Raw genomic sequence first — 57,671 nt, 5'->3', positions numbered from 1 at the left:
GTAGACATTGTTTGTGGAACTACTCCAAACATAATCCATTTTGTTTTATTTGCACCTACGGCCGTCATCGCTTCCATTGGACCTGGATCAATTGTTTCAAGCGATTCATAGAACAATTTCGCAATAACACATATTGTTAAAATAAATAATGCCAATACCCCTGGAATTTGTCCGATACCAAAAACTGCAACAAAGACAGCAGCTAATAATAAATCAGGAATGGTACGTACAATATTTAAAATAAAACGTGATGGAATCGTAATCCACTTTGTTTTTACAATATTACTTGCACAGAGCAATGCAACTGGAATTGATACGATGGATCCTAAGAATGTTCCTACAATAGCCATGCGAATTGTGTCTAACATAGGTTTGGTAATGGTACTTAAGTAACTCCAATCTGGTGGAACCATTTGTCCAAAGAAAGAACCGATTTGTGGAATACCTACCATTAAGTCACTAAAGTTAAAGCCAGTGTATAAAAAACTCCACACTACGAGCGCAATCACTAAAAATAGAGTTAAACTAGTTTTGAAAGAGAATTTTTTATTTAAATATTGATCATATTTACTTGTAGTAGGTGTTGCCATATTACTCCACCCCTAGCTTCTCATCGTCATTAAGTTTACGACCATAAATTTCATTAAATACATCTTCATTCGCTTCACTTGCTGAACCATCATAAACCAGTTCTCCTGCACGTAAACCAATAATACGTGTTCCATATTCTAAAGCTAAATCAACAAAATGTAGGTTAATTAAAATGGTAATGCCTAATTCTTCATTGATTTTTTTCAAGTCATCCATAACTTGTTTAGTAGTGAGGGGGTCTAAAGATGCAACAGGCTCATCTGCTAAAATAATCGCTGGCTCTTGCGCTAAGGCGCGTGCAATTGAAATACGTTGCTGTTGACCTCCAGACAGTTCATCTGAACGTTGGTCATATTTATCCAAAATATTCACACGTTCTAACGCATCCATTGCTTTAATTTTGTCTTCTTTTGGAAATAATCCTAATACCATTTTCCAAGTTGGATGATAACCGACACGACCACTTAATACATTTCTCAACACAGTAGATCGTTTGACTAAATTAAAATGTTGGAAAATCATTCCTATATTACGACGCATCATTAATAATTCTTTACCTTTCGCTTTAGTAATCGATTTACCTTCAATTGTAATATCTCCTGAAGTAATATCATGTAGACGATTGACAGATCTTAATAAAGTAGATTTCCCCGCACCTGATAAACCTACGATAACAGCAAAGTCACCTTTTTCAATGTTTAAATTGATATCTTTTAACCCCACATGACCATTAGGATAAATCTTGCTCACATTTTTAAACTCTATCTGACTCATGTATGTTTACACCCTTCTTTTTAATACAGAGAAAGAGGTCGGGACAAGATCATAAGAAATGATATGTACATTTCTTATATGACTCAATTGCCCTAGCCTCTTCTCTTTATCACTTATTTAATTCTGTCTTTGTGAAAATTATTTCATATCTTGAACTTCTTTTTCATATTTTCTTACGATATCGAAGTCTGAGTCTTTAGCATCTGTATAGCCTTCGTGAGAGTATACTTCACTAATAATTTTATGTCCTTCTTTTGTTTTAGAGATGTCTTTAAATGCTTTTTTAAGTTTATCTTGGAAGTCTTTGTTCATATCAGGACGAACTGAAATCGTATCGTTAGGAATTGGTTTTGTTAGTTTAAGAATTTTAGTATCTTTAAATACGTTGGGTTGATCTTTTTTAACAATGTTACGTGCATCTTGGAATACAGCTGCAGCGTCAACATCGCCATTTAATAATGAAATCACAGCTTGGTCATGACCTTTCATGTTTACGATTTTCATATCTTTAGTAGCGTCAATACCAGTATCTTTTTTAATTGTTGCAATTGGGAATGTGTAACCTGCTGTTGAAGTTACATCTTGTAATGCGATTTTTTTACCTTTTAAATCTTTTAAGCTATTAATACCTGAATTTTTTTTAACTAAGATTTCTGATTTATAATCTTTTACAAGTTTTTTATTACTAGAACCATCTTCATTCACACCATAACGTTGTGCTTGTAATAATAAATCAGCTGCTTTTTGATCATGTGCTAACGTGTAAGCAGTTGGTGGTAAGAAACCAACATCTACTTTTTTAGATTTCATTGCTTCAACAATTGTATTGTAATTTGTTGATACAGAAACTTTTACTGGAATACCTAATTTCTTAGATAATAATTTTTCAAGCGGTTTTGCTTTTGCTTCAAGTGTATCTGCATTTTGTGATGGTACGAATTGTACAGTTAATTCTTTAGGTGTGTAGCCATCTTTACTTGAACTTGATCCACCATCCGAATTACTACTTTTATTATTGTCTAACGAGCTATTATTTCCACATGCTGCTGCAAAAATAATAACTGATAGCGCTAATACTAAAAGGTACTTCAATTGCTTCATAACATATTGCCCCCGTTCGCTATGTATACATTCATGTAATTTGTCAACGCATTTCATTTGACAATATTAAGAGTAGCACAATATTAACCAAAATAACATTTATTATGTGTGAATTTTTTATAGAATTGTTTTACACTGTTAAAGAATTGTAAAATTTATTTAAACATTCTCTAAATAATCTATTATCAACTTATTTTTTTATTATACTTTTTCTATAAATCATTTAAAAATATATTTGGGAGATAAAAATATGAAATGGATAAAAGTATTAAGTAGTACTATTTTAGCTTCAGCAATTACATTATCTACAACGCCAATCAGTCACGCTGCACCAAATCAAACTACCACTCAAACTGTCGCTTTTGACGCTTCACACGGCCAAACGGCAGGAGCTGCTGATTGGGTCATTGACGGTGGTTTTTCCGATTATGCTGATTCAATGCGTCAACAAGGATATACTGTGAAACAAATCGATGGAGAATCTAATATTACACCTAATACACTACGTGGTACCAATATTCTCGTTCTTCCAGAAGCCAATATTCCTTTTAAAAAGAGAGAACAACAAGCTATGCTTAATTTTGTTGAAAAAGGTGGCAATATCATCTTTATCTCTGATCATTATAATGCAGACAGAAACTTAAATCGTTTCGATTCTTCAGAAGTGATGAATGGTTATCGTCGTGGTGCATATCAAGATATCACCAAAGATTTAACAAATGAGGAAAAACATGCTAAAGCTATGCGCAATGTTAAAAGTTCAGATTGGCTTTCTGAACACTTCGGTGTACGTTTTCGTTACAACGCTTTAGGTGATTTAAACACTCAAAATATTGTATCATCTAGTGACAGCTTTGGTATTACTGAAGGTGTACATTCTGTATCAATGCATGCTGGTTCAACTCTTGTAATTACAGATCCTACAAAAGCAAAAGGTATTATTTTCTTACCAGACCATTTATCTCAAAAACAACGTTGGTCTCATGCAGTCGATCAAGGTATTTACAATGGCGGTGGTATAGCAGAAGGCCCTTATGTTGCTATCTCAAAAGTAGGCAAAGGAAAAGCAGCCTTCATTGGAGATTCATCATTAGTCGAAGATAGTACACCTAAATATGTACGTGAAGATAATGGAAGAACTAAGAAAACGTATGATGGGTTTAAAGAACAAGATAATAGTAAATTACTTGAAAATATTACAACTTGGTTTGGAAAAAAAGATCATACACCGAATTTAAAAGAAACAGGTATTAAGTTAGATCAACCTACGCCACTTCTTAATTTCGAACAACCACAACATTCAACTGAACCTGAAAAAGAACCATGGTCACAACCTCCAACTGGTTATAAATGGTACGATCGTTCAACATTTAAACTAGGTAGTTATGGCAGTACATCATCACAACTAAATAGTAATCATAAAAATCATGGTAGCCATAATGGTAATAACAAAGCGAATAGTACAAAAGACAATACGACTGAAAATAATCATTCACAAGAGGATACAAATACATCACAGTCTTCCCAAGATACAACTACTTCTAATTCAATGATATCTAGCAATAATGTTCAATTCCATTTACCAGATAATGTATCAGTAAATCAACCATTTAATATTCAAGTTGAATTAACAAACATGGCTAAAAATACAACTATTGATCATTTAAAATTAAGTGTTTATCAAGATGGTGGTAGACAGCTTGCACGTTTTTCTCAAGATGGGCAAACTTATGATACGGTAGGCTATAGTCAAGAACAAAGTGTAACCACTGATGACCAAGGTAACGCAACGTTAACTTTTACAGCTAAAACATCTGAATCTATTTCAGGTGCGAATATTCGTTTAAAACAAGGTAGTAAAACACTTGCTACAGGTTCAATTCAATAATTTATAATAGTAATACAACACATAAGAGATAATAAAGGTATGTGGCGTTCAATAAACTACTTCCCTTTTTATCTCTTTATTTATGAAAGGAAATGACCTATGACACAACTCTCTTTTTATATCGTAAGTGATATACATGGCTATATTTTTCCCACTGACTTTTCAAAAAGAAACCAAAATCTTCCTATGGGATTATTAAAAGTAAATCAACTTATCGAACAAGAACGTCAACACGATGACTATAGTTTTAAAATTGATAATGGTGATTTTTTACAAGGTTCTCCTTTATGCCATTACCTAGCAACTGAAGAACAATCAAGTCAACCTCTTACTGATATTTATAATCGACTTAATTTTGACTTTGGTACATTAGGTAATCATGAATTTAATTATGGATTACCTTATTTACAAAATACTTTAAACCATCTTCATCACCCTATCTTGTGTGCAAATATTTTTGATCACAATAACGCACCTTTGACTGGTCAAGGCGTAAATTATTTTAAACGTGGCGATATAACTATTGGCGTCATTGGATTAACAACACAATTCATTCCAAATTGGGAACAACCTGCCCATATTAAAGGATTAACGTTCAACAGTGCAGTTGAAACATTAAAATGTATTTTACCAGACGTTCGTAAAAAATCAGATGTTGTCGTTGTGTCTTATCATGGCGGTTTTGAAAGAAGTCTTGATACTGATATACCTACTGAAGAATTAACTGGAGAAAATGAAGGATCTGATATACTAGAACGTTTCCATAAAGATATTGACGTGCTTATAACAGGACACCAACATCGTGATATTGCAATGATAAAAAATGACACCGCCATTATCCAACCAGGTACACGAGGTACAGAATTTGGTAAGGTGACATTAACATTAGATTATGAACATCGAATTACAGATAAACAGAGCACTCTTGTATCTGTGCCTTCTCATCTTTCATTAACATTATCTAACAACGATCATTCACTTTTAAATGAACTTGAAGATTGGCTTGATACGGACATTACAACATTATCAGAACCAATGCTAGTCACTCATCAGTTCGAAGCTCGAACACACCCTCATTCACTTATTAATCTGATAAATTATATTTTGTTAGAAAAAAGTGGTGCAGATATAGCAAGCACTGCGCTATTTGATTCAGCTAAAGGCTTTAATCAACAAGTCACAATGCGAGATATCATTAATAACTATCCTTTTCCTAATACATTCCAAGTTTTAGAACTTAATGGCAAAGGAATTAAAGCCGCTTTAGAAAAATCAGCAAGTTATTTTAGTGTAAATGACAATAATGAAATCACAGTCAGTGACACATTTTCATCTCCAAAACCTCAACATTTTAATTATGATATGTATGGAGGAATCTCTTATACCATTCATGCTGGTGCACCTGTAGGACAACGTGTTTCAGATATTAAAGTCGGCGCTTCACCTTTAGAAGACACAAAAACGTATACCATATGTGTGAACAACTATCGTGCAGTTGGAGGCGGAGATTATAAAATGTTTGCAGAAGCGCCAGTCGTTAAAGATATTCAAGAGGAAGGCGCACAAGTATTAATTGATTATATGACGCAACACGATTTATCTCATATTCCTCAAGTTGTCAATTTTAAGGTAATTATTTAACATTCATTTTACATTTTGTAAAAAAGCGTTCTAAATTGAATTCACTCAATTTAGAACGCTTTTGATTAATGATCAAATGTAACATACTTTTTTTCATAAAAATGATTAATTGTATTAATTATAATTCCTAAGATAATGATCCCGCCTGATACAAATGTAATCGTAAGATATGGGAATCCCATTGATAATAGTATTGATCCCACAATGGCACCTAAAAAGTTTGCAATATTAAAGACTGAAGCTGCAAGTGTACTTGCAAGTAACGGTGCCTCATGTGCACTTAAAATCACTTTACTATTTAATAGAGGCGTTGTACCGAAAGTGCCGAAACCAAATAAGAAACAAATAATAATGGCTAAAATCGCACTATGTACTGCTGTTACAAATAAAACAATCGTTATAAACAATAACACAAAGGTATAGAACAAGTACTGTGTAAGTTTATGTTCTGGTACATTACCTGTAAGCAAGTTACCAAACACACCGCCAAGGCCAAACATAAATAAACATACAGTTAAACCAACAATTCCAAATGGTGCATATTTATGAATCATTGGTTCCATAAACGTATAAGTTGTGAATACGCCTGAATAACCAAAGACAATAATTGCCATTACAATTAAGATATGTGGATTTTTAAATACTTTTAATTCTTTTTTCACACTAGCTTCTGTACTCAATACAACATGAGGTACAAACTTCATCATTCCTAACATAGTAATGACAGCTAACAAAATCATGACGCCAAAGACAAAGCGCCAATTCGCAAATCCACCTAAAAATGAACCGAATGGCACGCCAATCATCACTGCAATTGTTAATCCGGCTTGAACGAGAGCAATCGCTTGTGGTTTTTTACCACGAGGCGCAACAGCTGCCGCCACACTCATACATACGCCAAAGAAAGGCGCGTGCATAGAGGCTGACAATAATCGAGATAACAGTAATATTGGAAAATTCGATGCTAACATCCCTATTATATTACTTATAATAAAAATGGCCATCAATACTGGGAGTAAACGTTGTGCGCGCACTTTTAAAGTAAATACACGCATTAATGGACCGATTAATGCAACACTAATTGCATACACACTAATAAGTAAACCTGCACTCGAAATAGATACTTTCATATCTCCTGCAATTTGAGTCAATAATCCTGTAACAACATATTCTGCCATTCCAACTGTAAATGTACCTAACATAAATATGAAGAACATCATTCTGTTATCTTTCATTATTGTTTCCTTCTTTTTCTCTCTAAAAATCATATGAAAGATATACTACACAAAATTACATTCTCTGTGAAGAGGTTTTTTTAATTTTTTTATTTCTCAAACATATAGTAATGACAAGTTTTCATATTTTTTCATTATGTTAAAATTAAGACAATTTTAAATGGCTTAACTAACGTTTTATGTAATCTAATTTCTATTAATATATGTATTTATATTCAATGTATTGAATATTATATTTTATAAAATATTTTCTCTCGGTTGACGATGAATTAAAATTAATGCCACCACAACGCATAAACCTCCTAAAATTAAATGAAGTGTGAAGGGCTCTCTTAATCCTATAATTGAAAATAGTGTCGAAAATAGGGGTACTAAAAATAAGAAACTACTCGCCGTAGTTGCCCCTCGTTGACTTAAGCTATAGAACCATAATCCAAACGAACCTACAGAAGCTGGAATAATAAGCCAAAAGAACCATATCCATCCCCAATGATTAAGAGAACTAAATGTATAATGTTCTTTTAAAACGAGACTCATTATAAGCATAAACATACCACCGAATAATAGTTGCCACCCTGTTAAAATCCAGGGTCCTTTATCAAATACTACCTTTTTTGTCACTATTGTATTGATTGACCAACATAATGAGCCAGCTAGTGCAAAAAGCGTTCCCCATCCAAGTAATGTTTCATCTAATCCGAGACATAATCCTACTCCAAACACACCAAGTATAAGTGAAGTAATTTTAATTTTTGTTAACCTTTCATTTAAAATAAAATGCGCTAAAAAGGCCAACCATAGCGGATTCGTAAATAATAGAATAGATGATATAGAAGATGACACGCCAAATGCCATTGCAAGATTTAATAATCCCATCGTCCCTGCTGTTTGTAAAAATCCAATAACGAATACTAATATAAATCCTTTATAACTATTCCCTTTACTTGTGGGTAGAATGCCCCTTTTTCCATTTCTCATAAATGTAAGGATTAACATCATACACCCTGCGATAACAAATCGCCATCCACCAAGAAGCATAGGTGGAACATGTTCATTCGAAATTAAATATTTACCAGTTGGAAAAGATGATCCCATAAAAATAGTCGTAAAAAGAATAGACATATAAAATGTTATTGAAGTATTTAGATGTTTTTTCATTGCTGTCGTCTCCCTATTTTCAATTAAAGATAATTGAGATATATTTTGTCTTTAAACACAATTATATATTAACTAATTTATTTTTTAAATATAATATAAAAATATTATATAATAGATTTGATAGGAGGCTTATATATGAAATTATCTACCGGTTGGGAACAAGCCATATATGTCTTATTAATTTTAAATCAACTCCCTCGTCAATCAGTAATGACATCTACCGCTTTAAGCAAGCGACTTAAAGTTTCTGATTCTTACTTAAAAAAAATAGTAAAAGCATTAGTAAAAGAAAATTTGGTATATTCAACAACTGGTAAAAATGGAGGATTTACACTTAGAAAAAAACTCAAAGATATTACTTTTTACGATGTCTTTTTAGCTATTGAAGGTCGTGGCAATATCTTCTCAAGTCAACATTTACTTACCAACTTTTTAGGAGAAAAAGAAGGACACAAAGCACAACAATGTAACATCAGTATAGCTTTAAATCATATTGAACATACATTGATTTCTACACTTTCTAATATAAATTTAGACGATATATACCAAGATATTATCAAGCTTTATAATCTTGAAGACATTACACAGTGGATAAGATTAAATAGTAAGACGCTTTAGACATCCGGATGTCTGACATCAGACAATCGTTAGTCTTACCCATAATTTACTTTAGATACTTTTTGACAAATATATTTGTCAAAATGACTATGATAATATACACTGATTGTGAGGAGATGATGATGATTGCGAAATCGATTGAAAGAATTACGAGCAAGAGAAGGTTATAATCAAACGCAACTTGCTAAAAAAGCAGGCATCTCACGTCAAACTGTATCTCTCATTGAAAGAAATGACTTTACACCTTCTATTTTAACTGCTATAAAAATAGCTCGTATTTTTAATGAACCTGTTGAATCTATCTTTATAATTGAGGAGGAAGATTTATGAAAATAGGTCGTTTTATAATCACTTTGTTAATGGGCGGACTGATTGGAGGATGTATAGCTTTATTCATTGACTACAACCATAGCTTTCACTTCTTTGGAAATTATCATTATGCTACACATTCAAATGTCATTTTAATCTCATTAATCTGTGTGGCGCTTATCCTAGTCTTAAGTATATATTTAATTATTATTCAAAAAAAAGCCGTTCATTACAAACGTTTATCCGAAACACATATTGATGAAGATGAAGCAGATTCATATGATAAGAAAGCTAATTTAGCATATATGCAAAATTCTTTTATTTATTATCTACAATTAACAATTAGCTTCATTGCTCTTTTTATCATTGTCTTAGGAAATGGAAATTCTAGTACTAGTAGTTGGGCCTTACTCCCTTTTATGACAACGATTATTTCTTCGGTAATTACAGGATTATTTTATCGTAAATTTGATTCTCGCTACCCCAAATTAGGAGAAAAAAATTATGCCGAGAAATTAATTAATATTTTAGATGAAGGAGAACGACATATTTACTTTAACTCTTTGTTCAAAACATTCTATATTAACCTATCTTTAATTATGGTTGGTGCAATATTTTTAGGTTTTTATTCGTTAGAAACTGGTCATTCCCAAACGTTAGGAATCTTTATTTTAATCATTTTGTTTATTTATAATGGATTTAGTCATTTATTAAAAACATATAAATTTTATCATTCATAGTTTTCACTTCTATAAAGAAAGGATCATTAGATGACACATTTACTTCAAGTACAGCAACTTAATAAATCGTATAAGAATTCAAATTTCGAATTAAATGATATTTCATTCACTTTAAATCCAGGAGAGGTCATTGGCTTAATTGGTAAAAATGGGTCAGGTAAATCCACACTTATTAACACATTAGTGGGTAATCGATTTAAAGATTCAGGAGAGATTTCTTTTTTTAATCAAATTATTTCCGAAAAAGATAAAAATTATAAAGAGCACGTAGGTGTAGTTTTTGATGATTTACGTGTACCGAATAAATTGACAATAACAGAGATTGATAAAGTATTTTTAAATATTTTTAAACATTGGAATAGTGATCAATTTTTCAATCTTATTCAATCATTTGAATTACCTAAAAATAATCAAATTTCTACTTTTTCTAGAGGGATGCGCATGAAAGCAGCATTAGCCATCGCCCTTTCGCATGATACTAAATTATTAATCTTAGATGAAGCGACAGCTGGTATGGATGTTTCAGGACGAGAAGAAGTGTTAGAAATTCTCGAAGATTATGTATCAAAAGGACATGGTATTTTACTTTCATCTCATATTTCTGAGGATATGGAACAACTTGCTACAACACTTATTTTTATGCGCGATGGTCATATTCTTTTACAAGAAGACAAACATATATTACTAACTGATTATGGCATTATCGAAACAGATGAAACATCCCCTTTAGACTTACCTCAAGAGGTAATCATTGCTTCACGAATACGTCATGGTCAACGTCAAACGTTAGTCAAGCAACGTCAACACTTTGAACAAGCACGCCCGCTTCAAAATATTGATGATGCTACAAAATTAATTATGCGAGGTGACAAATAATGAAAGGACTTATACTTAGTAGTTTTTATGCTTCTAAAAAACCTCTCATAACCTATTTAATTATTGGTATCGTATTAAGTATTGTGTTTGCGTTTTTTAGTCCAATGATGTGTTGTTTCATGCTAATGGTCATGTTATTATCTCCCGTATCAGATAACTTAAAACGTGAAAAAGATTCTAAATGGATGTACTATGTATCTACCCTTCCTACACATAGACATACTTATGTAAAAGCATACTTTGCTTTTTATGGTTTACTCATTTTACTTGGTTTAATGATTGGCGCCATCATTTGTCTTATCGTGACTCAAGATATTATGGTTACATTATTTTCAGCATTCATAGGTATTGGGATGGCTTGTACGTATGCATTAATGTTTCCACTCACATTTAAATTTGGTCCTGAGAATTCAAATGTCATTATGCTTACTACAGCAGTTGTTGCTGTTGCGTTATTTTTATCCATGTGGTTCTTTGCTATTATGCCAATACTCATAAAAGCAGGTTCAATGAGTAAAATCGCTTCAAACCCCCTCGTTTTAGTAGCAACTGGTAGTTATGCATTGCTTGGTGTTATTATTTTTGTCATTTCTTATTTTTCATCACTATCTATTTTTAAGAAACAAGAACTATAATCACAAACGTGTGTTCGTTTAAGAACACACGTTTGTTCTATTTTATATTTTGAATACATAACAATTAAGGAGGAAAAACTATGGATATTAAAACAATTGAAGATTATTTAAATATTGAGTCTCAACGTTATCCTCAACCTACTTTAGATGCACTTAACTATTATATGGAACGCTTTATGCTAACCGTTCCTTTTGAAAATATTAGTGTTCAAAATAAAGAAAAGATTTCAGTTGATTTAGATTATTTATTTAATAAATTTATATATCAACATCGGGGTGGGTTTTGCTATGAAATGAACCACTTCTTCGGTAGCTACTTAGAAGCTAAAGGTTTTAAAGTGTTTCGAATGTCAGCAACCGTTCATCAGCTTAATGGCAACTACAGTCCTAAAGGCTCTCATTTATCACTGGTTGTGCTTATTAATAATGGTTACTATATTGCTGATGTGGGATTTGGCGATTTACCATTACAAGCACTCCCAATAACTTCAATTGAAGCGACACAAATTGTGTTTGAAAAGACAGGTCAATTTCGTGCCATTTTTGAAACCCCTACGACATATCTTCTTCAAAAACTGGAAGAAACAACGTGGGTAACACGTTATAAAGCAGAGTTTATTTCTCATGATATTCATGATTTTGATGAAATGATTAACTACAATACCTCACATCCTGAATCTATATTTGTAAAGCAACTCATGATTACAAAACCACAAAATTTTGGTCGAGCTACGATGTCTTATCATCACCTTACCCTTACTAAAAGATATAAAAAAGAGCAATTCGCTGTCACACGTGAAAATTATAAAGATTTTTTAAAAACCTATTTTAATCTTGTCTTGACGTTACTATTCTTCCTTTAGAAAAGTGAATACATTTACTACTGTCGCGTAATAATAGCAATGAGGTAAAAACCATGTCCGATATCGAAATTATTGGCGCAAAACAAAATAACTTAAAAAATATTTATCTTTGATGAACCTACAACAGGACTTCATGAAGACGATTTGCCTATTCTCATTGAATGCTTTAATCATTTGATTGATGAAGGGAATACTGTCATTTTAATCGAACATAATTTAACGATGATGACAGAAGCAGATTGGTTTATTGACATTGGACCATTTGCTGGTGAACATGGAGGACAATTATTGTATGCTGGAGAACCTAAAGGACTTCTAAATATTAATAATTCTGTTACAGCAAAGCATTTAAGACGATATATTGAATAATCATGATTTAACCCCCGCATGTTCTCGAACACGCGGGGGTTAACATTTACCTACACACTATTATAATAATTTATGTTGCGTCAAAAGTTCTTCTACAAACGTACCTTCTATCTTTTTTAAAAACGTGTGTAATGCAACTTGTTGTATTTTATTTTGCTTGGCTAATGTTTTTAAGTCTTTACGATCATTAAGTTCATAGACTGCATCTAATAAGACACGCATATCAAATTCTGTCGCAATGACTTCTGGAACACCTCTATCTATGTCCAGTAATTGATAAACTGCTTCCATCGCTGTTCTTACAGAATATTCTGTAGTAAACACTGTATCTCTTTCTGTTTCTGCAAAGTTACCAATGAAGGCTAAGTTACGAGAGTGTTGAGGGACAACAAGTGGTCGATCGCCAATCGATCTTGGCATGAAATATGAACAAATGTAAGGCATATATACAGGAATCGTATTACAATGTTGTGTTGCGAGGCATTCTATTTGATCAATAGGTAATCCCATATGATATAACCATTCTTGACATATTTCATGACCACTACATTCAACAATCGGTTTATGGATATAATCGCCCTTCTCATCTGAATATAAAGCGTAAACCCATACACTCACTTCATCTTTAGATTGTTCTTTGAATTGTTGTTGACGATTCACAGTAAAACTCATTTGCCATTTAGAGTCGTTAACTGTGATAATCCCACCTGTTACCGTTTTTCCTGACAATGGATCACGTTTACATAAACGTTCGATAGCTTCAATTACTGTCTTGTTATTTGTCGTTACCGTTGCTGAGACGAACCAACTTTTATCTGGCAAATCTTTATAGAATTTTTCGGGATTGCCAAACTCAGGGCTTTGTTTAGCTAAGTTCCGCCATAAATTCCAACTTCCGCCAATGTCTTTTGTAGGAGGCGCGGGTGTGTGATTATCGCCATAAGTTGAACTTTCTGTGATACTACCATTCGTAATAAATACAAGATCATCGGGTGTGAGTTGAATTGTTTCTTTATTACCATTTCGTTTTAGTTCAATTGTTTTAGCAACTTTGTCTTTGGTAGTCACATCTACTTTAACATCAAGCACTTGAACATTGTATTCAAATTGCACACCATGGGACGTTAAGTATGCAATCATAGGGCGTACGAGTGATTCATATTGATTGTATTTAGTAAATTTCAAGGCACTAAAATCAGCTAAACCTCCAATGTGATGCACAAATCTCATTAAATAACGACGCATTTCCATTGCAGAATGCCAAGGTTCAAAAGCGAACATCGTCTTCCAATAAATCCAAAAGTTTGAATTCATGAAATCCTCTGACAAGACATCTGAAATTTTCACATTATTTAAATCTTCTTCTTTCATCATACATAATTGGAGTATTTCTTTCATGGCTTGTTTTGTTAAAGTAAAGTCTCCATCTGTAGGTAATCGTTGACCCCTTTCTTCAATAACACGACATCTTGAGTAGTTTGGATCTTCTTTATTTAACCAATAAAACTCATCTAAAACTGAAGCATCTTCAATTTCAAGTGATGGGATGGAACGGAACAAATCCCATAAACACTCAAAATGATTTTCCATTTCTCTACCACCACGCATAACGTAGCCTTTCATTGGAAGTTCAGTACCATCCAAACTTCCACCAGATTTAGATAATTCTTCTAAAATGTGAATGTTTGACCCATCCATTTGCCCATCTCTAATTAAAAAACATGCAGCAGCTAAAGATGCTAATCCAGAGCCAATAAGATAAGCAGATTTTTGTGCAACATAGTCAGGTTTTTTCGGACGTGCAAATGCTTCATAATTTCCATTACTATAGTACATATGATTCACTCCCCATTTTATTTATATTTTTAAGTAATCTATGAAAAGTAGTAAACTATAAGTAAACGCTTTAGAAATTAATCTACCCTTCGCTTATATTATAATCATTTTATAAAATATTATTGTGAGTCAGTTAAGTGAAAATGTAACTTAAGTGACATTTTTGATAAAATGTCCTAAATGAGAGGTGAACAGCATGAATAATCAAGATTTACGTGTACAACGAACAAAAAAAGCACTCATTACTACATTCTCAGATTTGCTTGAAACGAAATCTTTTGAAAATATCACCATTCAAGATTTATGCGAAAAAGCAAATGTACGTCGTTCTACATTTTACCGTCATTTCAATGATAAGTATGATTTACTTAATCATATTGTCGGTACATTAATTGAATATTTTCGAACGTTACATTTGCCTGAAATTGATCCAAAAGATCCGAGACAATTTTTCAATAAATTTATGAAAGATATTTTACTTTTCATTAGTGATAACAAAGCAATGGTAAAAAGTGTCATTTCTATCAATATTTATAGTGAAGTTTATCAAATTTTATATAATCAAATTTATGCAGTGGTTAAACAACAAATTGAATTTGATAAACAAATTGGACAATTTTATATAGATGAGTTCATTTATGGAGAATTTCTAACTGGAGGCATTTTAAGCGTTATTCTAAACTGGATTCAGTATGGCCAACAATCCATTGATGAAGTGTCTTCAGATATCGTTACCATGATTTGTGGAGCGAGAGAGGTTCATTTAAAGTTATTAAAATAAAACAAGAGCGGGAAACAAATATCGTACTGACTTATTAAATTGTTTGATATTAATCTCACATTTAATAGTACGTTAAAGTGTATCCCGCTTTTATTTAGAACCATTTCCATACTTTTTTAGCATTTACTCGCGGATAAGTCGTTTCTGGTAAGAAATCACGTTTATAGTGCACATAGGCTTTTCCATCTTTATTGATTCGTATATCCCATTTTTTATTATCTTTAGGAACGGTATCATATAAATTTTTATCTACTTTATATGTCTTACCGTCAATCTTATGTTCTCCTTTAGATAACACTTTTTTGTATTCATATTCTTTACGATAATGTTTAAAAATCGCATTCCCTATTCGATTACGATTGTATTTGGCATTATTATCCATATACGGTGCCACATTCATAACCACTTCATTGAGTCGAAGGTGATTCTGTTGGTTAGTTAAAGCAATATTATATCCTTTATCACTCGTACCCGTTTTCAATCCATCTGTACCTTTTAAGTAAAGGGGCTCATGTTTAATTGATAAATTAGTATTGTTAAAAGTATAACCTTTTTGAGTATCTTGACTAAGTTGCGTTATGTTTAAAATTTGCGAATGTTTGGCGATTAAGTGATGAGATAATATCGCAATATCTTCTGACGTACTTTTAGGATAAATATCTTTTCTATATTTCTTTGGTGCTTGTTGTCCAAGTAAATCATTAGCAGCACCTGCTGGATTCACAAAATGTGTATGTTTCATATGAAAAGCCTTAGCTTGTGCATTCATTTTGTCTGTGAACGTTGACGTATTGCCGCTCACTTGTTCTCCTAAAATCATTGCGGCTGAATTGCTTGAAGGTAAGGCTGCCTGTGTTAATAAATCTTTAATAGTATATATTTGACCTTGATTTAAAGGGACAGATGTTAAATTTGGCTTTTTAGATAATTGATCATACGCGCTCGTGATTTTAACTTTATCGTCTAACTTAAGTTTTCCTTGATGAACTGCTTCTAATGTTAAATAGAGGGTCATCATTTTAGACAAAGAAGCAGGATCCGCTTCTTTATTTCCTTGGAAATTATATAATATTTGGCCTTGTTGTGTCGTAAGCGTTACACCATCAGGTTCATAATTTGAACTTACTGCGACATTACCTTCTTTATTTGTAATATCAACGGGTGTTTCTGCTGCATGAGAGATTGAAGTTCCTAATAATGTAAATAAACTAAGTATTCCAATACTTTGTGTTACTTTCAAAAACATTATATTACCTACTTTTATTTTTATAATATTGTATAATATATTTTATAACAACTTTATAGGCGAATTACAACTAAGTATCTAATATATATTCTTTAATTATAAAATAAAGAAGAGTTGAACAAATGGTCTTATGAATTTTGTCCAACTCTTTTGTTTATAGCATACTATTGATAGGATTTATCTCCTTTAAAATATTGACGATCTTTCTCACTATACACCTTACTCGGATCTAAAAATGGCTTTAATTTATATTTAAAATCATATAAATTTAATCCATCAATCGCAACACGATCTTGATAGACACTATCATTGCCGATATCTGTAAAATTATTTGGTCCTACACCTGCTAAAAATTTAAATCCTTCATCATGAACAAGGTATTGATATGCTTTAGCCCCTCTATCTTGAGCACCATGTGGATATATAAATAAATCTGTTTTTCCTATAATAGGCTCTACTTCGTTTTTCCAACGTTTCGTATCACGAATAATTTGATCATATGAACTATTTGCAAAATCGATATGTCCCCATGAATGACTTGCAAATGTCCAACCATCTCTTTTCATTACTTTGACAACTTTTTTAGCATCTCTTTTACGTTTTAGATAATCTTTATTATTTAACTCATTTGTTCGATAACCTAACACGCCATTGTATCCTGTTAGCGCAACGACGCCTTTTTGACCATTGAGTGAAAAGTCAGGATGGTCTTTCACGAATTGATTCAATATAGGTACAATATCATTTGTTTCACTTGTTGTTACCTTACCATTTTTATCTTTAGTTTCAGAAACGACATGTTGTTTCTGATCTAACACTAAACGATCTGCATATCCATGACCTCTCATGTACTCATAATAATTCATATCATCAATGGATAAAATTAATGGTTTCTTACCTTTAGGTAATTTTAATTCTTTTCTAGTAACTGTCTTTCCTTTTAAATCATAAGCCTCATGTGGATCTATTAATATGTAATGGTGTTTATAGAGTTCATTTAATGAACGCTTAAACTCATCAGCTGTAATCATCCAATCAAAATTACCCTTAGCTTGATTCTTCTCTTGTGTAAAAGCTACTTTAGGTTCAGTAATCACTGGATGATAAAATACATGTGCAATATCACCTTGATACACTTGCCAATCTTTTTTATTCTGAGTACTTTTTTTCGCATATATATTTGCAATATTTTCTTTATCCTTGTTAGTGTCTTTCTTTGATGATGACAATGTTGAAAATTGACATGCACATAAAACTATAGATATTAAAACAATAAGCGTGCTAAGTAAATATGTCTTAGTCATATAGTTACTCCTTTAAGTTATAGAAATATTATAATACCTTCCAACATTATATAATAATTTTATATTATTTATAATAGATGTGTTTCAACTTTTGAATACGCTTATTTTAAAATAGACTTAACACGTTTATATACAAAACCTACATATCTAAATCTTGAGCTATGTCATTTATTGTGGGCATACCACCTTGTGCGCCAAGTGCTGTAACTGAATGACTAGCGGCGACATTAGCAAATGCAATAGCTTTAGCAAGTGAATCGTCTTTTTGTAATCCGACTGCAAGCGCACCATTAAATGTATCCCCAGCGCCTGTGGTATCTTTTACTTCTCGTTCAATTCCTTGAATTTCAATTTGTTCTAAACCATCGTAAAATACAGCACCTAATGCACCTTGTGTCACAATCAATTTATCAGGATAACGTTCTAACGCTTGATCAATGTCTCCTTCAAACATATTTTCACTTTCAGTTTCATTTGGTGTTAAATATGTTACTTGTTCCAATATATCATCTGAAATGTCTCTATATGGAGCTGGATTTAAAATAGAAGTAAGTTCATGTTCATAGCAATAATGAACAGTGTGAGCAACAACATCAGCTGGAATCTCTTGTTGAAGTAACACAATATCTCCTTTATTTGCTTTTGATAAAGCTGAGTCTACCAAAGAGACTGTGACTTTATGATTTGCTGAAGGTACAACAATAATACTATTATCATTATCAGCTAGTGTAATGTGTGCGGTACCTGAAGGTCCTTTTACTTTTTTTACATATTCAACATTTACATGATTATGCTTTAGATTTTCAAGAATTTGTTTACCTAACATATCATCGCCAATACACCCTACCATGTGAACATGGTCACCTAATCTTGCTGCTGCCACTGCTTGATTCGCGCCTTTACCGCCTGGTGTAGTGAAAAATGTATTTCCTAATACTGTTTCACCTTTACTTGGCACTTGGTCAGTCGACACAACCAAATCCATCGACATACTTCCCACAACATATATACGTTTCATATTAACCCTCTCCTTTTTCTTTCTCATCCATATCATATCTAAATTAGCATAAATAATAAAAAAAAGAGTGAGACAACACATTTAAAAAGAAATGCGGTCTCACTCTCATTAATATGTTCTAACTTTTAACTTCATGCTGCTCTTTACCTGCAAACATCACAAGCCACGTTGCAAAAATAAATGGAGCGGTGAAAATAGGAAGACCAATTGGGGCTAATGTTGTAGCTAATGCACCATGCATCACTACTGTTAATAATAAACCAGTAATCACTGCAAGAATCGGATTGAATTTTGTTTTAAACGTCGCACCCAACGCAATACCCGTTAATATTGAGTTATAGCCGTACAATCCATCAGTAATAGTGGGATAGTCTCCACCTAGTAATGTGATACATATCACTGCTAAAATACTTGATACTACTGCATAGATCCCGCCTTTTACTGAACCAATAAAAATACCAATCATAATTAACAGACTACCAATGATTGATGTCACTAAGAAAATTTCACTAAAGTTTGTAATGATACCGCTAATAAAATTCACATGTGAATGACTGATGTCTGGATGTTTAATTTTAGTAGGCAAAATATCTATTGTGATATGCATTTTTGAAAATTGCATGCCCATTGCTAAAATTAACCAGGTCATAAAGACAAATGGAAAAGTTAACATGGGTAGACCATATGGTTTTAAAATTTCTCGGATTGCAGCTCCAACTGGTAAAGTAAGAGTGGTCGCCACAATAAGTACAATCCAGTTCATTAAAGATACTTCTAAGAATAATGCTAACCCGATTGCTGTTAATACTGAATTGTATCCAGCTAATCCATCATGGATTTCATCCTCACTATAATTAAAGTACGGCGCTAGAACAAGTGCAATGAGACTTCCCACTGCTGCCCCTAATCCAACTTTCCAATTTGCAATAAATAATCCTATAAGAATACACAGCCCTGACCATTTATTATTCATAAATACGACTTGAGCAATATTTTTTAAGAAAATCTCTACATATTTCATAAACTCACCTTTATTATTTTATTCATTTCCTTTCTAATTATTATACCTTTTAAACACTTTTGTAACATTAAAAATATATACAAATTTAATTTAAAAAGTGATTTTAAATAAATTTAAAAGATAAATTACTTGTTAAAAATATTCTACAGTTTTATGATTAATGTTGCAGTACTTATTTTTAAAAGAAAGAAGGTATAACAGTGCATTTTACTCAACGGGAACAAGATAAATTAATGATCGTGGTAGCTGCTGAAGTAGCGCGTCGACGTAAAGCACGTGGCTTAAAATTAAATTATCCAGAAGCATTAGCACTTATTAGTGATGAATTACTAGAAGGTGCACGTGATGGTAAAACTGTAGCTGATTTAATGAGTTACGGTAAACAAATTTTAAATAAAGATGATGTCATGGAAGGCGTTGATAGCATGTTGACTGATATTGAAATTGAAGCAACATTCCCAGATGGAACTAAATTAATCACTATTCATCATCCAATCGTGTAAGGAGGATTTTTAAATGAAACCTGGTGAAATTAAAATAAAAAATACAGAAGTTGAAATTAATCAAAGTCATTTTGAAACAGTGATCAATGTTAAAAATACTGGAGACCGTCCAATTCAAGTTGGTTCACATTTCCATTTCTTTGAAGCCAATGAAGGTTTAAAATTTGATCGAGAAAAAGCATATGGGAAACACTTAGATATTCCTGCTGGTGCTGCTGTTCGTTTTGAACCTGGTGATGAGAAAAAAGTTCAACTCGTTGAATATGCTGGTAACCGTAAAATTTATGGTTTCAGAGGTTTAGTTAACGGTGAAATTGACGAAGATCGCGTTTATCGTCCAACTGGTGAAAATGATGAATATGCTGCGCCAAAAGGTGATAATGGCGAAAAAAATGTGAACAAAATGGGAGGTAAACAGTAATGAGCTTTAAAATGACTCAATCTCAGTATACAAGTTTATATGGTCCAACTGTTGGCGATGCAGTACGACTAGGTGACACTAACTTATTTGCAACTGTTGAAAAAGATTATGCAAATTACGGTGAAGAAGCAACGTTTGGTGGCGGTAAATCTATTCGTGATGGCATGGCTCAAAACCCTAACGTTACACGTGATGACCGCAAAGTGGCTGACTTAGTATTAACAAATGCATTAATTATAGATTATGACAAAATTGTTAAAGCAGATATCGGTGTTAAAAATGGTTATATCTTTGCCATTGGTAAAGCAGGTAACCCTGATATCATGGATAACGTAGATATTATTATTGGTTCAACAACTGATATTATCTCTGCTGAAGGTAAAATCGTAACAGCTGGTGGTATCGATACCCACGTTCACTTTATTAACCCCGAACAAGCAGAAGTTGCGCTTGAAAGTGGTGTGACAACACATATAGGTGGTGGTACGGGTGCATCAGAAGGTGCTAAAGCTACAACCGTTACACCTGGACCTTGGCATATCCATCGTATGCTAGAAGCTGCTGAAGATTTACCAATTAATGTTGGTTTCACTGGTAAAGGACAAGCTGTAAACCACACTGCATTAATTGAACAAATTCATGCTGGTGTGATCGGTTTAAAAGTACATGAAGACTGGGGTGCAACTCCTTCAGCGCTAAGTCATGCATTGGATGTAGCAGATGAATTTGATGTACAAATTGCTCTACATGCTGATACATTAAATGAAGCTGGGTTCATGGAAGATACAATGGCCGCTGTAAAAGACCGTGTTTTACACATGTACCATACAGAAGGTGCTGGTGGTGGACATGCGCCAGATTTAATTAAATCTGCCTCATATCCTAATATTTTACCGTCATCTACAAATCCAACCTTACCTTATACACACAATACTGTAGACGAACACTTAGATATGGTTATGATTACACACCATTTAAATGCATCTATCCCTGAAGATATTGCTTTCGCAGACTCACGTATTCGTAAAGAAACGATTGCAGCTGAAGACGTATTACAAGATATGGGTGTGTTTAGCATGGTAAGTTCTGACTCTCAAGCGATGGGTCGTGTGGGTGAAGTTATCACACGTACATGGCAAGTTGCACATCGTATGAAAGAACAACGTGGTGCTCTAGAAGGTGATACTGACTATAACGATAACAATCGTATTAAACGTTATATCGCAAAATATACAATTAACCCTGCGATTACACATGGTATTTCTGACTATGTTGGTTCAATCGAAAAAGGTAAATTAGCTGACTTAGTTCTATGGAATCCAGCTTTCTTCGGTATAAAACCTGAACTTGTTGTTAAAGGTGGATTGATTAACTCAGCTGTGAATGGTGATGCGAATGCTTCTATTCCGACATCAGAACCTATGAAATATCGTAAAATGTATGGTCAATATGGTGCAAATAAACAACACACTGCGATTACATTCGTTTCTAAAACAGCATACGAAAACGGTATTTATAACCAACTAAACTTAGAACGTATGGTTCGACCAGTCCATGGTATCCGTAATCTTACTAAAAAAGATATGAAAAATAACGATGCAACACCTAAATTAGATGTTGATCCACAAACATATGAAGTATTTGTAGATGGTGAAAAAATCACAAGTGAACCAGCAACTGAATTACCATTAGCACAAAGATACTTCTTATTCTAGGAGGTACTCAGATGATAGTAGAAGACATCCAAGGCAATATCGCTAACCTTTCTGCAGAGGAAAAACAAAAGCATGTAGAAAAAGTATATCTTGAAAACTCTGATCTGGTTAAACGTATTCAACGTGTCACAACAGATCACGGTAATGAAATCGGTATTCGTTTAAAACAACCTATCGATTTACAATATGGCGATATTTTATATCAAGATGACAACAATATGATTGTAGTAGATGTAAACTCGGAAGATTTACTTGTCATTAAGCCGCGTAACATACAAGAAATGGGAGATATTGCGCATCAATTAGGTAATCGTCATTTACCTGCGCAATTCACAGAAACTGAAATGCTTGTACAATATGACTACCTAGTAGAAGATTTATTAAAAACGCTAGGTATTCCCTATAGCCATGAAGATCGAAAAGTGAATAAAGCCTTCAGACATATAGGTCATTCACATGATTGATCATTCACATTTACGACTATTTCAGTTCTGTGATTCACAATTTCCTACTGGCGCATTTAGTCATTCATTTGGACTAGAAACGTATATTCAACGTCAGACAGTTCATGATGCTACATCATTTAGAGAATGGTTAGAACTCTTTCTAAATGAACAGTTAACCTATTCAGATGGCCTTGCAATGCGTTTAGTTTATAACGCTTTAAATAATGGTGATACAGAAAAAGTATTACACCTTGATCAATTAATTTATGTCCAAAGTTTACCAAGAGAAACACGTGTAGGTACTAAACAAATGGGTACACGTATGGTAAAACTTGCTATAGAACTTTATGATAGTCCATGGATTAATTGGTATCATCAACAAATGAAAGATAAACGTGCAAAACTGCATCCAGCTATTTGTTTTACAATGCTAGGACATTATTTAGGCGTCGATATTGAAACGATTATTGATTACTATCTATATCAGAACGTTTCCAGTTTAACGCAAAATGCAGTACGTGCAATTCCCTTAGGTCAAACAATAGGACAACAAGTTGTGACGGAGATGATTCCACATATCGAACGGACACGACAACACATTCTCACATTAAGCGAAGATGATTTCGGTTTAACAGCTCCTGGCTTAGAACTGAATCAAATGGAGCATGAAAACGTAAACGTGAGAATCTTTATTTCATAGGAGGTAATATACATGGCAAATCCAATTAAAATTGGTGTAGGCGGTCCTGTAGGTGCAGGTAAAACACAATTAATTGAAAAACTTGTACGTCGTCTATCAAAAGATATGAGTATTGGCGTGATTACAAACGATATTTACACAAAAGAAGACCAAAAAATCTTAGTGAATACTGGTGTTTTACCAGAAGATAGAATTATCGGTGTGGAAACGGGTGGCTGTCCACATACAGCAATTCGTGAAGATGCATCAATGAACTTTGCTGCAATCGATGAATTATTAGATCGTCATGAGGATATTGAACTTATTTTCATCGAATCAGGTGGCGATAACTTAGCTGCTACTTTCAGTCCTGAATTAGTAGATTTCTCTATTTATATCATCGATGTAGCTCAAGGTGAAAAAATTCCACGTAAAGGTGGGCAAGGTATGATTAAATCTGATTACTTTATCATTAATAAAACAGATTTAGCAGAATTTGTTGGCGCATCACTTGACCAAATGGCAGAAGATACTAAAACATTTCGTGGCAATCGTCCCTTCACATTTACAAATTTAAAAACCGACGAGGGTTTAGATAATGTCATTGAATGGATTGAACGCGATGCATTACTTAAAGGATTAGCTTAATGGTACAACATCAATTCGATTCAAAACCTTCTTGGACTGGACAATTGAATCTCACTGTTTTTAATAATGGTGAGCGTTCTGTTGCCCGTAATATCTTTTTCGAAAAAGCGTTAAAGGTTATTCGTCCAATTTATTTAAATTTTTCTACGATTCCAACATTTTATATCGTAAATGTTGGCGGTGGTTATTTAGATGGCGATCGTTATCGTATGGATATTAATGTTGAAGAAGATGCTAAAGTCACTTTGACCTCTCAAGGTGCAACTAAAATATATAAGACGTTAAACGATTGCGTGAAACAATACCAAACATTCAATATAGCAAAAGATGGTTATATGGAATATGTAGGAGATCCTATTATTGCTTATGAAAGAGCAAAGTTTTTCCAACATAACGTCTTTAATTTAGATAAAAGTGCATCAATGTTCTATACCGATATTTTAACCCCAGGCTATTCTGAAAAAGACACACCATTCACTTACGACTACATGCATTTAATTAATGAAATTTATGTAGATGATGTGCTTATCACCTACGATAATTTACGCATGCACCCAAGTGAAACAAAAATGAGTTCGATTGGCTATATGGAAAACTATACACATCTTGGTTCGGCTTATTGTATACACCCTAATATAACGCAAAAATTCATTGAAGATGTGTATGATGAAATTAAAGATTATACAAAGCAATACGATTGCCGTATTGGTATTACGCAATTACCTACACATGGTTTTACAGTCCGTGTATTATCTAATCTGACACAAGAAATTGAAGAAGTGCTTACACGCGTCCAAGCTTATATTGCTGATAAATTATATCATCGTCAACTCGACTTTTTAAGAAAATATTAATAATTAATTAAAATACACCTTATATCATGAGTACAAAGACTCGATATAAGGTGTTATTCTTTTACACTTATTTTTCTATTTTTATTTATTATCATTAAATATATATTGATAGATATCATGCGAAACTTGTTCGAAATCGTCAACATTAAGTGAAAGATAGAATTTGAGTTTAGGCTCTGTTCCTGAAGGACGTAATGCAACAAATCCCTCATCAAAGATTAACCGAATCACATTTGACTTTGGCAGAGATATCGCTTCAACTTTATCATTCCGTTTATTGATTCTCTTTTGACTTTGATAGTCTTCAACTGCTATCACTTTTAATCCGCCCAACGTATCTGGAATGTGTTGACGAAGATGTTCCATTAACGTTGCAATCTCTTGTTGACCTTTTTGCCCTTCAAATACTTTAGATATAGGTTGGTCACAATAATATCCTATTTCTTCGTAAATGTCAGTTAATGCATCGCGTAAGGTTTTACCTTCATTTTTTAAAATTGACGCATATTTGATCACAAGTGGCACAATTTGAATGGCATCTTTATCTCTCACAAAATCTCCCGCAAGATAACCATAACTTTCCTCGTAAGCAAAGATAAACGCTTCATCGTTATTTAATTCGCGAATGGCCTTGGCAATAAATTTAAAACCAATTAAGACTTCCTTCACAGTGACTCCATGTTGCTTTGCGAAACGTTTTCCTAGTTCACCACTTACAATGGATTGAATCATGACTGGATGTTTAGGAAGCGTCGTATGATCAACTAAATATTTAATCATTAACGCACCAATCTCACTACCATTAAAATAGTGAATATGACCATCATAATCTCGTTCAACGAATCCCATTCGATCCACATCAGGATCTGTCGCAATGATTAAATCAGCTTTAGAGTATTGGGCTTGTTTGATAGCTAAATCAAACGCTTCATGTTCTTCTGGATTGGCGCTTTTTACAGAACTAAAATCAGGATCAATTTTACATTGTGAGTCAACAAGTTCAATGTTATTAAAGTGAAGGTGGCTTAGTACCTTCGGAATAATAGGTGTTCCTGTACCATGCAAACTCGTATACACCACATTTAAGTTTGATGGAGGTATGTCACCAATCAATTGGCTAATTTCCGAAAAGTAGTATTTATTAATCTCTTCTGGTAAGGGTAAAATATTTTTTTTAATTAACGCCTCATTTAATTCAATGTCTAAATGAAGTGGATCATCTAATTGTTCAATATACTTAGCTACTTCAAGTGAGGCGACATCGTCGAGCTGTGCTCCATCAGCACCATATACTTTAATGCCATTATAATCTTTAGGATTGTGACTAGCTGTAATCATAATACCTGCAGACGTTTGAAGATATCTCACTGCATAAGATAACTGCGGAGTCGTTTGATATGTATCCGATACATATACTTTAATATGATGAGACGCTAAAATATGCGCGATAATGTCTGCAAATTCTGCTGATAAATGACGAATGTCATAATGAATGACAATGGAAGGTTGTGCCATATTATCTTGTAAATAATATGCAATTCCTAAAGCTAGACGTTGAATGGTATATCGATTTAAACGTCCTGGACCTAAACCAAATTGACCACGAATACCTGCTGTTCCAAAGGAAAGTGTCGTTTCAAACCCTTCTTGTTGAAATTGATATGATTGTTGGTCATAGAATGATCCTACGAGACTATCTGCTTTATGTGTTATCCAATTGTCTTTCATCCAATACTCCTCTCATACATGATGTATGTCATATTATTTCTTATAGTATAATCTATATTCTTTGATGTTTCACATTATACTTTAAATTGAACGATCTTTATCACGTCATAACTTACAACATAAACATGCATTTAAATTATGAAACTCCCTCACTACGATGATGAGCAAGGGAGTATTGAATTGAAAACGTCTCTGTTACTTGTCTAGGATTGAAACTGATAACTTTGATGACCTTTAGCGAAACCTTCCACAGTATAAATCATTGATCCACCTTCTGAGCCATTTTCAATATCATTTGTACATATTAACAGCTGATTCGTTTCTGGTATAAATTGTGGATGCGTAGAACGTAGCATTTTTCCTTCGTCGCGACCTGGTATTAAAATTTGTCCAATTGGATACCCTCTTTTATTAAAGACAAGAACTCGGCCTTGTCCATACATCGCAACATATAAATTATCATCACTATCAATACAAACAGAATCAGGTCCTTCATGACCAGTGAAATAATACGGTATGGTTGCTCCAAACGGCGCAATAGTCACACCATCATCTTCTAATTGGATACGGTGAAGACGATTCGTCGTTGTTTCAGTTACCCACAGGACTTTTTCATCGGTACTAAGTGCGATACCATTAGCAACAGAAATATTTTGTATCACTGGTGTTACCGTTTTAAAATCAGGAGAAACGTAGTAGACGCCACCTTTAGGATTCGTTGAATACCCTCTAAAGTCGGTGAAATAAAAACCACCTTTACTGTCAAATACCATATCATCAATACAATAATCTGTATTGATTTCTGAAATAATCTCTTCAAAGTGTTCTCCATGTTCATCAGTTGCAAAAATACCACCTGTAGATTCAAAGTCACCTAAGTAACATGTAAACAATCGTCCATCTTTATGAATTTTGACTGCAGCTGGATTTTGTTTTTCTGATTGAAACGCTACAGAAATATCTTTACTTGGTAGATTAACTTTGAAAATCTTTCCACCAAATACTTCACATAAAAACAAGTTATGTTCTCTATCAAAAATAAGTCCTTCAAGTTGAAGTCCTTCATCTGAAATTTTTAACCATGGTTCAGCTGTAACTGTTTGTAATTCTCTTTCAGAAACAATAGGAACCACACTTTTAGATTTACCACTATACGTTAATTTAGGTAATTTATTATCCAACATATTAAATAAGCCTCCTTATGTCATTCATTTACATAGTTTATTATACGCTTGAAACATTCTAAACTTAAGCTTACTATATGTAATCGATTTCAATAAGTAAAATGATTCTCCTTGTATAGGTCAATTGACTGATTTATGAGCGCAAATATTGAAAGAAGTTATAATTTTGTTAAAATATTATAATGTCGATTTTTATATAAATAACAATTTAGATACGTTTAACATACAGATAAATTAACTTTTAGAGGAGAATCAGAAAATGGATTATAGAGTATTATTGTATTACAAATATACAACAATTGATGACCCTGACACATTTGCTACCGAACATTTAGCATTTTGTAAAGAACATAACTTAAAAGGTAGAATCTTAGTATCTACAGAAGGTATCAACGGTACATTATCTGGTACAAAAGAAGATACAGATCAATATATTGAACATATGCATGCAGATGAACGTTTTAAAGATATGACGTTCAAAATTGATGAAGCTGAGGGCCATGCATTCAAAAAAATGCACGTACGTCCTAGAAAAGAAATTGTTGCTTTAGGTTTAGAAGATGATGTAGATCCACGTGTGACAACTGGTAAATACTACTCACCTAGTGAGTTTAAAGCTGCATTAGAAGATGATGACACTGTTATTTTAGACGCACGTAATGATTATGAATTTGACTTAGGTCATTTCCGCGGTGCCATTCGTCCAGATATTACACGCTTCAGAGATTTACCAGATTGGATTCGTGAAAATAAAGAAAAATTAGACGGTAAAAACATTGTGACGTATTGTACGGGTGGTATCCGTTGTGAAAAATTCTCAGGCTGGCTTGTAAAAGAAGGCTTTGAAAATGTAGGACAATTACATGGCGGTATTGCTACGTATGGTAAAGACCCAGAAACAAAAGGTGAGTACTGGGATGGCAAAATGTACGTCTTCGATGAACGTATTAGTGTCGATGTTAACCATGTAGACAAAACAGTGATTGGTAAAGAACACTTTGATGGCACACCATGCGAACGTTATATTAACTGTGCAAATCCAGAATGCAATAAACAAATTTTAGTATCCGAAGAAAATGAAGCAAAATATCTTGGCGCATGTTCATATGACTGTGCCAAACATGAACGTAATCGCTACGTTGCAAAACACCATATTAGTGATGAGGAATGGAATCGTCGTTTAGAAAACTTTAAAGATGTTCCTGAACATATTCACGCATAATGACATGTACCCTTTATAAGTATCAACCTACTTTTAAAGGGTACTTTTACATACTTACTGTGCTATAATAACTTAAATTAAAACTTACATAAGGTGATTTTGTTATGAAGAAGCACAGTAAAGATTACTTCCATCTTTTTTATAGTCAGCTATTCGCAAATACTGGAGACGTGTTAACCGTTGTCGGCTTAATTTCGGTAGTGTATAGTATGACCTCAAAAACGACTGCCGCTTCTATGATTCCAATTATTTTTACTTCCGGACTCTTTGTTAGTAGCTTTATTTCAAATTATATTTATCAGTATTTTACTCAAAAACAAGTATTGTGGATTTTCCAAGGGCTTAAACTTGTGAGTCTATCCATCATCGCAAGTCTACTTATATTTGAGGAATCTCCAATATTTATTTTTATTCTACTATTTATAAATGCTCTATTTGATGGATTTACCAATCCAATTAAGAACGCGATGATTCCTTTTATTGAAAAGAAAGAATACATAACGTCGGCGAACGCTTTAATGAATATGATGAGTAGCATTGTTCAATTGTCGACATGGGCATTAGGTGGATTTCTGATGAGCCTGATTGGCGCTAAATATTTATTTTTATTTGCGCTTGTACTAGAAATCCTATCCTACTTCTTTATTATTCAACTTTCAGAACGGCATATTTATAATAATGAAAAAGAAAATATATTAAATAGCTTTAAAACTGTATTACATCATAACTATTCCAATAAACTGAGTTTATATCTAAATCTATCTACAATTTTCGAATCTGTCGCAACATCCATTTGGGTTGCTGCAATTATTCTTACATATACGAGAACATTTTTACATGTCGATGATTTTTGGTTTGGACTCATCAATGCTGCCTTCTTTAGTGGGACGATTATTGCTGGATTATGGATAAATGGTAAAGATCAATTTTTCACAAAAATAAGTTACCCTGTTATTATTTACATTCCGCTCATATTAGCGTTTATTAATGTCAGCTTTATCCTACATAAATCTGTGTTACTTGCTTTACTAATTTCATTATTAATGGGGATTTTCGAAGATTCACGCTATATTTCTTTAAACTCAGTTGTACAACGTGAAGTACCAAAAGAAATCCTGACCTCCACCTATATACTGAATAATTTATTAAGCAGTGTATTTTTCTCACTTGGTACTTTAGGTATTTCACTTGTTGTAGATAATCAAGGAGTGATGTGGGCATATGTAATTAGTGGCGTTGCTTATGTGTTAACATTTATTTTAGGTTTATATTTTAAAATAGCGATTAAAAATTAATTTACGAGGAGACGACGATATGTGTACAGGCATTACATTTCGAGCCAGCAATGGAGATGTTATTTTTGGAAGAACGATGGATTACGATTACCCTTTGAATGGCTTTCCTGCAGTTCAACCTCGAGGATACTCCTTTAAATCGCATGTCGACTATAAAGGGAAAACGTTATATGCCTTTGCAGGTGCTGGTTCTGATATGGAAGGTTTTGTTTTTGGAGATGGCGTCAATGAACATGGACTTGCCATGTCAAATCAATACGATCGTGGATATGCGTCATATGCGACAGACATTCGTGACGGCTATATCAATATTTCGCAAACAGAAGTCCTTGTGTGGGCGCTCGGCTATAACAGAAATATTGAAGAACTTATTGAAAATGCGAAACATGTTAACGTTGTAGCCTATTCATATAGTGATATTAACGAAGTTCCTCCCTTACATTATCATTTATCTGATGCTTCAGGGCGCACTGTGGAAGTGACATTTGTTGAAGGACGTATCGTAGTGATTGATAATCCAATTGGCGTACTCACAAATAACCCAGATTTAAATTGGCATTATGAAAATTTGAAACACTATATGCATGTGACACCATATAAAATTGATAATACATTTTCAAAACAATTTAACTTAGGGAATATGAATGGCACATTCGGTTTACCTGGAGGGTATACATCTGGCGAACGTTTTGTTCGCGCAGCTTATCTTGTTCATCACTTATTACCAGATAGCGATGATCATCCTATCTTAGATGCATTTAGAATTTTAGACCATGTGAGTGTACCAAAAGGCGCTGTTCGCCCTTCTGACAATGGATTTTATTATACGTTATATCAAACTGTCTTTAATTTAACGACAAAAACACTCTATATTAAATATTATGACTCTAATACCATTACAGAATTACAACTCACCGATGACTTAATAAATCGTGACGATTTGGTAGTCTTTTCGAGAAAGAATAAAGGATTGTATACTGAAAAAGTGAACGGATAACATATTTTTAAATCTAATAAAGTACCTCTCTTACATCAAAGTGTAAGAGAGGCTTATTATTTTTTCACTTTTATCATTCTTTATTTTATCTATAAACTAGTCCACCATCAGTTAAAATGGCTTGTCCAGTAATATAATCTGAATCTGATGATGCTAAGAATGATACTAAAGAAGCCACATCTTGTGGTTCTTGATAACGTCCGAGTTTAATTGCTGATGAGAACTGTTCAAATGCTTCACCTGGTTTTAGATTACTATCTAGTTTAACCATTTCAGCATCAATACGATCCCACATTTCAGTTTTAGCAACTCCAGGACAATAAGCATTCACCGTAATACCTTTTTCAGCTAATTCTTTTGCTGCAGTTTGAGTGAGAGAACGTACTGAATGTTTAGTAGCACAGTATGTACCTAATACCTCATAAGATTCATGTCCTGCAATACTGCATGCGTTAATGATTTTACCTTTACTATTTTGCTTAATAAACTGTTTTGCTGCTGCTTGAATTCCAAATAACGTGCCATATACATTTATATGGAATAATTTATCCAATTCATCTTCTGTAATATCTAAAATAGGTGACACCGCATCTACACCAGCATTATTCACAAATACATCAATTTGACCAAATTCTGCCACTGCAAATTGAACTAATTCTTCTTGCTCTTTTTTCTTAGATACGTCACTATGAAATGCTACCACGTTGTATCCATTCTCTTTAAACTCTTGTTCCGTTTTTTCTAGAGCTTTTTGATTAATATCTTGAATAACAATATTAAACCCATCATTGGCTAAACGTTGAGCAATTCCTTTTCCTAACCCTGCTGCCGAACCTGTAATGACTGCTGTTTTTGTCATAATACCACTCCTTTTACATAATTATTTTACCCCTCTAGTTTAATTTTATTCTTAATTTTAAATTATTCACAAACTGTTCATATATCTTTTAAGTTGCCTTGTATCATTATTTATTTAATGATGTAAATAAATGTTTTATATTTTATTTATTAAACTGTAAAAAATTAAAGGAGAAGCTTTATGAATATTTTAGTAACGGCATTTGATCCGTTTGGCGGAGAAAAAGTAAATCCGGCATTAGAAGCGGTCAAACAACTGGACCCTACCATTGGGGCACATACCATTACAACTTTAGAAATTCCAACCGTATTTCACCAATCAAAAGATGTGATTCAACAAGAATTAGAACGCCATCATTACGACGTGGTATTATCTATCGGGCAAGCAGGGGGACGTTTCAATATTACACCTGAACGCGTAGGCATTAATATTGATGATGCACGTATTGCGGATAATAAAGGAAATCAACCCATTGATGTTGCCATTCATCCAGATGGAGCGCCAGCTTACTTTTCAAGTCTTCCTGTTAAGGCAATGACCGAAGCAATTAAAAAAGCGGGTGTTCCAGCAAGTTTATCGAATACCGCAGGCACATTTGTCTGCAATCATGTGCTTTATCAATTAGGTTACCTTGCAGATAATTATTATCCTAACTTACGATTTGGCTTTATCCATGTTCCTTTTATTCCAGAACAAGTCATAGATAAACCTGATACACCTTCGATGTCTTTAGATACGATTACAAAAGGACTTACAGCAGCAATCAATGCGATTTCAGACCACCCTGATGTTAAAGTAGCTTTAGGAGAAACACATTAGAAAATAAGATGATTAGTGATATGTAAGATACAATTTCTATAATTAAAAAGATTTTATTTGTCTACAAAACATATAATTTTGTAGACATTTTTATTTTCAAAATAAATGTTTCCATGTATCATTAATAAGTAACGAATATAAATTGAAAGAGGTTTTAAATTTGAAAAATCATCTGCTTTTGTCATTCGCAATGTGTGCCTCCCTACTATTAACTGGATGTACACATGATCAACATCAACACAAAGAAGTGAAAGTATCTCTTGCACGAGAATTTAACCCGACCCAGTTAGATGCACAAGCGTTTGATGTTCCGATGCCTGTCTACAGTGCAATATATCAACCTCTTGTTACATATGGAGAAAATGGAAAGATTGAGCCTGGTTTAGCTAAATCTTGGGAAGTATCTAATAATGGAAAAGATTATACATTCCATTTAAAACACAACATTAAATTTAATGATGGGTCAACTTTTAACGCAAAAGCAGTCAAATTTTCAATTGAACGTGCGAAAGCAACCGATAAAACGAATCCTATGGAAACCTTGGATAAACTGAAATCGGTCACTCTTAAAGATAACTATACCGTAGACATTCATTTAAAAACACCATCTAATCAGGTATTAAATGAGTTATCACAAGTCCGCCCCCTTCGTATCATGAGTCCAAATGCCGTCAAAGATGGTAAAACGACAGGTCAATTTGAAAAAGCGATTGGTACAGGTCCATTCAAAGTAGCAAATTCAACAAATGAGACTGTGTCTTTTAAACCAAATCCATATTATCGCAACCATCATCCACTGGATTACGACTTAATATTTCAAACTATTGAAGATAGCGATTCACGACATCTTGCGATTGAAAGTCACTCTATCGATATTACTGGGGGATCTCTAGGACATTTGACTCCTCAACAAATCAAGGAATCATACCGTAATCAAGATTTAAAGGTAAAACAATATCCAAGTACAGAAACACAGTTCATGGCCTTTAATCCAGAAGTCATGTTCCTAAAAAATAAAACAATACGTGAAGCAATTAGTAAAGCGATTAATACTGATCATTTATCATCAAATAAGCAGCTTAAAGGATTATTCCAAGACGGCGTAGAATTCGTGAATGACACAAATCAACAAACCCATTCATATAATCCCACTCAAGCAACACGCTTACTAGAACAATTAGGCTATAAAAAAAATGATCGGGGCTACTTTGAAAAAAATGGACGAGACCTTTCTTTAAAATTAGCGCTTCAAACTGATGAATTTCCTGAATGGAAAACAAAAGCAGAAATTATGCAACAAGATTTGAAAAACGTAGGTATTCATTTGGATATTAACGTTTTAGATGCCCAAACGTATTATGAAACACTCACTATCCGAAAAGATTATGATCTTATTTTCTATCGTTCTTATACGAATGCGCTCATGCCATATAACTTTTTAAATGCACGCTTTAAGCAAGACGGAAATAAGCCTGGCATGTTCGCAAACGATGTTCAGCTAACAAAAATGCTTAACCGCTTCTCAACCATTACCAATAAGGATGATCAACAACGTGCATTTAATCACATCTTACATCGCATCGATCAACAATATCTTGAAGTGCCGATTGCTTATCCAAACGAAGTGTTTGTTACAAGTCCTAAGATTAAGCAATTCGAATTCTCGGGACAAACGGATGCACCCATTAATTACGATAAATTGAAGGTATCTCATCATGATTAGTATGATTAAACATTTACTTAAACTTATATTATATTTCATTATTATTTCGTTTATCTTATTTGTGCTACTTGAACATACAACTGGAAATCCAGCAATTCAATATCTACATGAACATGGTGTGGCACAAATTACAGATGAACGAATTAAGATGGCTCAAGATAAACTTGGGTTAAGCCAAGCATTGCCTATTCGTTATTTACAATGGCTAGGTCATGCATTTACAGGAGATTTAGGCACGAGCTTTAGTAACGGCGAGCCTGTCACTGATCGTATTGCTAAAGCCGTTGCTCCTACCTTGAAACTTATTTTTATCTCAGCCATCATCTTATTTCCACTTGGCTATATTATTGGCTATCTCTGTGGAAATTATCCTAAGAAAAAGTGGTCTACATTCATATTACATGCGTCTCAAGTGGTGACATCACTACCAGAATATTGGTTAGCCATTATTTTTATTTACTATTTCGGTGTGAAATGGCATCTTCTACCATTTGTTGGAAGTTATAGCTTTGAATACTTCATTCTACCTATCGCTATTTTAGTCTTGGTTGAAGGGAGTCATATGGTTTTACTTAGCAGTCATCTATTTAAACGTACACTTCGTAAGGAAGCATACCAACTTGCCTCATTACGTCAGTTTAAATTAAAAGATCGTATTTACGTACAAGTTAAAGACATCTTAGCGCCATTACTTACGATTACAATTAATAATTTTATTCGTTTATTCAGTCGAGTCATTATTTTAGAAGTCATTTTTAGTATTTCAGGGTTAGGAAAATTGCTTATTATTAGTATTAATCTTCGGGATTATCCACTCATTCTAGGTATTCTAATGATGATGATTACAATCATTATGATATTGAATTTCCTGGGTGATATTTTACTAGAAAAAAGTGACCCTCGTTTGAATATGTCGAAAACGTTAGGAGGGCGAGTAACGTATGAAGATTAAACGTTTCATATGGCCTATTACGATAGTCATTTTAGTTATACTCGCTTATGTCCTATATGATAAAGCAAATCAAATTCATCAATCTCAAGCATTACGTCCTCCAAGTTTACATCATTTACTTGGTACGGATGATTTGGGTAGAGATTTTCTAACACGACTATTTGTAGGTAGCTTGATTACACTTGGTCTTACTGCATTCATTATGATAGGGACAATCGTGCTTGGACTGATTATTGGTCTTATTTCAGCTATGGTAGGTAAATGGTTAGATTCTATCATTATGGCACTTGCAGATATGTTAATCGCTTTACCAGCTATCATTATCGCGCTTGTCGTCCTTGGTTTTATTAATAATTCTGTAGTAGGATTATGTCTTGCACTCATCATCGGCTGGCTCGGTCGCTATTTGCGGTATTTCAGAAATTTAGCACGTGACACGATGACACAACCGTTCATTAAATTTGCGCCACTTAGTGGGATGTCGAAGTTCCAAGTTACAATACATCACATTGTGCCACATCTCATCAGCGACATTATGGCACTTGTTACTGCAGATTTTGGTAAGTTAATGTTAAGTATTTCCGGTCTCGCCTTTATTGGTTTAGGAGTAAAACCCCCTATTCCTGAATTAGGCGCCATTTTACATGACGGTAAAAGTTATTTCTATTCTGCGCCCTGGTTATTTATCTTTCCAGGTGTCTTATTAGGAGGGTTCGCACTCATATGTCAAATACTCAATCGTCGTCACCTACATTAGATACAGTCCTTTATATCAATGATGTATCTGTTTATCACAAACATGAACCATTACTTAAACAGATACATTTAAAGATTGAAAAAGGAAGCTTTCATTGTTTAATTGGAGAAAGTGGGAGTGGTAAATCTTTACTTACACGTACTGTACTGAATATGAAAGAAGATGATTTAACCTATCGTGGTGAGATTCATCTCGATTTAACGCAAACGGATGCAATGTTCCAAGATGCGAATCGCAATTTTTTCCAAAATGTTCGTATCAAGCGACACTTTGATGCATTGTTTGACTCTATGTCATCTTCATTAACACGTGATCAACAAAAAGCATTTGTATTACGTCAATTTAAACATCTCGGATTGGACCAACCTGAATCCATTTATTATCAGTATCCTTTTGAATTGAGTGGTGGTATGGCACAACGAGTTGCACTTGTCATGGCTATTGTAAGAGAAGCACAGTTTTTAATTGCAGATGAACCGACTAGTGCGCTAGATCAAAACAATCGTCATAGTTTAATGGCTCTACTGCATCATGTAGTGACAGAACATGATATGACAGTGCTATTTGTAACTCATGATTTAAACTTAGTCTTAAACTATGCAACACATATCAGTGTCATGCTAAACGGAAACATTGTAGAAACAGGGCGTGCTTCTGATATTTTACGTGATCCTCAGCATGCTTACACGAAGCAATTGATTGAACTAGCTAATAGGAGATATCAATATGTTACAGATTAAACAGTTAAATAAAGCTTTTTCTAATAAACAGATATTTAAAAATTTTAATTATACATTAGAGACACACGATCATTTATTGATAAGTGGCGTAAGTGGAAGCGGAAAGTCTACTTTGGCTCAAATTATTGCAGGATTAGATTCAAATTATCAAGGTACACTCATATATAACGATTTAGAACTTGGCCATATTTCACAACACAAATGGATGAAACATATCCAATATGTGCCTCAATATCATTCGAGTACACTTGATCCAAATAAAACAGTTCATTGGATATTAAAACAACCTTTAATTCATTTTCATTATCCTAAAGCTATACATGAGGACAGAATAAAAGAAGTCATGTCGCAATGTAAGTTAGAATCACAATTACTTGGTAAAAAAGTGAGTACTTTAAGTGGTGGCCAATTCCAAAGGCTATGGATAGCAAAAGCTTTGCTTGTAGAACCAGATGTCTTGATTTTAGATGAAGCAACAACAAATTTAGATATGGTGAACGAAGATATCATCTTACAAATGTTAAGAGAATTTCAACATTTACAGTTAATTATCATTACACATGATTCATATTTATTGAAAGCTTTACCTGGTAAACATTTAAATATTGGTTAATTCAAAATAAAGAGTGGGACAACGAGTTTTGTCTCACTTTTTTCATAAATAGTTCAAATATTTTATAAAGTAAGTTGTAGGTTGAAATCAGAGTATGTTATGTTCAAGTTGCAGTATACGTAGTTCAAATAAAAACATTAGAGGTGATACAATCATGACTCAACAAGGTATTACAGAAACACGTATGCATTCAGATTCAAATCTTGACTCTCATTATCATAAAAAAGATGAACATTATCCTAAAGGGAATCGCTTCTTAAATGTTCTTATTTTTATAGGATGGATGTTACTTGCTCAGATTCCTATTGTTCTTATTTTATTTATTACTAATTTTTCTGCAAAAATGGATGTTACAAGTGGAACACTAGCAACATTATTATTTATGCTGTTAGCCGCTGTCGTTATTTGGCTGGTTAGACGTTATTATCAACGGCATACATATGAGCCAATTAAACCGTTTAAACGCAAAGATATTATGATTAATATCGGATGGGCACTATTACTTCGCGTTATTGTCATTGGAATGAGTTTTCTAATGATGGCAATAACAGGTCAAGCACAGACAGAAAATGATAAGGCATTACTGGGTAACTTTCAAGGCGCGAAACCTTCTCCCGATCAACTTGGACAAGCGTTTCCTGTCATAGTATTTGCACTTACCCTTACGTTTGTAGCTCCCTATTTAGAAGAATTAATTTATCGAGGTATCTTTAAAGAGACACTATTTAAACGTAGCAGTTTTTGGTTACCATTTATTTTATCTTCACTTATTTTCGCTTCTCAACATGGTATTTCAAATTGGGTAGCTGTTTTAATGTATATCACAATGGCGATGATTTTTTATCTCGCTTATCATCGTCGTCATAACGTTAGAGATAGTATGATGGTTCATATGATTCATAATGGCGTGACGGGTATTGTGATTATTGTGAGTTACTTTATCGCAATGTTTAGCTAAAAAAGTATACCAGTTAAATGAAGTCGACAACTATCTCGCCAAAAAAGGAGTGGATCGGAATTCATTTTGAATTCATCGGCCCACTCCTTTTTTAATTCATTCGATTAATCTATATCAATATGATTTGAATCCTCATTAAACGCTTCAGTTTTAATATTTTTATCTTCCAAGAAATTTGCAATATCTTGTTTTTCTCGATCATTTACAATGTCTTGATCTTTATTCACTTGCTCAATATCATTAAAAATAGATGTATCATCATCCGATTTTAATGATATTTCTAAACTTTTTTGCTCTATGCGATTGGCTGTTGAAATATAACGACTTATTTTATCAGTATAGATCACATAGTCATTATTTGGCATCTGATTACTTTGAATGTATTGTCCAAAATTTGTATCATTCTCAGTCTCTAATTGAACAAGTTTTTTTAATTTATTTACTTCTGTATTGGATAACTTTTGATTGGAATATAATTTCATTTTATATGTATTCATCGTATCATTGATTTTTTTATCAATGTTAATATACTTTTTAATATCTTTTTTAATCGTTTTTTCAGAAATCTGTGTATGTCGTACTGATGTTTTTTCAAAAACATGATCTGGTATCTTTGTATCTGGTTCTAGACTGATATCTTGATCATCAGAACTTTTATTTTCCTCTGTTGAATGTTCTTCTTGTGTATCCGCTTTGTCCGAATGGTCACTATTCTCTTTAGACAATCGATGACATCCCACTAAGCCAATAGATAATATGAGAATAAGCATTACTACCACTATCTTTTTCATAACTTTTCTCCTTAACTACGTTTATTTATCTTTACTTTAAGTATAGAACAATTACGACTACTTTTGAATGCGTTATAAGTTGCTATCTTTATATGGACTACGGCACATTAACAGAACAATAATCACAATGGTATAGCCTATGGTAGAGACGATAGATGTTTCAAAACCAAACTGTCCTCCCGTAAGCACCATATTTTTAAAACGTAAAACATATTGAAAGACGTTATAGTCAGTTTCTTTTGTAGTGATATAAACGACTTGAAAGACATTCCAAAAGAAATGTAAGGTGATACTCGCCCAAATGGTGTTAAATCGATATGTTGCTATACCAAACATCATACCAACTAAAGTGCCACTAGCTAACAATAAAAGGAAACTTGTAACATTTAGAGCACCATTCAATAAATGAATCACACCAAAGAACAGTGAAGTAACAACGATTGCTATTCGAATGTTCGTTTTCTTTTCAATATAGCCCATTAAAAGACCTCGACACACTATTTCCTCGACAATAGCACCAGCTGCAGCTTGCATAAAAATAATGTAACTCAAGTCGTGTATCGTCTTACTGATTGAGTTAAAATGATGTACTTTAAAATCTCCCGGTATAAAAATAAAGTAAATCGCATATACTACACACGGTAATGCAATCCCTAAAATCCAATAAATCGGATGAAATACAGGTTTTGTAATTCGATATGAAGATAGCGCCTCTTTAAATACATGAGTAATTATCCATCTTACGATGAAAAATGTAAGTAAAATATAAGTGATACTCGATAAAATTGTTCCAATTCCATAAAATGGTATCAATGTATCAAATAATAGCGCAATCGTTTGAGAAATAACCATAATGATTATCGCTAAAAGAAACATACTAACAATTTTTATTATTTTCATTTTTATTCTCCAATATAAGTGATGTATATAGATTATGTTAGCACAATCGATTGTTTAGCAGTTGGTTGGGTATAATGTTTATGTAGAGAATTTATGAACAATGCTTTTTCATATTGGAATTCATAAACATATGGAGGCGTTTAGATGATGAAATTGATCAATTTAAAAAACAAATCTATCGCAAGTGATTATGTAGCAGTTGAGTTATTAAAGTTAATACAAAGTACGCCGACAGCTACTCTTGGATTAGCGACAGGTAATACGATGACAGAAATCTATCCACGATTATCTGAATTATTAACGGCAAATCGTGTGAATTTAAATGATATTAAAACATTTAACTTAGATGAGTATGTGGGTCTTAATTCATCACACCCTCAAAGCTACTACACATATATGCATGAACTTTTATTTAATCATAACGAATGGAATGAAGATCATATCTACATTCCAAGAGGAGACGCACCTGATCTTGAAGACGAAGCATATGCTTATGAACAGCGTCTATTCTCTATAGGACAACCCGATATTCAATTATTAGGTATTGGAGAAAATGGCCATATCGGTTTCAACGAACCAGGTACATCTTTTGATAGTCAAACACGAGTTGTAGATTTAACTGATTCTACGATTAAAGCAAATAGTATTCATTTTGATACGATTGATGATGTTCCAAAACAAGCCATTTCTATGGGATTACAATCTATTATGCGCGCAAAACGTATCATTTTATTAGCTTTTGGAGAACGTAAACAAGAAGCTATTGAGCGTTTAATGAATGGTCCGAAAACTGAAACATTACCTGCTTCTATTTTACAAACGCATCCGAATGTAGACATTATCATTGATGATGTCATATTTAATTATTTAAACCACTAAAAAGGACAGAACGCTTGAGTTCTGTCCCTTTTAATATATTAACTTTACTTCTTATGGATGTTTAAATAATTTTAAAAGCAATGAAATAATGATACAAACTATCGCAATAATTGCGAAAGTAATCAAGAAAATTAAATCCGTTTGAGTGAAATTCACACTGATATCTGACCAACTTTTAAAAGAACTATTATAAAGCGCATTGACCACTACAACCGCTAATAAAGCAATGACCGATAACCATCCTAAAGTAGTAAAGAAATTTTTTGCACTTGGAAATCTTAAATCATTTTGCATTATCTATCCCTCCTTTACTTAGAATTCATATATTATGTAGATTTACTATGTATATACACTAAACTTCATATATATAAACCTAAAAAGATAAAGAGATACTAAATTATTCATTTTTCACCATGCGAGTAGTCTTAAAAATGATGAATGGTACCTGATTTAATCGTTGTATCTACTTGTATATGGTCGTCTACAATTACGATATCTGCATCTTTTCCTATGCTTAAGCTCCCTTTTTGCTTATCAATATTAAGCGCAATGGCCTGATTTAAACTTGCCACTCGCCATAAGTGGTCTAAACTATCATGCGTAAATTGAATTAAATTATGCAGTCCTTCATTCATTTTTAAAATACTGCCTGCAAGTGTGCCATTTTCTAAACGTGCTTCTTTCCCTTTAACAATCACATTTTGTCCACCTAAATCATACTCACCATCTTTCATACCTTTGGCACGCATGGCATCTGTAATTAAATACATGTGAGTAGCTCCTTTTTGCTTATATGCAATATCTACAGCAGCAGGATGTGAATGAATCCCATCACCAATAATTTCAGTGTTTAAACTTTGATTGGTCCATGCGGCACCAAACACACCTGGATTCCGATGTTCAAAAGGTGTTGCAGCATTGTAAAGATGCGTTACATGTTTCGCACCTCGTTCTACCGCTTCATTTGCTTCTTCAAATGTGGCAACAGTATGTCCCATTGAAAAGATGATATCATCACGCAATTCATTTAACGTCTCATGAGCACCTTCGACTTCTGGGGCAAAAGTAATGATTTTAATTAATCCTTTCGCTACCTCTTGAAAATGTCGAATTTTTTCAACAGTAGGACGTTGTACATATTTAGGGTTTTGTGCCCCTACTTTGTGTTCAGAAATAAATGGTCCTTCTAAATGTACGCCACCGATTTCAGCCGCTTCACCTAACGTTTGATTTTCATAACAAGCGACAATATTGTTCAATGCTTTTTCAATATTCTCATCAGATTGCGTCATCGTTGTTGCTAAAAATGTTGTTGTACCTTCAGACAATAATTGTTTAGCTAAATGATTTAAGCCGTCATACGATGCATCCATCGCATCTTCTCCATAGCCACCATGAATATGAATATCGATAAAACCTGGTAACACATGCTTTCCTGCTACATCTATTTGATTTAAATGACCTTTATAATCACCTTTTTGAATATCACTAATTTTGCCATTTTCTACGACAAGATACCCTTTTTCAATAACTTGTGCTTCCGTATAAATTCTTCCATTTGTAATGACATATTGAGACATGATACCCCTTCTTTTCTATAAAATTTCTTATCATTTCAAAGATATTATATCATTTCATATTGTCATCATTAGGCAATTTCTTCTTTTGGAAAAAATTTTCAAAAACGTCATTAAATGATTATATATATTCTTCTCAAACAAGACTATTCTATAAATGAAAAAGATTTGATATCAGGATAAAGAAGAAATATCAATGACAAAAAGTCTCGCGCATGAATGCGCGAGACTTTTATATACCATTTCTAAATTTATCTCAATATCGTGCCACCCTTACCTCAATTGATAAGAGTGGCATTTTTTTCATTATGCTGATTTCTATTTCTTAAAAGTACCTCCCCTTCTAATAATAAAGAAGTCGCCTTGTCAGGCGCCTTTAGTTTCCAACGTGAGAAATGGAGGTGAATGACATGATATATCACGAAATCATTACAGAACTCAATAATCTAAATGAAACGCCACAAACGATAATCGCTCAATATGCACGTATTGAATTTGGTCAATCATGCACTAACGATGAAACATTATTAAACTGCAATTTCACTAAAATCTTTCACAAATTGAATCAAAATCATACACTACGCCCTTATTTAAAACTCATATCGACTAATCCATCTGAATTAATAGAATGGTTCATTCTTTATTCATATGTCCTGGGAAATGACTAGGTTAGACACGATATAACTAACTTGAATTTTCAAATTTAAATAGTACGCCATTTAAAGCGAAAAATACAATTTTTATAAAATAAAAACTTTTAAAGAAATGACCTATCATGTCTAAGGTCGTTTCTTATAATAAATTTAGGTTTTGTGAAAGGAAGCTTTCGCCTATGGAACAAGCATTTAGAGTATTAAATATCTACGATAAATTATTAAAAAATGAAACAGTCAACAAATTAGAACTTGCAACAGAATTTAATGTGAATCCTAGAACGATTCAACGAGATATAGATAATATTCGACATTATCTATATGAATCAACGCTGCACTCAGATCTTGAGTTACAAATTCAATTTGAACAAAGTAAAAATAGCTACTTTATTAAACGTTCTCCTAAATATTCACATCAAGATGACTTACGTGTTCAAGTGACATATGAAGTGACATTTAAGCTATACGAAACGTTAAAAATACGTGATGACATTAAAATTTTAAATAAAAACGATAAAACATATGACGTTCAAATGAATTTAAATCCTAATGAAGCAATTGACTTGTGTTTTCAATATCATCGCTCGTTACGATTGATTTCTCCTGATCATCTATTAAAACAATTCACCGTAGAACTTATCAAACTACAAATGATTTATCTAAGAAATGAAGTATGACCTCATAACATGTAGGTTGTAATATATACATCCTACATGTTCATTTTAAAAATTTTATTAAGGAGCTGTTACTATGAAAAAATTCAAACCTTTCCTCATCATAATGAGCTTAGCAATATTCACTTTTTCACTGACAGGATGTAGCCAAAGTATCGAACATAAAAAAGATATTTCTATTAAAGATATTATTAATGATAAAAAGGAACACTTTTTATATACCGTAAGTAATTCCAATGGAGAATCAAAAGTAGATTGGATATACCTCACGAAAGCCGGCAAGATGAAAATGATTGCATTCGATGATTCTTTAGAAATTCCACCTAGCTTAATTAGTAAGTTAGATGCCAACGAAGTCAAAAAAACACTAGATAGTAAAGACGTTGACTATGACGAAACACCTTATCAAGATGTTAAAAGCTATATAGAATTAACCACAGATAACGGAAAACCTTTATTCACATTACTAACTACAAATAACATTTCTAAAAAAGATTTCCAAAATGATATTGGTAAGGCGATGAATCAATCCGCTACCGACAAAGATAGTTTTATGTTTTATACAAGCGTTGAAACAGGTCAATCTCAATATCCCACTAAAAATGTAGAGTATATTGGAACCTTTACAGCAAATCCTTCAGCCCTTAGAGGAGATGATGCGGATGATGACGATTATAAATATACAATGATTAAATTAGATAATAAACATCAAAAACTCGTTGACCTCTCACCTAAAGATAAAGACGTTACACAAGTTAAATTCTCAGATTTCAATATGGAATAAGGAGTAGTTAATATATGTATCAAACAAAAGAACAGTTAATGTCAGATATCGCATTATTAATTAAAGCACATGATCAAAAAGAGTTTCAAAATAAACTCATTCGTCAAGAAGAACAAGAGATAAAACACTTAACATTAAAACAAGTCAAAAAGAAAAACATGTTAATATTATTATTACCGAGTCTTGTGATGATACTCATATCATTGTTTATCTATCACTCAACTAGCCTTATGATGATTGGACTCATTTTACTTATCGTCTGGTTCGTCAAAAATAAAAATATCAGACCTGAAAACAAATCAATTACTAAATCGAAAGGATATAAAAAAGCTGAAAAAGAGCTGAAAGATCAACCCGATATTCAACAGCATCAACATAATATTCAACGTCATCAACACACATTAACTGATATACACCACACTGTAGCAGCTTCTAAAGCCCAACAACGTATTCCAAAAGCTTATACTCACATTCATTCTTTACGTTCAATGTTTAGTTATCTTTATAACCAACGCGCTGATACTTTAAAAGAAGCTATTAATTTATATGAAACAGAATCACATCAAGCACGTATGGAAGGACAACAACAACAAATTCTTTCTACTGTTACTCAAACAAGTGTAGATGCTAAAGCAGCAAAATACGCGTCAGAATTAGCAGCATCCAATTCCCAAGCATCTGCAATATGGGCAGAAAGAGCGGCACATAGCGCTAGAGCAGCCAATGAAAATGCCGCAGAAGCTTCTCAAAATGCAAGTGCAGCAGCAACTCATGCGTATAAAGCAAGAAAAAATACTGAAAAATAGATATTAAATAAAACACCTTCTAACCAAAACTGCTAGAAGGTGTTTTATAATATGTTCACTACCCGTCTATCTCAAATCCCATATCTTCAATCATTTGGTAATCAAGCTCATTAGGTTGTCCGCCTGTTACTAAATAATCGCCTACAAAGATAGAATTGGCTGCTTGAAGTGCAGTTGCTTGAAGTGAACGTAAATTGACTTCACGACCACCCGCAATTCGAATTTCTTTAGTAGGATTAATCAATCGAAACAGAGCTAAGATACGTAGACACTTTGTTGGAGATAACAAGTCTAACCCACCAAACTTGGTACCTTTAATCGGATGTAAGAAGTTTACTGGAATACTGTCTGCATCAATCTCTTTTAACGCAAATGCCATATCGATAATATCTTCATCTGTTTCTCCCATGCCACAAATCACACCAGAACATGGTGAAATATTATGTTCTTTCATAATTTCAACCGTATTCACTCTATCTTCATATGTATGTGTTGAAACAACTTCCTCATGGTAACGTTCACTTGTATTTAAATTATGATTATAGCGATCAACACCGGCTTCTTTTAATTGTGTCGCTTGTTCATCATCGACTAAACCTAAACACGCACAAATTTTAAGTTGTGGATGAATAGCTTTAATATCTTCTACCGTATCACAAATATGATTTACTTCTTTATTCGAAGGACCACGTCCACTCATTACAATACAATACGTTCCAATTTTATGGTCTGTCGCGACTTGTGCCCCTGCTTTAATTTGTTCTTGGTCCACTAAAGCATAACGTTGTTTTTCTTTCATTTTGACAGATTGACCACAGTAACCACAATCTTCCGGACATATGCCACTTTTCGCGTTTAAAATCATATTCAGTTTTACTTTTTTACCGTAATAATGTTTTCTTACTATATAGGCTTCATTTAATAATTCAAACGTATCAATCGTTTCGTCTTGAAATAGACTTAGACACTCTTCTTTAGTTAACGCTTCTCCATTCAATACACGTTCTGCTAGATTTAATGTCATGATGTTTGTCACTCCTATCTTTTAAAATACACTAATAAAACTCATAATTGTAAACTTTATATAATAATAAGTTTACATTATTCTTTGATTAAATCAAAGGATGTTTTAAAATGAAATGGTCTATGAATATAACCTCAGACAATCCGAAGTAGAACTTGTAACTATTAGATATTTGAGTAACTCATAAAAAAACTTGAGCCTACATATGTAAAATACATATATTAGGCTCAAGCGATTTAATATAACTATTTATTTTGTAATACGTGTACCAATTTTACCTTCTAGCGCATCATTTAAACCTGATAAAGAAGTAATCAACACACTACCTTTGGGATTCTTTTCAATAAATTGAAGAGCTGCTTCTACTTTTGGCAACATACTGCCTTTCGCAAATTGATTATCGGCAATATATTCTTTCATATCATCGACTGTAACGTCACTTAGTCCTTCTTGATTGTCTTTTCCGTAATTAATATAAACATAATCAACGGCTGTTAAAATCATTAATTGATCCGATTGTAAATGAGCTGCAAGTAATGCACTTGTCTTATCTTTATCAATGACTGCATCGACACCTTGATAACGACCTTGTTCCTTAACAACTGGGATGCCGCCGCCACCAGCTGCAATCACAAGCGTACCATGTTTAATGAGTGTTTCAATACTATCAAGTTCAACAATATTAATAGGTTGAGGAGAGGGCACAACGCGACGGTACCCACGTCCTGCATCCTCCATAAATGTATATCCTTTTTCTTGTCTCATTTTATCTGCTTGTTCTTCTGTATAAAATAAGCCAATAGGTTTCGTTGGATGTTGAAACGCTGGATCATCGTTTGCTACTTCGACTTGTGTCACGAGTGTTACAACTTCTTTATTGATACCTAAAGTATGGAGTTCGTTAAGTAAGCTTTCTTGCATTTGATAGCCAATATACGCCTGACTCATTGCGCCACATTCAGGGAATGGAAAAGGCGGGCCTTGTTCATGTTCTGCTGCATAATTTAATCCTAAATTAATACTTCCCACTTGTGGTCCATTCCCATGACTAATGACAACTTCATATCCTTTGTTTATTAAACCAACTAATGATTGAGCTGTTCCTTTTACAAGCTCTAATTGTTCTTTCGGTGATTCCCCTAAAGCATTGCCACCTAATGCGACCACGATTTTAGACATCCATAGGTCCCCCTTTTTTCTCTATTCGCCTAAAGTTGCCACCATTACTGCTTTAATCGTATGTGCTCTGTTTTCGGCTTCTTGAAAGACAACAGAACGATCACTTTCGAAGACCTCATCTGTGACTTCCATTTCATTCAAACCATATTTTTCTTTAATTTGTTTACCAATTTCTGTTTCTGCATTATGGAAAGCAGGTAAACAGTGTTCAAAAATGGTATGTGGATTGCCTGTTTTTTCTATTAATTCTTTTGTTACACGATAAGGTTCTAATAATTTAATACGTTCTTCCCAAGTATCGTCAGGTTCACCCATCGATACCCACACATCTGTAGCAATCACATCCGATCCTTTCACCCCTTGGTCAATATTGTCAGTCACTAAAATAGTACCGCCGTTTTTATCAGCCAATGACTGACATGTTTTTAGTAACTCATCTTTAGGTCTTAACTCTTTCGGACACACAAGATGGAATGTCATTCCCATAATAGCTGCGCCTTGCATCAATGCATTTGCCATATTATTGCGTCCATCACCAATATATGTGAAATGAATGTCTTCATAAGGTTTTTTTAATACTTCTTTTGCAGTTAAAAAATCAGCAAGCACTTGTGTTGGATGATCTTCATTCGTTAAACCATTCCAAACCGGAACACCAGCATATTCTGCAATTTCTTCAATAGTACGTTGAGAAAATCCGCGATATTCGATACCGTCATACATCCCACCTAAAACACGAGCCGTATCTTTAGCCGTTTCTTTTACTCCCATTTGTGTACCTGTAGGCCCAAGATACGTCACATGAGCACCTTGATCATAAGCTGCTGTTTCAAACGCACAACGTGTGCGTGTAGAATTTTTTTCGAAAATTAAAGCGATATTTTTACCTTTAAGTTTTTGTTGTTCAATACCAGCATATTTTGCACGTTTTAAATCTTCAGAGAGATTAAGTAAGAATTCCATTTCTTTTTTTGAAAAATCAAGTAATGTTAAAAAATTTCTATTTCTTAAATTTTGCATCTTAGCCCACTCCTTTGTCAGAGATTTAGCATTTAAAATTCAATACACATGATGTGTATGAACGTTACAATATGTGTAACTTTTTATTATATTATTACACAAAAAACATAAGATAGAAAATTTAAAACATACAACAAAAAACTTCTTTGCCATATTTTGACAAAGAAGTCACTCATATTTATGCTGTTTTAACTTTTCTTTTTGCTTCACGATCTATCATATCTTGTTTTGTAACAATCGGATATTTTTTGAATACAAGAGAACCAAGAAAACCTGCTAAACCACCCACAATGGCCATTACAACACCATAGATAATCACTTTCATTGGACTATTAAAACCAAACATCACTAAGAATCCTGCAATGGGTGTTGCTGTACCTGTTGCGTCATTGATCATACCAGATAAAGCGATAATTAAACCTGCAACAGCTCCTCCAAAGAAGTTTGTCACATACACTGGTATCGGATTAGCAGAGACAATATCAGCTTGAGATAACGGTTCAATACTTACTGAAATCGTTGACTTACGATCTCCTAATTTTAAACGATGGAACAGCGTACCATTCATAAATGCCGAACTAAATGCAGCCATAGCACCAATGGCCATTGGCACGCCAGTTAAACCAAGTAATGCGGTTAAAGCCATTGAACTTAACGGTGCTGTACCTACAACCGTAATAATGCCTCCAAGAATAATCCCCATAATAATTGGATTTGTGTCCGTACTACTTTTAATAATGTCACCAATTTTTAGTAATGTATTATTCACTACTGGCGTTAAACCCGTCGCAATTAAACGTGCAAGTGGTGCAAGAAGAACGATTGAACCAATAAGATCTACACCATCTGGAACATATTTTTCTGTATATTTCATAAGATAACCTACAATATACCCAGCAAAGAACCCTGGAAGTAAGTCTAAACCACCACAAGCAGCTCCGATAACTAATGCATACACAGGTGAAACACCAATAGCTAAGGCAGTTAACCCAGCAGCAGCGACACCACCAAGACCTCCCGCAGCGTCACCTAGTTGTTCTAAAAATTTAATACCAAATACTTCTCCACCTACATATTTGTTAAAAGCTTCTACTAAAAATGTCGCAATGGCTGCATTAGCTAAAGCTCCCATCGCACGCATACCACTAGGTGCTTTATATGTAAATAACGTAAAAATCACTAAGACTAAAACTAAAAACAACGTACCAATTAATAAATCCATAATCTACTGTCATCCCCTTATATTTAATTTAGATGTGAGGTATGGCTTCAAATCAGACAATATCTCACTACTTACTTTCTTCCTTAGTAGACAGTTTACTAAAAAACGAAATATATTTCACGGAATTTTTTAATTTTTTAAATTAAATTGAAAATTCCGTTTATTTTTTACTTAATTACTTCAAAATATATCTATCTTACACATTATGAAATGATCGACAAAATGATATAAATATACAAATGAAATAATCTGATAAAGTAAATGTAAACAAAATATCAGATTTAATTAACCTAGAATATATGTTATGTTAATGTATATAACAACATATTCACTAGGGGTGCGATTGATTGCTGAGAGAAAGTACTTACTTTCAACCCTTAAACCTGTTGGTTAGTACCATCGTAGGAAAGTGACTTACATATTACTTGACGTCTTTCAGTATTCACTTTTTTGCGTAGAAAATTGAGTTATTGGAGGATTTTCTTATGGAAAAATTAAGAGTTGGTTTAGAATGGTTTTTAAATCCTGATCACATGCCATTAATTTTAGGTATAGAAAAAGGATGGTTTAAGGAACAAAATTTAGAGATTGAGATGATTGAACCTGAAGAACATTTTGATGCTTTAGATGAAATCGAAAAAGGTACAATGGATATCGCAATTACAGAACCTATCCATTTAGTAGAAGATAAAGCATCCAACCAAAATGTTGTAGGCTTCGCAAGATTCTTACATACCAATGGCGGTATAATGTATAAAAAAGATAAAGGTATTAAAACACCAAAAGATTTAATTGGCAAACGTCTCCAGTATCCAGGAGCTCCAGGTCTTGGTGGTATTGCTATTGCAAAAACCATGATTGAAACTGATGGTGCTCAATATACAGATGGTGATATTATACCAGTAAATAATAGTTTTTATCATACTGATGCATTGTTAAATGATAAAGCAGATGCAGCAACACTTATCTTTGAAAACTTTGAAATTTTAGAAGCAAAAAGTAAAGGATTAAATGTCGATTATTTCGCATTAAAAGATTACAATGTTCCTGACTTTTGCCAATTAATTTTTATCACTACCCCTGATAAGTTACACTCTGAAGAAGAAAAAATCAAAACATTTATTAAAGTTATACAAAAAGCAATTCAATACATTAAGACTAACCTTGAAGAAGCAATTAGTATCTATTCTTCATATACGAATACAGACGTAAGTGAAGATTTAAACAAATCCACAATACAAGCCACAGCAAAATGTTTCACTAACGATTTATCAATGAGTTCTGACTTTTACAATGATTTACAATTATGGTTAAAAGAAACAGGTAAAATTAAAAAAACAATCGAACCTAAAGAATATTTCACAAATCAATTACTATTTAGTAGATATGCTAACTAAACTCAAGTTTATATTCAGAGTCTCTACAATTTTTAAATTGTAAGAGACTCTTTTACTTCTAAAATATTGCCATTCTCTTCAATATCTAAATATATTTCTTCATTTTTAGCATTGCCGCTACCTAGAACTGAACTACTTCATTTTTCCTTAATTGAGAAAGAACATGTAAGCTGTAGCACCAGTAACGCCACCAGATATGCCGTCAATAACAGCATCAGTAGCTGTACCTAAAGTACATTTATACCAATTTGTTTTGTCGTCTTACCATCTGATAGTGTTAAGATTTCATTATCATTTATTTTACCAGTAATATTACTATCGGTAATAGATAAATGTAGAACACTTTTATTTTTTTGAGTTAAGTTACTAATACCATCTTGTTTGTCAGCTGCATGAATTTGATTAGCATTAGATACTACTATTGGAGCTACAACAGACTCTGTTACAATAGATACACTTAACAATACTTTTAATAACATATATTGCTTCATACCTAAAATGCTCCTTTTTAATTATTCATAAATTCATATTATCAAAATGTTACATATATTAATTAAAAGATTCTCAAATGTATCAACATAGTTCTCAACTTCTATAGGAGCAAATATTGCTAGACCAATAGGAGCGGGATTAGATTTAGTAGTCGTTACAGGCATATTACTCTTGTCTGAATAGAAATTTTTCAGTGGTAAATCTGCTACTGATATTGTTAAGGATAAAGCTAATGAAAAAGTGAGCGTCATAAGAAATTTTGTTATGTTGAAGAGTTTCAAAAATTTAATGTCTGATAGCATTAATAATGTAAAACATTTTGGGACATCCATCAGTTCAATATTTTCATAAAGGTGGCTAAATGCTCTAAAAAAGTATCTTAAAATTTCAAATAGTGGTTAGCTATATTTTTTACTTTGCAACAGAACCAGAATAAGTATATATATTTAGGGTATATATAAGTAATAGACATCTAAATAATAAGTAATAGGAGGCTGGTGTAGATGTTCAAAAATATATTATTACCCTATGATTTCGAAAATGATTTTAGTGCTATCCCTGACTATTTAGAAAAAGTCACCGATGAAGATTCAGTTGTTGTAATTTATCACGTTGTAACAGAAAATGATCTTGCAATTAGTGTCAAGTATTATAATAAGCATAAAGAAGATATTATTAGAGAAAAAGAAAAAAAACTCACTCCATTTTTACGTGAATTAGAAAAAAGAGATATTCAATATAAAATAGATGTAGATTTTGGGCATATTAAAGATACAATCTTAGAAAAAATTACTTCTGGAGATATAAATAATGGTGAATTTGATTTAGTAATTATGAGTAATCATAGAGTCGATTTGAATATTAAACATGTTTTAGGAGATGTTACACATAAGATTGCTAAAAGAAGTTCTGTCCCAGTACTAATTGTTAAATAAATATAAGAAGTAAGAAATTTATTAATTCAAAAAGCCTAAATACTCTCTCGATTTGTGAGAAAGTATTTAGGCTTTTTTATTTTTTTAATTTTGGTTTGTGATTTTTTAGATTATTTTTTGATTAGTCGTTCTAAAAAAGATTAGACACGCATTTATGCCGAGAAAATTTATTGAAGTTGAGAAGAACTCTTAACTAAACTTGTAGACGAATGTCGGCATAGCATGAGCTATTAAGTCGACCATTCGACAAGTTTTGGGGATTGTTAAGGGTTCCGAGGCTCAACGTCAATAAAGCAATTGGAATAAAGCGATATTAAGTTTTTTAATCACTACAGTCGCATTTTAAGTTTCCGTTTTCATCTATAAACGATTCTTTATTTTTTTCTTCGTAAATTACTGGCAAACCTTGTATATTCGTAATCATTCGCATTAACTTCCCATCTTCATCGATGGTTGCTAAACTTCCACATTTATCACATTCGAAATAATTGTTACCGTCAAAAATTCGGTTAAATTGACTCATAATTATCTCCTTTGTCTTTGTTTTGAAACGAGTTGAAAACGAGTTTCTTCTTGTCTTGATGATTAGGTGCTATCTTCTCGGCTAATTCCATTCCAAGTTGATTACATTGTGCTGGTGTTACTTCGCCAGGCTTAAATGACATGACCTTCATTGCCACCCGTTTTTCCATACAGTTCACGTGTCGCTTTGAAACTTCCCTTGGCATAGTCTATGTCACAATTTAAGCCACTTTTTTCTTCAGCCCGTTTTTCAGCGTAATTAATAGCCCGTGACGTTGATTTCGTTGAACTTATTTTAGCTGGGGCCATTTGTATCACGTTCTTTCATTTCTTTATAAGCTGTATAGCATTTAATAACATCTATAAAGGCTAAAAGTAAAAAAAAGATACTTGCCCAAAATTGATGTGCATAAAAAATAAAATAGCTAATCATAATTAAACAGACAATAAATAAAATTAGACTTAAAATCATATTTATTTTAGGACTTTCCATATTTCATCCAACCTTCTACGTAATTCTTCGATATTATATTCTAATGCTTCATAATTCGGCGCCTCATATTGATGTTGGTTACAATATTTAGCAATTTGATTAGCATTTGATCCTAGCTTGCTTAAATCCTTAGCTATCGATTGTCGCGTTTCTTTATCAAATTTTGGTGCGACCAATCGACTTCCCTGTGCCTTTTTCTTAACGAAAGCAGGCACACTCATATTTAAAGTTTCCGCAGATTGTTGTAACTTTAAATATTCGTCTTCGTTCACTCGAAAACTAATTTGTTTACGCTCCTTACGGTTAGGTTTACGGTTTTTCTTAACAGCATCGTCGCTAGCCACAAATGTGTCTCGTTCACTCATTCATTCCCACCACGCTTTCTTCGAAAGTTATTACTTGAATAACCTAAGCATATAAAATATGTAAAGGTTATTAAAGTAATATAGTGGTTTGGCAAGCACTGGCTTTGCTAGCCACATACGTGGTAGCGTCGCCGGCTTGTTGGGGAATATCCCCAAGCCCCTTAAGATTTTTTCTGCGAAAAAATAAGTGGCTAGATATTAGCCACTTATTTTATATAACAATATTTCTAAATTCAATTTACTCTTTATCAGATTTTGTTATTTTAGCATTATTATCTTCTAGTAGTTTTTTAAATACTGAATCGGCTCTACCTACGAAAGAGAATTTTTGAGGAAAAGACATTTCTATTATAATTTTATCTCCTGGCTTAATTTTATCTCCTGTATCAGTATAGTTAAAATTTTTCATAATAATTCCTCCTATTATATTTAAAAATAACTAAACAAATTATAATTAATATAAAATAATATATTAAACAGACTAATATTGAAAGTAATATTGTATTATCAGAACTATTGTATTTTGAAAAAATAAACTGTGATAAATCAATATTATAAATATAGTACTTTTATTAATATTAATGACTTTAAGGAATTACCAAAGAAAATAAAAATGTTGAAAGGATGACTTTAAATTGAATAAGTTCTTTTCGCTAATGATACTAATAATTCCAATTTTTATGATATTGCTTTTTTTAATTAATGATATAGAAAAATCTTTGTTGATAACTTTAGTAATCTTAATAATTACAATAGCTCTGCTTTTTTTTATAAAGAGGAAAGACAATAAATGATATATTATACAAACTTACTACCTATAATCATAACTTATGTTAATAAAAGATAAAGTTCATTTATGTATGTTTCTAATACTATGATATATTGAAATAAATAGTAATAAATAAAGGATTGGAAGCCGTCAGAGCAAGAGGTAGAAAAGGCGGGGCGGAAGACCTTCATTACCTGATCATAAAAAGAAGGAGATTAAATTTTTATATGCCGAACAAAAACTTATAGGTGAGGAAATCGTAAAAAAAGGTGTTAGTCGTTCAACATCAAATTTAGGTGTGACCAATCGACTGCCTTGTGCTTTTTCTTAACGAAAGCAGGCACACTCATATTTAAAGTTTCAGCCTACTGCTTTAACTTTAAATATTCGGATTCGCTCACAAGAAAACTAATTTGTTTCGGATCCTTACGGTTGGGTTTTTGGTTTTGTTCGCTCATACATCCCACTACGCTTTCTACGAAAGATATTACTTAATATAGTGGTTTGGGCTAGCAAAGCCTGCTTGTTGGGGATACTCCCCAAGCCCCTTATGATTTTTTCTGACGAAAAAATAGTGGCTAATTGATAGCCACTATTAATAAAGAAAAAGAAGTATTATTTGTTATAAATATATTAATTAGGTTCATATTTAGTCTTTAATATTTTTAATAAAAAAGGTAATAATGCTAAAAAGAGTGTTATTGATGCAAATAACCATGCATGACTTGACCCTTCTATGAGTTTATCTGAATTTGATGAATTACTGATAAATAATGAAGTAACTGCTGTATAAAAAGCAATACCTATATTTTGAACCATTCTTTGTGTAGCTCCAGCAGTACCTTGCATATCTTGAGATACAGTTCCCATTATTGCTGAAGTATTAGACGGTAGGAAAAAACCTCCTCCTATACCATATATTAGTAATAATAAGCTTATTGTCACTGGATTTAATATATATTGTAATAATCCTAGGCTTGTATATGCCACAATCATAATAATTAGTCCTGTAGTCATTAATACAATATTGCCAATGCGAGAAATTAATTTACCAGATATTTTTGAAGTAAGTACTAATCCTAAAGGAGAAGTAAGGTTAACTAATCCTATTTGCCAAGATGAAAGATGATTAATCTTTTCTAAAATATATGGAGGAATTATAAAACCTAAAGATGCTGTACCTCCAAATACAAATATTGCAAATATTGGAGATGAAAATGATACATTCTTGAATAAACGTAAATCGATGATAGGATGATTTGTTTTTAACTCCCATATAATAAATAGGCAAAAAGAAACAATAAAGATTAGGAAATTGCCATATACTGATATATTAAAAATTGAGTGATAAGACCAAGATGTTAAACTTATTAATAAACAAAAGATAGATAGAAATAATAATGAATTTCCACGTATATCTAAATGGATAGACGTACTTTTTTGCTCTTTAATATATCTTTTTAAAAATAAACAGCCGATTAAACCGATAAATATAAAGGGAATATTGATCCAAAATATCCATCTCCAATTACCTACAGATATTAAAAGACCTCCAATACTTGGACCTAAAACAGGACCTATTCCTAATAGAATACTTAACGTTCCTAACGCAGAACCTTGTCTATTTTCAGGAATGGTTGTAGTAATAATAGCCGTAGCAGTTCCTTGTAACATTGCTGCACCTATACCTTGTAAACCACGAAAAACGATTAATTGTATGACGTTGTTTGAAAAACCGCATAAAATAGAAGCTATTAAAAAAATAGTTAATCCTGAACTATATATATTTAAACGACTGTATTTATCGCTTAGTCTCCCAAATATTATAATTGTGCCTGTTAATAATAAAGTATATAGTGTAACACTCCAAGTAATAAAAGAAATATCAACATTAAAGTATTTTGATAAAGTGGGTAATGCGACATTGATAATGCCACTATCCAGGGTGGATAAAAACATTCCTATTCCTGCTGTGAAAACAACTAAATGATCGAAATACTTAGAAGAATACATCTATCATACCTCCTCATTTAACTAATTTAATCATACCCATATAATATTTCGGTGTTAAA

General features: G+C 32.9%; 60 protein-coding genes, 5 pseudogenes and 1 riboswitch (1 of these 66 cut by a window edge). Of the genes and pseudogenes, 36 read left to right on the top strand and 29 right to left on the bottom strand.

Annotation, left to right across the window (positions count from 1 at the left end; genetic code table 11):
* From phnE to MHI13_RS01130, 3 genes are all read right to left on the bottom strand, one after another.
* Positions 1–590, bottom strand: partial view of a phosphonate ABC transporter, permease protein PhnE gene (gene phnE, locus MHI13_RS01140; RefSeq protein ID WP_054105638.1) — the 5' portion only. 211 nt of this gene lie to the left of the window's left edge; only the first 590 of its 801 coding nucleotides appear in the window; its start codon is at positions 588–590; the stop codon falls past the left edge of the window.
* Position 591: 1 nt separating this feature from the next.
* Positions 592–1,365, bottom strand: a complete 774-nt coding sequence (gene phnC, locus MHI13_RS01135) for a phosphonate ABC transporter ATP-binding protein (protein WP_054105639.1) — start codon at positions 1,363–1,365, stop codon at positions 592–594.
* A 138-nt stretch (positions 1,366–1,503) separates the two neighbouring features.
* Entirely contained in the window at positions 1,504–2,466 is a 963-nt protein-coding gene (locus MHI13_RS01130) for a phosphate/phosphite/phosphonate ABC transporter substrate-binding protein (protein WP_054105640.1), read from the bottom strand.
* A 250-nt stretch (positions 2,467–2,716) separates the two neighbouring features.
* On the opposite strand from MHI13_RS01130, the gene MHI13_RS01125 reads away from it, so the two are divergent.
* Positions 2,717–4,354 carry a DUF4350 domain-containing protein gene (locus MHI13_RS01125; RefSeq protein ID WP_070548013.1) on the top strand — a complete coding sequence of 546 codons (1,638 nt, stop codon included), beginning with the start codon at positions 2,717–2,719 and terminating at the stop codon, positions 4,352–4,354.
* Positions 4,355–4,453: 99 nt separating this feature from the next.
* Complete coding sequence (locus MHI13_RS01120) at positions 4,454–5,995, top strand: bifunctional metallophosphatase/5'-nucleotidase (protein ID WP_070548014.1); 1,542 nt, start codon at positions 4,454–4,456, stop codon at positions 5,993–5,995.
* Between the two features lie 65 nt (positions 5,996–6,060).
* Here MHI13_RS01120 and MHI13_RS01115 read toward each other — a convergent pair whose 3' ends face one another.
* Both MHI13_RS01115 and MHI13_RS01110 read right to left on the bottom strand, forming a co-directional pair.
* Positions 6,061–7,230 carry an MFS transporter gene (locus MHI13_RS01115; RefSeq protein ID WP_340760979.1) on the bottom strand — a complete coding sequence of 390 codons (1,170 nt, stop codon included), beginning with the start codon at positions 7,228–7,230 and terminating at the stop codon, positions 6,061–6,063.
* A gap of 237 nt (positions 7,231–7,467) precedes the next feature.
* A complete protein-coding gene (locus MHI13_RS01110) occupies positions 7,468–8,388 on the bottom strand; it encodes a DMT family transporter (RefSeq protein WP_054105644.1) in 921 nt (306 codons plus the stop codon).
* 135 nt (positions 8,389–8,523) lie between these two features.
* On the opposite strand from MHI13_RS01110, the gene MHI13_RS01105 reads away from it, so the two are divergent.
* From MHI13_RS01105 to MHI13_RS01075, 7 genes and pseudogenes are all read left to right on the top strand, one after another.
* Positions 8,524–9,006 (top strand): RrF2 family transcriptional regulator, encoded by a 483-nt coding sequence (locus tag MHI13_RS01105; protein WP_002449396.1) that lies wholly within the window; start codon positions 8,524–8,526, stop codon positions 9,004–9,006.
* A gap of 126 nt (positions 9,007–9,132) precedes the next feature.
* Positions 9,133–9,336: a helix-turn-helix transcriptional regulator gene (locus MHI13_RS01100; protein WP_002449521.1), complete on the top strand. Its 204-nt coding sequence runs from the start codon at positions 9,133–9,135 to the stop codon at positions 9,334–9,336.
* Positions 9,333–10,055 carry a DUF3169 family protein gene (locus MHI13_RS01095; protein ID WP_070548016.1) on the top strand — a complete coding sequence of 241 codons (723 nt, stop codon included), beginning with the start codon at positions 9,333–9,335 and terminating at the stop codon, positions 10,053–10,055. The genes MHI13_RS01100 and MHI13_RS01095 overlap by 4 nt, the downstream gene beginning before the upstream one ends.
* 30 nt (positions 10,056–10,085) lie before the next feature.
* Positions 10,086–10,931 (top strand): ABC transporter ATP-binding protein, encoded by an 846-nt coding sequence (locus MHI13_RS01090; protein WP_070548018.1) that lies wholly within the window; start codon positions 10,086–10,088, stop codon positions 10,929–10,931.
* Positions 10,931–11,566, top strand: coding sequence for an ABC-2 transporter permease (locus MHI13_RS01085; RefSeq protein ID WP_065580968.1), 636 nt, complete (start codon positions 10,931–10,933; stop codon positions 11,564–11,566). The genes MHI13_RS01090 and MHI13_RS01085 overlap by 1 nt, the downstream gene beginning before the upstream one ends.
* Positions 11,567–11,646: 80 nt before the next feature.
* Positions 11,647–12,429 carry an arylamine N-acetyltransferase gene (locus tag MHI13_RS01080; RefSeq protein WP_070548019.1) on the top strand — a complete coding sequence of 261 codons (783 nt, stop codon included), beginning with the start codon at positions 11,647–11,649 and terminating at the stop codon, positions 12,427–12,429.
* Between the two features lie 99 nt (positions 12,430–12,528).
* Positions 12,529–12,798 (top strand): annotated as a pseudogene (locus MHI13_RS01075) (ATP-binding cassette domain-containing protein); the annotation flags it as partial.
* Positions 12,799–12,858: 60 nt separating this feature from the next.
* On the opposite strand, the gene MHI13_RS01070 reads toward MHI13_RS01075, so the two are convergent.
* Complete coding sequence (locus MHI13_RS01070) at positions 12,859–14,634, bottom strand: oleate hydratase (RefSeq protein ID WP_070548021.1); 1,776 nt, start codon at positions 14,632–14,634, stop codon at positions 12,859–12,861.
* 196 nt (positions 14,635–14,830) lie between these two features.
* Here MHI13_RS01070 and MHI13_RS01065 point away from each other — a divergent pair, with 196 nt between their 5' ends.
* Positions 14,831–15,415, top strand: coding sequence for a TetR/AcrR family transcriptional regulator (locus tag MHI13_RS01065; RefSeq protein WP_070548023.1), 585 nt, complete (start codon positions 14,831–14,833; stop codon positions 15,413–15,415).
* A gap of 94 nt (positions 15,416–15,509) precedes the next feature.
* On the opposite strand, the gene pbp4 is transcribed toward MHI13_RS01065, so the two are convergent.
* The 4 genes from pbp4 to yut all read right to left on the bottom strand — a co-directional run bounded on the left by pbp4 (position 15,510) and on the right by yut (position 20,004).
* Positions 15,510–16,661 (bottom strand): penicillin-binding protein PBP4, encoded by a 1,152-nt coding sequence (gene pbp4, locus MHI13_RS01060; RefSeq protein WP_070548024.1) that lies wholly within the window; start codon positions 16,659–16,661, stop codon positions 15,510–15,512.
* Between the two features lie 164 nt (positions 16,662–16,825).
* Positions 16,826–17,965, bottom strand: a complete 1,140-nt coding sequence (locus MHI13_RS01055) for a polysaccharide deacetylase family protein (RefSeq protein ID WP_070548026.1) — start codon at positions 17,963–17,965, stop codon at positions 16,826–16,828.
* Positions 17,966–18,104: 139 nt separating this feature from the next.
* Complete coding sequence (locus MHI13_RS01050) at positions 18,105–18,983, bottom strand: ribokinase (RefSeq protein ID WP_002454710.1); 879 nt, start codon at positions 18,981–18,983, stop codon at positions 18,105–18,107.
* A gap of 118 nt (positions 18,984–19,101) precedes the next feature.
* Positions 19,102–20,004, bottom strand: a complete 903-nt coding sequence (gene yut / locus MHI13_RS01045) for an urea transporter (RefSeq protein ID WP_070548029.1) — start codon at positions 20,002–20,004, stop codon at positions 19,102–19,104.
* 200 nt (positions 20,005–20,204) lie between these two features.
* On the opposite strand from yut, the gene MHI13_RS01040 reads away from it, so the two are divergent.
* Genes MHI13_RS01040 through MHI13_RS01010 form a run of 7 tightly spaced genes read left to right on the top strand, consistent with a single transcriptional unit; the run spans position 20,205 to position 25,270 of the window.
* Positions 20,205–20,507, top strand: coding sequence for an urease subunit gamma (locus MHI13_RS01040; RefSeq protein WP_002449337.1), 303 nt, complete (start codon positions 20,205–20,207; stop codon positions 20,505–20,507).
* 13 nt (positions 20,508–20,520) lie between these two features.
* Positions 20,521–20,928: an urease subunit beta gene (locus tag MHI13_RS01035; RefSeq protein WP_070548031.1), complete on the top strand. Its 408-nt coding sequence runs from the start codon at positions 20,521–20,523 to the stop codon at positions 20,926–20,928.
* The gene (gene ureC, locus MHI13_RS01030; RefSeq protein ID WP_017175516.1) at positions 20,928–22,643 is read left to right on the top strand and encodes an urease subunit alpha; all 1,716 of its coding nucleotides are present in this window, start codon (positions 20,928–20,930) and stop codon (positions 22,641–22,643) included. The genes MHI13_RS01035 and ureC overlap by 1 nt, the downstream gene beginning before the upstream one ends.
* Before the next feature lie 11 nt (positions 22,644–22,654).
* The gene (gene ureE / locus MHI13_RS01025; RefSeq protein WP_002449547.1) at positions 22,655–23,107 is read left to right on the top strand and encodes an urease accessory protein UreE; all 453 of its coding nucleotides are present in this window, start codon (positions 22,655–22,657) and stop codon (positions 23,105–23,107) included.
* Positions 23,100–23,789 carry an urease accessory protein UreF gene (locus MHI13_RS01020; protein ID WP_049434711.1) on the top strand — a complete coding sequence of 230 codons (690 nt, stop codon included), beginning with the start codon at positions 23,100–23,102 and terminating at the stop codon, positions 23,787–23,789. Before ureE ends, MHI13_RS01020 begins: the two co-directional genes overlap by 8 nt.
* Before the next feature lie 12 nt (positions 23,790–23,801).
* The gene (gene ureG, locus MHI13_RS01015; RefSeq protein WP_017175518.1) at positions 23,802–24,416 is read left to right on the top strand and encodes an urease accessory protein UreG; all 615 of its coding nucleotides are present in this window, start codon (positions 23,802–23,804) and stop codon (positions 24,414–24,416) included.
* On the top strand, positions 24,416–25,270 hold the full coding sequence (locus MHI13_RS01010; protein WP_017175519.1) for an urease accessory protein UreD: 855 nt from the start codon (positions 24,416–24,418) through the stop codon (positions 25,268–25,270). The genes ureG and MHI13_RS01010 overlap by 1 nt, the downstream gene beginning before the upstream one ends.
* Before the next feature lie 81 nt (positions 25,271–25,351).
* Here the strand turns inward: MHI13_RS01010 and MHI13_RS01005 are convergent, their stop codons facing one another.
* Positions 25,352–26,998 (bottom strand): phospho-sugar mutase, encoded by a 1,647-nt coding sequence (locus MHI13_RS01005; RefSeq protein ID WP_070548033.1) that lies wholly within the window; start codon positions 26,996–26,998, stop codon positions 25,352–25,354.
* A 203-nt stretch (positions 26,999–27,201) separates the two neighbouring features.
* Entirely contained in the window at positions 27,202–28,182 is a 981-nt protein-coding gene (locus MHI13_RS01000; protein WP_070548036.1) for an SMP-30/gluconolactonase/LRE family protein, read from the bottom strand.
* Positions 28,183–28,441: 259 nt separating this feature from the next.
* On the opposite strand from MHI13_RS01000, the gene trhO reads away from it, so the two are divergent.
* The 3 genes from trhO to MHI13_RS00985 all read left to right on the top strand — a co-directional run bounded on the left by trhO (position 28,442) and on the right by MHI13_RS00985 (position 31,696).
* On the top strand, positions 28,442–29,404 hold the full coding sequence (gene trhO, locus MHI13_RS00995) for an oxygen-dependent tRNA uridine(34) hydroxylase TrhO (protein WP_049415862.1): 963 nt from the start codon (positions 28,442–28,444) through the stop codon (positions 29,402–29,404).
* Positions 29,405–29,508: 104 nt separating this feature from the next.
* Positions 29,509–30,699 (top strand): MFS transporter, encoded by a 1,191-nt coding sequence (locus tag MHI13_RS00990; RefSeq protein WP_070548039.1) that lies wholly within the window; start codon positions 29,509–29,511, stop codon positions 30,697–30,699.
* 19 nt (positions 30,700–30,718) lie between these two features.
* Entirely contained in the window at positions 30,719–31,696 is a 978-nt protein-coding gene (locus tag MHI13_RS00985; RefSeq protein WP_061815496.1) for a choloylglycine hydrolase family protein, read from the top strand.
* Positions 31,697–31,781: 85 nt separating this feature from the next.
* Here the strand turns inward: MHI13_RS00985 and MHI13_RS00980 are convergent, their stop codons facing one another.
* Positions 31,782–32,555: an acetoin reductase gene (locus tag MHI13_RS00980; RefSeq protein WP_002449443.1), complete on the bottom strand. Its 774-nt coding sequence runs from the start codon at positions 32,553–32,555 to the stop codon at positions 31,782–31,784.
* 180 nt (positions 32,556–32,735) lie between these two features.
* On the opposite strand from MHI13_RS00980, the gene pcp reads away from it, so the two are divergent.
* Positions 32,736–33,374, top strand: a complete 639-nt coding sequence (gene pcp, locus MHI13_RS00975; RefSeq protein ID WP_070548043.1) for a pyroglutamyl-peptidase I — start codon at positions 32,736–32,738, stop codon at positions 33,372–33,374.
* Between the two features lie 53 nt (positions 33,375–33,427).
* Here pcp and MHI13_RS00970 read toward each other — a convergent pair whose 3' ends face one another.
* Positions 33,428–33,559, bottom strand: a complete 132-nt coding sequence (locus MHI13_RS00970; protein ID WP_340761057.1) for a hypothetical protein — start codon at positions 33,557–33,559, stop codon at positions 33,428–33,430.
* Between MHI13_RS00970 and MHI13_RS00965 the strand changes: the two genes are divergently transcribed.
* From MHI13_RS00965 to MHI13_RS00940, 6 genes are all read left to right on the top strand, one after another.
* Entirely contained in the window at positions 33,535–35,097 is a 1,563-nt protein-coding gene (locus MHI13_RS00965; RefSeq protein ID WP_054105657.1) for a nickel ABC transporter substrate-binding protein, read from the top strand. The genes MHI13_RS00970 and MHI13_RS00965 overlap by 25 nt on opposite strands.
* Positions 35,090–36,049: an ABC transporter permease gene (locus tag MHI13_RS00960; RefSeq protein ID WP_048679943.1), complete on the top strand. Its 960-nt coding sequence runs from the start codon at positions 35,090–35,092 to the stop codon at positions 36,047–36,049. The genes MHI13_RS00965 and MHI13_RS00960 overlap by 8 nt, the downstream gene beginning before the upstream one ends.
* Positions 36,039–36,806, top strand: a complete 768-nt coding sequence (locus tag MHI13_RS00955; protein WP_070548046.1) for an ABC transporter permease — start codon at positions 36,039–36,041, stop codon at positions 36,804–36,806. The genes MHI13_RS00960 and MHI13_RS00955 overlap by 11 nt, the downstream gene beginning before the upstream one ends.
* Positions 36,773–37,546 (top strand): ATP-binding cassette domain-containing protein, encoded by a 774-nt coding sequence (locus MHI13_RS00950; RefSeq protein ID WP_048679937.1) that lies wholly within the window; start codon positions 36,773–36,775, stop codon positions 37,544–37,546. Before MHI13_RS00955 ends, MHI13_RS00950 begins: the two co-directional genes overlap by 34 nt.
* Positions 37,533–38,159, top strand: a complete 627-nt coding sequence (locus MHI13_RS00945) for an ATP-binding cassette domain-containing protein (RefSeq protein ID WP_002449241.1) — start codon at positions 37,533–37,535, stop codon at positions 38,157–38,159. The genes MHI13_RS00950 and MHI13_RS00945 overlap by 14 nt, the downstream gene beginning before the upstream one ends.
* Before the next feature lie 154 nt (positions 38,160–38,313).
* Positions 38,314–39,117, top strand: a complete 804-nt coding sequence (locus MHI13_RS00940) for a CPBP family intramembrane glutamic endopeptidase (protein ID WP_048679934.1) — start codon at positions 38,314–38,316, stop codon at positions 39,115–39,117.
* Between the two features lie 104 nt (positions 39,118–39,221).
* On the opposite strand, the gene MHI13_RS00935 is transcribed toward MHI13_RS00940, so the two are convergent.
* Both MHI13_RS00935 and MHI13_RS00930 read right to left on the bottom strand, forming a co-directional pair.
* The gene (locus MHI13_RS00935) at positions 39,222–39,908 is read right to left on the bottom strand and encodes an NDxxF motif lipoprotein (protein WP_070548049.1); all 687 of its coding nucleotides are present in this window, start codon (positions 39,906–39,908) and stop codon (positions 39,222–39,224) included.
* A 72-nt stretch (positions 39,909–39,980) separates the two neighbouring features.
* Positions 39,981–40,808 (bottom strand): CPBP family intramembrane glutamic endopeptidase, encoded by an 828-nt coding sequence (locus tag MHI13_RS00930; RefSeq protein WP_070548052.1) that lies wholly within the window; start codon positions 40,806–40,808, stop codon positions 39,981–39,983.
* A gap of 147 nt (positions 40,809–40,955) precedes the next feature.
* Here MHI13_RS00930 and nagB point away from each other — a divergent pair, with 147 nt between their 5' ends.
* Positions 40,956–41,687: a glucosamine-6-phosphate deaminase gene (gene nagB, locus MHI13_RS00925; protein WP_049334913.1), complete on the top strand. Its 732-nt coding sequence runs from the start codon at positions 40,956–40,958 to the stop codon at positions 41,685–41,687.
* A 51-nt stretch (positions 41,688–41,738) separates the two neighbouring features.
* Here nagB and MHI13_RS00920 read toward each other — a convergent pair whose 3' ends face one another.
* Together MHI13_RS00920 and nagA are read right to left on the bottom strand one after the other, a co-directional pair.
* Complete coding sequence (locus MHI13_RS00920) at positions 41,739–41,981, bottom strand: hypothetical protein (RefSeq protein ID WP_017175592.1); 243 nt, start codon at positions 41,979–41,981, stop codon at positions 41,739–41,741.
* Positions 41,982–42,112: 131 nt separating this feature from the next.
* The gene (nagA, locus tag MHI13_RS00915; protein WP_017175591.1) at positions 42,113–43,267 is read right to left on the bottom strand and encodes an N-acetylglucosamine-6-phosphate deacetylase; all 1,155 of its coding nucleotides are present in this window, start codon (positions 43,265–43,267) and stop codon (positions 42,113–42,115) included.
* A 407-nt stretch (positions 43,268–43,674) separates the two neighbouring features.
* Between nagA and MHI13_RS00910 the strand changes: the two genes are divergently transcribed.
* The 4 genes from MHI13_RS00910 to MHI13_RS00895 all read left to right on the top strand — a co-directional run bounded on the left by MHI13_RS00910 (position 43,675) and on the right by MHI13_RS00895 (position 46,181).
* On the top strand, positions 43,675–43,932 hold the full coding sequence (locus MHI13_RS00910) for a hypothetical protein (RefSeq protein ID WP_070548055.1): 258 nt from the start codon (positions 43,675–43,677) through the stop codon (positions 43,930–43,932).
* Between the two features lie 164 nt (positions 43,933–44,096).
* On the top strand, positions 44,097–44,594 hold the full coding sequence (locus MHI13_RS00905; RefSeq protein WP_017175589.1) for an HTH domain-containing protein: 498 nt from the start codon (positions 44,097–44,099) through the stop codon (positions 44,592–44,594).
* A gap of 73 nt (positions 44,595–44,667) precedes the next feature.
* Positions 44,668–45,375, top strand: a complete 708-nt coding sequence (locus MHI13_RS00900; protein ID WP_017175588.1) for a hypothetical protein — start codon at positions 44,668–44,670, stop codon at positions 45,373–45,375.
* Between the two features lie 14 nt (positions 45,376–45,389).
* Positions 45,390–46,181, top strand: coding sequence for a hypothetical protein (locus MHI13_RS00895; protein ID WP_017175587.1), 792 nt, complete (start codon positions 45,390–45,392; stop codon positions 46,179–46,181).
* Positions 46,182–46,239: 58 nt separating this feature from the next.
* Here the strand turns inward: MHI13_RS00895 and bioB are convergent, their stop codons facing one another.
* From bioB to MHI13_RS00875, 4 genes are all read right to left on the bottom strand, one after another.
* Positions 46,240–47,205 (bottom strand): biotin synthase BioB, encoded by a 966-nt coding sequence (gene bioB, locus MHI13_RS00890; RefSeq protein ID WP_017175586.1) that lies wholly within the window; start codon positions 47,203–47,205, stop codon positions 46,240–46,242.
* 249 nt (positions 47,206–47,454) lie between these two features.
* Positions 47,455–48,384 (bottom strand): carbamate kinase, encoded by a 930-nt coding sequence (arcC, locus tag MHI13_RS00885; RefSeq protein WP_049382256.1) that lies wholly within the window; start codon positions 48,382–48,384, stop codon positions 47,455–47,457.
* A gap of 21 nt (positions 48,385–48,405) precedes the next feature.
* Complete coding sequence (gene argF, locus MHI13_RS00880; protein ID WP_048761618.1) at positions 48,406–49,404, bottom strand: ornithine carbamoyltransferase; 999 nt, start codon at positions 49,402–49,404, stop codon at positions 48,406–48,408.
* 178 nt (positions 49,405–49,582) lie between these two features.
* A complete protein-coding gene (locus MHI13_RS00875) occupies positions 49,583–50,584 on the bottom strand; it encodes a PTS sugar transporter subunit IIC (RefSeq protein ID WP_231451771.1) in 1,002 nt (333 codons plus the stop codon).
* On the opposite strand from MHI13_RS00875, the pseudogene MHI13_RS00870 reads away from it, so the two are divergent.
* Positions 50,544–50,627: pseudogene (locus MHI13_RS00870) on the top strand (hypothetical protein); the annotation flags it as partial. The gene MHI13_RS00875 and the pseudogene MHI13_RS00870 sit on opposite strands and share 41 nt — an antisense overlap.
* Before the next feature lie 322 nt (positions 50,628–50,949).
* Positions 50,950–51,051, top strand: a riboswitch (TPP riboswitch).
* Positions 51,052–51,111: 60 nt separating this feature from the next.
* Positions 51,112–52,023, top strand: a complete 912-nt coding sequence (locus tag MHI13_RS00865) for an ABC transporter substrate-binding protein (RefSeq protein ID WP_070548058.1) — start codon at positions 51,112–51,114, stop codon at positions 52,021–52,023.
* Between the two features lie 227 nt (positions 52,024–52,250).
* On the opposite strand, the gene MHI13_RS00860 is transcribed toward MHI13_RS00865, so the two are convergent.
* Positions 52,251–52,514: a hypothetical protein gene (locus MHI13_RS00860; RefSeq protein WP_070548061.1), complete on the bottom strand. Its 264-nt coding sequence runs from the start codon at positions 52,512–52,514 to the stop codon at positions 52,251–52,253.
* A gap of 504 nt (positions 52,515–53,018) precedes the next feature.
* Here MHI13_RS00860 and MHI13_RS00855 point away from each other — a divergent pair.
* A complete protein-coding gene (locus MHI13_RS00855; protein ID WP_000475805.1) occupies positions 53,019–53,450 on the top strand; it encodes a universal stress protein in 432 nt (143 codons plus the stop codon).
* A 322-nt stretch (positions 53,451–53,772) separates the two neighbouring features.
* Here the strand turns inward: MHI13_RS00855 and MHI13_RS00850 are convergent, their stop codons facing one another.
* The 4 genes and pseudogenes from MHI13_RS00850 to MHI13_RS00835 form a co-directional block, all read right to left on the bottom strand.
* Positions 53,773–53,973 carry a hypothetical protein gene (locus MHI13_RS00850; protein WP_017175580.1) on the bottom strand — a complete coding sequence of 67 codons (201 nt, stop codon included), beginning with the start codon at positions 53,971–53,973 and terminating at the stop codon, positions 53,773–53,775.
* A 55-nt stretch (positions 53,974–54,028) separates the two neighbouring features.
* A pseudogene (locus MHI13_RS00845) lies at positions 54,029–54,281 on the bottom strand (relaxase/mobilization nuclease domain-containing protein); the annotation flags it as partial.
* 165 nt (positions 54,282–54,446) lie between these two features.
* On the bottom strand, positions 54,447–54,830 hold the full coding sequence (locus tag MHI13_RS00840; protein WP_054105665.1) for a plasmid mobilization protein: 384 nt from the start codon (positions 54,828–54,830) through the stop codon (positions 54,447–54,449).
* A gap of 238 nt (positions 54,831–55,068) precedes the next feature.
* Positions 55,069–55,239 (bottom strand): hypothetical protein, encoded by a 171-nt coding sequence (locus MHI13_RS00835; RefSeq protein ID WP_153298853.1) that lies wholly within the window; start codon positions 55,237–55,239, stop codon positions 55,069–55,071.
* Positions 55,240–55,733: 494 nt separating this feature from the next.
* Here MHI13_RS00835 and MHI13_RS00830 point away from each other — a divergent pair.
* Positions 55,734–55,885: pseudogene (locus tag MHI13_RS00830) on the top strand (recombinase family protein); the annotation flags it as partial.
* On the opposite strand, the pseudogene MHI13_RS00825 reads toward MHI13_RS00830, so the two are convergent.
* Together MHI13_RS00825 and MHI13_RS00820 are read right to left on the bottom strand one after the other, a co-directional pair.
* Positions 55,879–56,057: pseudogene (locus MHI13_RS00825) on the bottom strand (plasmid mobilization protein); the annotation flags it as partial. The pseudogenes MHI13_RS00830 and MHI13_RS00825 overlap by 7 nt on opposite strands.
* A gap of 175 nt (positions 56,058–56,232) precedes the next feature.
* Positions 56,233–57,612 (bottom strand): MFS transporter, encoded by a 1,380-nt coding sequence (locus tag MHI13_RS00820; RefSeq protein WP_340760978.1) that lies wholly within the window; start codon positions 57,610–57,612, stop codon positions 56,233–56,235.
* Positions 57,613–57,671: the final 59 nt, after the last annotated feature.

The organism is Staphylococcus sp. FSL K6-0223 (assembly GCF_038008285.1).
This window is presented reverse-complemented; position numbering and strand designations above follow the sequence as displayed.

What these genes read in the sequence shown, in the direction of transcription:
- phnC (WP_054105639.1), bottom strand. Translation starts at nt 1,365, where the DNA reads ATGAGTCAGATAGAGTTTAAAAATGTGAGCAAGATTTATCCTAATGGT.
- MHI13_RS01130 (WP_054105640.1), bottom strand. Translation starts at nt 2,466, where the DNA reads ATGAAGCAATTGAAGTACCTTTTAGTATTAGCGCTATCAGTTATTATT.
- MHI13_RS01125 (WP_070548013.1), top strand. Translation starts at nt 2,717, where the DNA reads ATGAAATGGATAAAAGTATTAAGTAGTACTATTTTAGCTTCAGCAATT.
- MHI13_RS01120 (WP_070548014.1), top strand. Translation starts at nt 4,454, where the DNA reads ATGACACAACTCTCTTTTTATATCGTAAGTGATATACATGGCTATATT.
- MHI13_RS01115 (WP_340760979.1), bottom strand. Translation starts at nt 7,230, where the DNA reads ATGAAAGATAACAGAATGATGTTCTTCATATTTATGTTAGGTACATTT.
- MHI13_RS01110 (WP_054105644.1), bottom strand. Translation starts at nt 8,388, where the DNA reads ATGAAAAAACATCTAAATACTTCAATAACATTTTATATGTCTATTCTT.
- MHI13_RS01105 (WP_002449396.1), top strand. Translation starts at nt 8,524, where the DNA reads ATGAAATTATCTACCGGTTGGGAACAAGCCATATATGTCTTATTAATT.
- MHI13_RS01095 (WP_070548016.1), top strand. Translation starts at nt 9,333, where the DNA reads ATGAAAATAGGTCGTTTTATAATCACTTTGTTAATGGGCGGACTGATT.
- MHI13_RS01090 (WP_070548018.1), top strand. Translation starts at nt 10,086, where the DNA reads ATGACACATTTACTTCAAGTACAGCAACTTAATAAATCGTATAAGAAT.
- MHI13_RS01085 (WP_065580968.1), top strand. Translation starts at nt 10,931, where the DNA reads ATGAAAGGACTTATACTTAGTAGTTTTTATGCTTCTAAAAAACCTCTC.
- MHI13_RS01080 (WP_070548019.1), top strand. Translation starts at nt 11,647, where the DNA reads ATGGATATTAAAACAATTGAAGATTATTTAAATATTGAGTCTCAACGT.
- MHI13_RS01070 (WP_070548021.1), bottom strand. Translation starts at nt 14,634, where the DNA reads ATGTACTATAGTAATGGAAATTATGAAGCATTTGCACGTCCGAAAAAA.
- MHI13_RS01065 (WP_070548023.1), top strand. Translation starts at nt 14,831, where the DNA reads ATGAATAATCAAGATTTACGTGTACAACGAACAAAAAAAGCACTCATT.
- pbp4 (WP_070548024.1), bottom strand. Translation starts at nt 16,661, where the DNA reads ATGTTTTTGAAAGTAACACAAAGTATTGGAATACTTAGTTTATTTACA.
- MHI13_RS01055 (WP_070548026.1), bottom strand. Translation starts at nt 17,965, where the DNA reads ATGACTAAGACATATTTACTTAGCACGCTTATTGTTTTAATATCTATA.
- MHI13_RS01050 (WP_002454710.1), bottom strand. Translation starts at nt 18,983, where the DNA reads ATGAAACGTATATATGTTGTGGGAAGTATGTCGATGGATTTGGTTGTG.
- yut (WP_070548029.1), bottom strand. Translation starts at nt 20,004, where the DNA reads ATGAAATATGTAGAGATTTTCTTAAAAAATATTGCTCAAGTCGTATTT.
- MHI13_RS01035 (WP_070548031.1), top strand. Translation starts at nt 20,521, where the DNA reads ATGAAACCTGGTGAAATTAAAATAAAAAATACAGAAGTTGAAATTAAT.
- ureC (WP_017175516.1), top strand. Translation starts at nt 20,928, where the DNA reads ATGAGCTTTAAAATGACTCAATCTCAGTATACAAGTTTATATGGTCCA.
- ureE (WP_002449547.1), top strand. Translation starts at nt 22,655, where the DNA reads ATGATAGTAGAAGACATCCAAGGCAATATCGCTAACCTTTCTGCAGAG.
- MHI13_RS01020 (WP_049434711.1), top strand. Translation starts at nt 23,100, where the DNA reads ATGATTGATCATTCACATTTACGACTATTTCAGTTCTGTGATTCACAA.
- ureG (WP_017175518.1), top strand. Translation starts at nt 23,802, where the DNA reads ATGGCAAATCCAATTAAAATTGGTGTAGGCGGTCCTGTAGGTGCAGGT.
- MHI13_RS01010 (WP_017175519.1), top strand. Translation starts at nt 24,416, where the DNA reads ATGGTACAACATCAATTCGATTCAAAACCTTCTTGGACTGGACAATTG.
- MHI13_RS01005 (WP_070548033.1), bottom strand. Translation starts at nt 26,998, where the DNA reads ATGAAAGACAATTGGATAACACATAAAGCAGATAGTCTCGTAGGATCA.
- MHI13_RS01000 (WP_070548036.1), bottom strand. Translation starts at nt 28,182, where the DNA reads ATGTTGGATAATAAATTACCTAAATTAACGTATAGTGGTAAATCTAAA.
- trhO (WP_049415862.1), top strand. Translation starts at nt 28,442, where the DNA reads ATGGATTATAGAGTATTATTGTATTACAAATATACAACAATTGATGAC.
- MHI13_RS00990 (WP_070548039.1), top strand. Translation starts at nt 29,509, where the DNA reads ATGAAGAAGCACAGTAAAGATTACTTCCATCTTTTTTATAGTCAGCTA.
- MHI13_RS00985 (WP_061815496.1), top strand. Translation starts at nt 30,719, where the DNA reads ATGTGTACAGGCATTACATTTCGAGCCAGCAATGGAGATGTTATTTTT.
- MHI13_RS00980 (WP_002449443.1), bottom strand. Translation starts at nt 32,555, where the DNA reads ATGACAAAAACAGCAGTCATTACAGGTTCGGCAGCAGGGTTAGGAAAA.
- pcp (WP_070548043.1), top strand. Translation starts at nt 32,736, where the DNA reads ATGAATATTTTAGTAACGGCATTTGATCCGTTTGGCGGAGAAAAAGTA.
- MHI13_RS00970 (WP_340761057.1), bottom strand. Translation starts at nt 33,559, where the DNA reads ATGACAAAAGCAGATGATTTTTCAAATTTAAAACCTCTTTCAATTTAT.
- MHI13_RS00960 (WP_048679943.1), top strand. Translation starts at nt 35,090, where the DNA reads ATGATTAGTATGATTAAACATTTACTTAAACTTATATTATATTTCATT.
- MHI13_RS00955 (WP_070548046.1), top strand. Translation starts at nt 36,039, where the DNA reads ATGAAGATTAAACGTTTCATATGGCCTATTACGATAGTCATTTTAGTT.
- MHI13_RS00950 (WP_048679937.1), top strand. Translation starts at nt 36,773, where the DNA reads ATGTCAAATACTCAATCGTCGTCACCTACATTAGATACAGTCCTTTAT.
- MHI13_RS00945 (WP_002449241.1), top strand. Translation starts at nt 37,533, where the DNA reads ATGTTACAGATTAAACAGTTAAATAAAGCTTTTTCTAATAAACAGATA.
- MHI13_RS00940 (WP_048679934.1), top strand. Translation starts at nt 38,314, where the DNA reads ATGACTCAACAAGGTATTACAGAAACACGTATGCATTCAGATTCAAAT.
- MHI13_RS00935 (WP_070548049.1), bottom strand. Translation starts at nt 39,908, where the DNA reads ATGAAAAAGATAGTGGTAGTAATGCTTATTCTCATATTATCTATTGGC.
- MHI13_RS00930 (WP_070548052.1), bottom strand. Translation starts at nt 40,808, where the DNA reads ATGAAAATAATAAAAATTGTTAGTATGTTTCTTTTAGCGATAATCATT.
- nagB (WP_049334913.1), top strand. Translation starts at nt 40,956, where the DNA reads ATGAAATTGATCAATTTAAAAAACAAATCTATCGCAAGTGATTATGTA.
- MHI13_RS00920 (WP_017175592.1), bottom strand. Translation starts at nt 41,981, where the DNA reads ATGCAAAATGATTTAAGATTTCCAAGTGCAAAAAATTTCTTTACTACT.
- nagA (WP_017175591.1), bottom strand. Translation starts at nt 43,267, where the DNA reads ATGTCTCAATATGTCATTACAAATGGAAGAATTTATACGGAAGCACAA.
- MHI13_RS00910 (WP_070548055.1), top strand. Translation starts at nt 43,675, where the DNA reads ATGATATATCACGAAATCATTACAGAACTCAATAATCTAAATGAAACG.
- MHI13_RS00905 (WP_017175589.1), top strand. Translation starts at nt 44,097, where the DNA reads ATGGAACAAGCATTTAGAGTATTAAATATCTACGATAAATTATTAAAA.
- MHI13_RS00900 (WP_017175588.1), top strand. Translation starts at nt 44,668, where the DNA reads ATGAAAAAATTCAAACCTTTCCTCATCATAATGAGCTTAGCAATATTC.
- MHI13_RS00895 (WP_017175587.1), top strand. Translation starts at nt 45,390, where the DNA reads ATGTATCAAACAAAAGAACAGTTAATGTCAGATATCGCATTATTAATT.
- bioB (WP_017175586.1), bottom strand. Translation starts at nt 47,205, where the DNA reads ATGACATTAAATCTAGCAGAACGTGTATTGAATGGAGAAGCGTTAACT.
- arcC (WP_049382256.1), bottom strand. Translation starts at nt 48,384, where the DNA reads ATGTCTAAAATCGTGGTCGCATTAGGTGGCAATGCTTTAGGGGAATCA.
- argF (WP_048761618.1), bottom strand. Translation starts at nt 49,404, where the DNA reads ATGCAAAATTTAAGAAATAGAAATTTTTTAACATTACTTGATTTTTCA.
- MHI13_RS00865 (WP_070548058.1), top strand. Translation starts at nt 51,112, where the DNA reads ATGGAAAAATTAAGAGTTGGTTTAGAATGGTTTTTAAATCCTGATCAC.
- MHI13_RS00860 (WP_070548061.1), bottom strand. Translation starts at nt 52,514, where the DNA reads ATGAAGCAATATATGTTATTAAAAGTATTGTTAAGTGTATCTATTGTA.
- MHI13_RS00855 (WP_000475805.1), top strand. Translation starts at nt 53,019, where the DNA reads ATGTTCAAAAATATATTATTACCCTATGATTTCGAAAATGATTTTAGT.
- MHI13_RS00850 (WP_017175580.1), bottom strand. Translation starts at nt 53,973, where the DNA reads ATGAGTCAATTTAACCGAATTTTTGACGGTAACAATTATTTCGAATGT.
- MHI13_RS00840 (WP_054105665.1), bottom strand. Translation starts at nt 54,830, where the DNA reads ATGAGTGAACGAGACACATTTGTGGCTAGCGACGATGCTGTTAAGAAA.
- MHI13_RS00835 (WP_153298853.1), bottom strand. Translation starts at nt 55,239, where the DNA reads ATGAAAAATTTTAACTATACTGATACAGGAGATAAAATTAAGCCAGGA.
- MHI13_RS00820 (WP_340760978.1), bottom strand. Translation starts at nt 57,612, where the DNA reads ATGTATTCTTCTAAGTATTTCGATCATTTAGTTGTTTTCACAGCAGGA.